This is a genomic window from Providencia sp. wls1922, assembly GCF_009706505.1.
GTDB classification, from domain to species: Bacteria; Pseudomonadota; Gammaproteobacteria; order Enterobacterales; family Enterobacteriaceae; genus Providencia; species Providencia lanzhouensis.
In genome coordinates this window covers 1-40,525 of the sequence record NZ_WLUG01000068.1, presented here as the reverse complement: position 1 = coordinate 40,525, position 40,525 = coordinate 1, and the positions used below count along the sequence as shown (strand labels likewise).

The 40,525-nt window shown below is 43.3% G+C and carries 36 protein-coding genes and 1 pseudogene; 30 read left to right on the top strand and 7 right to left on the bottom strand.

Translation table 11 applies throughout. From position 1 onward, the window contains the following. Window positions 1-159 precede the first annotated feature (159 nt). The gene (locus GKR71_RS06725) at window positions 160-873 is read left to right on the top strand and encodes an NUDIX hydrolase (protein ID WP_154634076.1); all 714 of its coding nucleotides are present in this window, start codon (window positions 160-162) and stop codon (window positions 871-873) included. Window positions 874-939: 66 nt separating this feature from the next. On the opposite strand, the gene GKR71_RS06720 is transcribed toward GKR71_RS06725, so the two are convergent. The 4 genes from GKR71_RS06720 to GKR71_RS20500 are packed head-to-tail and all read right to left on the bottom strand — an operon-like array spanning window position 940 to window position 4,712. Continuing rightward, complete coding sequence (locus tag GKR71_RS06720; RefSeq protein WP_036947657.1) at window positions 940-1,440, bottom strand: protein disulfide oxidoreductase; 501 nt, start codon at window positions 1,438-1,440, stop codon at window positions 940-942. Between the two features lie 7 nt (window positions 1,441-1,447). Then, on the bottom strand, window positions 1,448-2,176 hold the full coding sequence (locus GKR71_RS06715) for a DsbA family protein (RefSeq protein WP_036947659.1): 729 nt from the start codon (window positions 2,174-2,176) through the stop codon (window positions 1,448-1,450). Beyond that, complete coding sequence (locus tag GKR71_RS06710; protein ID WP_036947660.1) at window positions 2,173-4,251, bottom strand: protein-disulfide reductase DsbD family protein; 2,079 nt, start codon at window positions 4,249-4,251, stop codon at window positions 2,173-2,175. Before GKR71_RS06710 ends, GKR71_RS06715 begins: the two co-directional genes overlap by 4 nt. A 47-nt stretch (window positions 4,252-4,298) precedes the next feature. Further along, entirely contained in the window at window positions 4,299-4,712 is a 414-nt protein-coding gene (locus GKR71_RS20500; RefSeq protein ID WP_442959373.1) for a metal resistance protein, read from the bottom strand. Window positions 4,713-5,233: 521 nt separating this feature from the next. Here GKR71_RS20500 and GKR71_RS06705 point away from each other — a divergent pair. The 17 genes from GKR71_RS06705 (at window position 5,234) to lipA (ending at window position 22,756) form a co-directional block, all read left to right on the top strand. After that, entirely contained in the window at window positions 5,234-6,127 is an 894-nt protein-coding gene (locus tag GKR71_RS06705) for an amino acid ABC transporter substrate-binding protein (RefSeq protein WP_036947666.1), read from the top strand. A gap of 114 nt (window positions 6,128-6,241) precedes the next feature. Next, window positions 6,242-6,982 (top strand): amino acid ABC transporter permease, encoded by a 741-nt coding sequence (locus tag GKR71_RS06700; protein WP_006662330.1) that lies wholly within the window; start codon window positions 6,242-6,244, stop codon window positions 6,980-6,982. A gap of 1 nt (window position 6,983) precedes the next feature. Continuing rightward, window positions 6,984-7,664, top strand: a complete 681-nt coding sequence (gltK, locus tag GKR71_RS06695) for a glutamate/aspartate ABC transporter permease GltK (RefSeq protein ID WP_006660949.1) — start codon at window positions 6,984-6,986, stop codon at window positions 7,662-7,664. Then, window positions 7,661-8,386 carry an amino acid ABC transporter ATP-binding protein gene (locus GKR71_RS06690; RefSeq protein WP_036947670.1) on the top strand — a complete coding sequence of 242 codons (726 nt, stop codon included), beginning with the start codon at window positions 7,661-7,663 and terminating at the stop codon, window positions 8,384-8,386. The genes gltK and GKR71_RS06690 overlap by 4 nt, the downstream gene beginning before the upstream one ends. 513 nt (window positions 8,387-8,899) lie before the next feature. Continuing rightward, complete coding sequence (leuS, locus tag GKR71_RS06685; protein WP_154634075.1) at window positions 8,900-11,482, top strand: leucine--tRNA ligase; 2,583 nt, start codon at window positions 8,900-8,902, stop codon at window positions 11,480-11,482. A gap of 12 nt (window positions 11,483-11,494) precedes the next feature. Next, window positions 11,495-12,034, top strand: a complete 540-nt coding sequence (lptE, locus tag GKR71_RS06680) for an LPS assembly lipoprotein LptE (protein WP_036947677.1) — start codon at window positions 11,495-11,497, stop codon at window positions 12,032-12,034. Continuing rightward, window positions 12,034-13,068, top strand: a complete 1,035-nt coding sequence (gene holA / locus GKR71_RS06675) for a DNA polymerase III subunit delta (protein ID WP_036947680.1) — start codon at window positions 12,034-12,036, stop codon at window positions 13,066-13,068. The genes lptE and holA overlap by 1 nt, the downstream gene beginning before the upstream one ends. Before the next feature lie 40 nt (window positions 13,069-13,108). Beyond that, window positions 13,109-13,765 (top strand): nicotinate-nucleotide adenylyltransferase, encoded by a 657-nt coding sequence (nadD, locus tag GKR71_RS06670; protein WP_154600194.1) that lies wholly within the window; start codon window positions 13,109-13,111, stop codon window positions 13,763-13,765. Between the two features lie 351 nt (window positions 13,766-14,116). After that, entirely contained in the window at window positions 14,117-14,443 is a 327-nt protein-coding gene (gene rsfS / locus GKR71_RS06665) for a ribosome silencing factor (protein ID WP_080675589.1), read from the top strand. A gap of 2 nt (window positions 14,444-14,445) precedes the next feature. Further along, entirely contained in the window at window positions 14,446-14,916 is a 471-nt protein-coding gene (rlmH, locus tag GKR71_RS06660) for a 23S rRNA (pseudouridine(1915)-N(3))-methyltransferase RlmH (protein ID WP_006660942.1), read from the top strand. A 32-nt stretch (window positions 14,917-14,948) separates the two neighbouring features. Further along, entirely contained in the window at window positions 14,949-16,838 is a 1,890-nt protein-coding gene (mrdA, locus tag GKR71_RS06655; RefSeq protein WP_154634074.1) for a peptidoglycan DD-transpeptidase MrdA, read from the top strand. Window positions 16,839-16,840: 2 nt separating this feature from the next. Beyond that, on the top strand, window positions 16,841-17,953 hold the full coding sequence (mrdB, locus tag GKR71_RS06650; RefSeq protein ID WP_036947691.1) for a peptidoglycan glycosyltransferase MrdB: 1,113 nt from the start codon (window positions 16,841-16,843) through the stop codon (window positions 17,951-17,953). A 13-nt stretch (window positions 17,954-17,966) separates the two neighbouring features. Then, the gene (gene rlpA / locus GKR71_RS06645) at window positions 17,967-18,944 is read left to right on the top strand and encodes an endolytic peptidoglycan transglycosylase RlpA (RefSeq protein ID WP_036947694.1); all 978 of its coding nucleotides are present in this window, start codon (window positions 17,967-17,969) and stop codon (window positions 18,942-18,944) included. A gap of 191 nt (window positions 18,945-19,135) precedes the next feature. After that, on the top strand, window positions 19,136-20,365 hold the full coding sequence (dacA, locus tag GKR71_RS06640; RefSeq protein ID WP_036947697.1) for a D-alanyl-D-alanine carboxypeptidase DacA: 1,230 nt from the start codon (window positions 19,136-19,138) through the stop codon (window positions 20,363-20,365). Window positions 20,366-20,518: 153 nt separating this feature from the next. Beyond that, window positions 20,519-20,782, top strand: coding sequence for a DUF493 family protein YbeD (gene ybeD, locus GKR71_RS06635; RefSeq protein ID WP_006662335.1), 264 nt, complete (start codon window positions 20,519-20,521; stop codon window positions 20,780-20,782). Between the two features lie 374 nt (window positions 20,783-21,156). Continuing rightward, the gene (gene lipB / locus GKR71_RS06630) at window positions 21,157-21,720 is read left to right on the top strand and encodes a lipoyl(octanoyl) transferase LipB (protein WP_230082517.1); all 564 of its coding nucleotides are present in this window, start codon (window positions 21,157-21,159) and stop codon (window positions 21,718-21,720) included. Between the two features lie 70 nt (window positions 21,721-21,790). After that, window positions 21,791-22,756, top strand: a complete 966-nt coding sequence (gene lipA, locus GKR71_RS06625) for a lipoyl synthase (protein WP_036947707.1) — start codon at window positions 21,791-21,793, stop codon at window positions 22,754-22,756. 187 nt (window positions 22,757-22,943) lie between these two features. Here the strand turns inward: lipA and cspE are convergent, their stop codons facing one another. Further along, window positions 22,944-23,153 (bottom strand): transcription antiterminator/RNA stability regulator CspE, encoded by a 210-nt coding sequence (gene cspE / locus GKR71_RS06620; RefSeq protein ID WP_006662336.1) that lies wholly within the window; start codon window positions 23,151-23,153, stop codon window positions 22,944-22,946. Window positions 23,154-23,369: 216 nt separating this feature from the next. After that, window positions 23,370-23,828, bottom strand: a complete 459-nt coding sequence (locus GKR71_RS06615; protein ID WP_006660933.1) for a methylated-DNA--[protein]-cysteine S-methyltransferase — start codon at window positions 23,826-23,828, stop codon at window positions 23,370-23,372. A gap of 297 nt (window positions 23,829-24,125) precedes the next feature. Between GKR71_RS06615 and nrdH the strand changes: the two genes are divergently transcribed. The 8 genes and pseudogenes from nrdH (at window position 24,126) to emrB (ending at window position 33,384) form a co-directional block, all read left to right on the top strand. Continuing rightward, window positions 24,126-24,353: a glutaredoxin-like protein NrdH gene (gene nrdH, locus GKR71_RS06610; protein WP_154600173.1), complete on the top strand. Its 228-nt coding sequence runs from the start codon at window positions 24,126-24,128 to the stop codon at window positions 24,351-24,353. Window positions 24,354-24,364: 11 nt separating this feature from the next. Continuing rightward, window positions 24,365-24,793 carry a class Ib ribonucleoside-diphosphate reductase assembly flavoprotein NrdI gene (gene nrdI, locus GKR71_RS06605; RefSeq protein ID WP_154634073.1) on the top strand — a complete coding sequence of 143 codons (429 nt, stop codon included), beginning with the start codon at window positions 24,365-24,367 and terminating at the stop codon, window positions 24,791-24,793. Continuing rightward, a pseudogene (gene nrdE / locus GKR71_RS06600) lies at window positions 24,786-26,933 on the top strand (class 1b ribonucleoside-diphosphate reductase subunit alpha). The gene nrdI and the pseudogene nrdE overlap by 8 nt, the downstream one beginning before the upstream one ends. Window positions 26,934-26,946: 13 nt before the next feature. Further along, window positions 26,947-27,918, top strand: coding sequence for a class 1b ribonucleoside-diphosphate reductase subunit beta (nrdF, locus tag GKR71_RS06595; RefSeq protein ID WP_036947713.1), 972 nt, complete (start codon window positions 26,947-26,949; stop codon window positions 27,916-27,918). Window positions 27,919-28,061: 143 nt separating this feature from the next. After that, the gene (locus GKR71_RS06590) at window positions 28,062-29,261 is read left to right on the top strand and encodes an MFS transporter (RefSeq protein WP_036947717.1); all 1,200 of its coding nucleotides are present in this window, start codon (window positions 28,062-28,064) and stop codon (window positions 29,259-29,261) included. Window positions 29,262-29,909: 648 nt separating this feature from the next. Next, window positions 29,910-30,425 carry a transcriptional repressor MprA gene (mprA, locus tag GKR71_RS06585; RefSeq protein WP_036947719.1) on the top strand — a complete coding sequence of 172 codons (516 nt, stop codon included), beginning with the start codon at window positions 29,910-29,912 and terminating at the stop codon, window positions 30,423-30,425. A gap of 223 nt (window positions 30,426-30,648) precedes the next feature. Then, window positions 30,649-31,827: a multidrug efflux MFS transporter periplasmic adaptor subunit EmrA gene (emrA, locus tag GKR71_RS06580; RefSeq protein WP_154634072.1), complete on the top strand. Its 1,179-nt coding sequence runs from the start codon at window positions 30,649-30,651 to the stop codon at window positions 31,825-31,827. An 18-nt stretch (window positions 31,828-31,845) separates the two neighbouring features. Beyond that, window positions 31,846-33,384, top strand: coding sequence for a multidrug efflux MFS transporter permease subunit EmrB (emrB, locus tag GKR71_RS06575; protein WP_036947723.1), 1,539 nt, complete (start codon window positions 31,846-31,848; stop codon window positions 33,382-33,384). Window positions 33,385-33,464: 80 nt separating this feature from the next. Here emrB and GKR71_RS06570 read toward each other — a convergent pair whose 3' ends face one another. Next, on the bottom strand, window positions 33,465-34,589 hold the full coding sequence (locus tag GKR71_RS06570; RefSeq protein WP_036947726.1) for a tRNA/rRNA methyltransferase: 1,125 nt from the start codon (window positions 34,587-34,589) through the stop codon (window positions 33,465-33,467). Window positions 34,590-34,762: 173 nt separating this feature from the next. Between GKR71_RS06570 and GKR71_RS06565 the strand changes: the two genes are divergently transcribed. From GKR71_RS06565 to GKR71_RS06550, 4 genes are all read left to right on the top strand, one after another. Beyond that, window positions 34,763-35,464, top strand: coding sequence for a tRNA-uridine aminocarboxypropyltransferase (locus tag GKR71_RS06565; protein WP_154634071.1), 702 nt, complete (start codon window positions 34,763-34,765; stop codon window positions 35,462-35,464). Between the two features lie 249 nt (window positions 35,465-35,713). After that, entirely contained in the window at window positions 35,714-38,359 is a 2,646-nt protein-coding gene (locus tag GKR71_RS06560; RefSeq protein ID WP_036947727.1) for a bifunctional acetate--CoA ligase family protein/GNAT family N-acetyltransferase, read from the top strand. A gap of 159 nt (window positions 38,360-38,518) precedes the next feature. Next, window positions 38,519-39,874 carry a CDP-diacylglycerol--serine O-phosphatidyltransferase gene (gene pssA, locus GKR71_RS06555; protein ID WP_108479356.1) on the top strand — a complete coding sequence of 452 codons (1,356 nt, stop codon included), beginning with the start codon at window positions 38,519-38,521 and terminating at the stop codon, window positions 39,872-39,874. An 88-nt stretch (window positions 39,875-39,962) separates the two neighbouring features. Continuing rightward, window positions 39,963-40,307 (top strand): YfiM family lipoprotein, encoded by a 345-nt coding sequence (locus GKR71_RS06550; protein ID WP_154634070.1) that lies wholly within the window; start codon window positions 39,963-39,965, stop codon window positions 40,305-40,307. Window positions 40,308-40,525: the final 218 nt, after the last annotated feature.

The window sequence follows — 40,525 nt, the reverse complement described above, 5'->3', positions numbered from 1 at the left end:
TTAGTGTCTTTGTGAAATCAATTAGTGTCTTTATGACCTTAATTAATTATTGTCCTACAGACACAAATAAGTCAACGCTTAAATGTCTTAATGACACTAAATAAATTTTCGCGTATGATTTAGCGCAAGACTAAATATGGGGGAAAGGATCTTAATCACATGACAGAAAAAGAGTTTTTATCTAATTATGATCGACGAGATTATTTAACTCCTTTGCTCACAGTGGATACCGTATTATTCACTTATCATGAAAACACCTTAAAAGTGCTGCTCGTGGAACGTGCTAATTACCCTCAGAAAGGGCAATGGGGATTACCGGGTGGGTTCGTTGATGAAAATTGTGATGCCACGTTAGACGATACGGTATATCGCAAGTTAAAAGAGAAAACGGGGGTTGTTCCTCCTTATATCGAGCAGTTATGTACCATAGGAAATTCAGAGCGAGATCCTCGAGGCTGGTCAGTGACAGTCTGCTATACCGCACTCATTGCTCACCAAGCCTGCGAAGCGCACATTGAAAGTGTACATTCTGTTAAATGGGTCTCCATCGAAGAGATTGAAGACATGGCACTGGCTTTCGATCACTATCAGCTTTATTTACAAGCCCGTGAACGTTTACGCCAGAAATCCCTTTATTCCATTGTGCCGGGATTTGCGCTACCGGAAGTATTCACCTTAGCCGAGCTGCAACATGTTCATGAGGTTTTAATCGGAAAATCCATACAGAATAAATCTTTCCGTCGCCGTTTAGACCAAGCTGATTTATTGATTGATACAGGGGAGAAACGCCAAGAGCGCGGACGCCCAGCCAATCTTTATCGCTTAAAGTCCCAATCGGCTGACTATCGGTTTATTCGCAATCTCGAATTTTGATGAAAGAGTTTGAGATTAGAGTTTGATAAGAAAAATGCCCTTGATGCTGATACCAAGGGCATTTAATTAAAACGAAGCGAGCCATAAACGGCTTTTCAGCCCCAGATAACTCGTCCAGCCAGAAGTAAAACTCACCATTTCGCCTTTATCGATAATCATAAAGGTCGGTGTTGCTGTCACGCCAACCTGCGCAGCCAGTTGACCGTTGATATCATTCACTACAGGAAAATCTAATTCCTTTTTTTCCATTCCGGCTAACAGTCGAGAAGATTCCCCCGAACGCAGTGCTACCGTCACCACCGGAACTCCTGATTTTGCTAAATCAGAAACGGTTGGCGATGTGAAGCGGCAAACACCACACCATGTTGCCCAGAAATAGACTAATACAGGCTGTTTTTCGCTGAGTTCAGCAATAGAAACCACCTCACCCGTTGCAATGGTGAGTGGCTCTAATAACACGGGGGCAAGGCTTTGCGGTTTACGCCAAAAGTCCATCACCGTAAAAGCGATCACCAAAATAATCGCCAATACGAGAAGCTCTTTTGACCACTTTTTCAGTCTCCCCATCACGACATTATTTCGCTTTGCTGAGCTGTTCTTTCACGATGCGTTCAAATTCTTGTGCATCAACAGCGCCTGGGATCATTTCATCACCCACTAGCGTTGCAGGCGTACCATTCACGCCCAGCATATTAGCCAACTCAAGGTTTTTACGAATAGCTGCACGGCTCTTATCATTCGCTTTTAACTTATCATTGCCGGTTGCTTGCAGCGCTTCTTTGATGTTTGAATCAGATAACATCCCCTGTTTCGCCATCAGTTTTTGGTGCAGAGCTAAGAACGCTTTTGGATTTTCTTGCCATAAAGTCATCGCTAATTGCGAAGACTCCAGCGAGGTTTCCCCTTTAAATGGCAGGTACTTGATAACAACTGCAACATCTGGGTTTTTCTTCACAATATCTTCTAACAGTGGGTCAAAGCGTTTGCAGTATGGGCAGTTAAAGTCAGTAAAGTTCACCAAGACTAATTTCGCGTCTTTCGAGCCAATACGTGGGCTAGTCGGGTCATTAAACAGGGCATCATGCTGATCTTTTAATACCTGTTTCATTTGCGCTTGTTGTTTTTCACCTTGTTTCGCTTGTAAAGCCACAATCGCTTCTTCAAGGATCTCTGGATTCTCAACTAATGTATCGCGTACCAGCTTACGAACTTGTGCTTCTTGGTCGGCAGTCAGTGGCGCTGCATGTGCTGTGGCCCCTAATACTAGTGAGGAAAATAAAACAGCTAATATCGTCTTTTTCATTTTTCGGCTCCTTTGGCCTCAGTCATAATTGATAATACAGATTCACGATCAAGTATTGTTGACAGTATTTTCCCCTCTGTCAGATTAGGGCCATAAATCTGGTTAAACGGCACAGCCACTTGCCCTCGACGTTGCAAAAACGCCGAGATTTCAGGTGAAGGTTTTGTCCAATCACCCCGTAGCGCGACGACATCCGGTTCACTCAGTAAGTGCTGAATTTCGTCATTAAGTAGGACGTTATATTTATTCGCCTTACACGTCACACACCAGTCTGCAGTCACATCAATAAACACACGTTTATTATCTGCCAGCGCTCGTGTGATTGCGTCTTCAGACAGTGTTTGCCATTGAACCTTATCGGAAGCTAGCGTTTGGTGGCCTTGTTGTTGGTCTATCGCCATCCAAGCAAACCCAGCACCCAGTGCCGAGAATAATAGGAATGGGAAAATTGCCGCACGAACTCCTCGGTTCTTAAGAATAAATAACACTAAGATTAATAAAAATAGTACGGCGATAACGGTAGCGGTCATTGCACCAAAATGGGGAATTAATAAGCTGATTAACCATAAGCAGGAAACCAACATCATTAAGCCCAGTACTGCGCGCAATTTCAGCATCCATGTTCCTGGCTTTGGTAACGCTTTCGCAATCACAGGGAATGCCGCAATCAATAACCACGGAAGGCTCATCCCGATACCTAGTGCAGTGAAAATCAGCCACAGTTGCGACATCGGTGCCGCTAATGCGAAAGCGACCGCCGTGCCCAAAAAGGGTGCAGAACAAGGTGTCGCTAAGAGTGTCGCGAAAACCCCTTGCCAGAAATGCCCGCTATTACCCTGCCCACCTGCGGTGGCTAAACGCGTATTTGCTTTACTGCCTAGGTTAATTTCAAACAACCCAAATAAATTCGCAGTAAACAGCGCCGTAATCAGCACCATAAAGCCGATAAACCACGGGCTTTGGAACTGAATACCCCAACCAACAACTTCCTGTCCCCATCGCAAGAATGTCATCAATAAGGCTAATAACCAGAATGAGACCAGAATCCCCGATGAAGAGAGCAAGAATTGCCGACGAATGGTATTTTGTTCACCTTGAGGAACCAATAAGACAGAGCCGAGTTTCATTGCCAGTACAGGCAAAACACACGGCATTAAGTTCAGGATCAGACCGCCAAGTAGCGCAAATAGAACTATCTGCCATAAACCCAGCGCGTGTCCACTGTCATCCCCAGATACGGAACCAGTATAAGGCACGACATTGCCATGTATTTGTTGAGATAACTCACCGTCCGCCACAACAAATGAAACTGTTTTACCCACAAGATTAGGCGCTTCACCGCCCCAGTCATCGCTAACATCAATGGTAGCGGTTAACTTATTGCCAGAATATTTTAGGGATGGAACACCAAGGCTCGCGCCATCTACAACATCAGTAAACAGATGCGGGTCAATCCAGGTATTATCGGCGGCTTTTTGTAACTCTACCGTCAATTTATTGCCAGCAAAGCCAAATTGCGCCTGTTCAACAAGCCCACTAGCCGCAGGCACACTGCCTTTTGCTTGATTAAATGCCCAGCTAAAATCCGCAGGAGCCGGTTCAGTGAGATCCAATTCAAAAGGGTAGTCAGTTAAAATACAAACATTGCTACACGTTGATAATGTCAGTGTGCCTGACAATTTATCGAGATGCTCACTACTAGTGACTGTAATAGGGAAAACCACGTCTCCCATATAACCTTGTGTCGACACGCCAGCGACATCAAAGCGCCCCGGCGTTGGCCATAGCCACTCCACCGTTTTGACGGGTGAAGACCAACTTATTTCCGGTGCAACGCCCCCTTCTCCCGGTGAGCGCCAATAGGTCTTCCAGCCATCATCGAGTTTTACATCCAGTAAAATATCGACCTTGCCCTCATTTTGTGCAGAGCTCAGCAAGCGAACCTGTACATGGCTCGGTGTGTTTGCGGCCATAAACCCCGTGTTTGCAGGTTGTAACCAGCCTGTATCCGCAGCCTGTAAGCTGCTAGAAAATACAGTAAATAAAACAATTAACGCATTAATAAAAAAACGCATGATCCCTCCAGAATAAATAACAGCGACGAACAATAAGCCGCGGCTTTCTAATCCCGAAGATTACAGAATTGTAGATGACGCCGAACGCCAGGTGGGGAATGGCTCTCTTCACGGTTTGCTCTATATATAAATAGCCTAGTGCAAAAGATAGCGAATGCCGCTAAAGAAAGAAATATAAAAAAGAGAGGTTCTATCACAGCAGGAACAAGAGTAAGGAGTGATTTGGAACTTAATTCACACGTTGAAAGCTTCACGGGCTTGCTATTTTGTTCATTTATATCAGAAAGATAATGCTCTGAAGAAAGCTGGATTTGATTCGCTACCGCAGAAGTCTGTAGTGAAGCTGATGTAAACATTGAGGCGAATAGGCGCTCCCCGACGGCTCTTTGATTCATACAAATCAATACCATCAGACAGGCAAACAGCACTAATCCTTTACCTAGCTTTATCGACCTCGTCATGTCTGTCTCAGATTATCTTCCTGAATTCACAATAATTAGCTAATTAAGTTAATAACAGGTTACATCTTACACAGGCAAATAAGCAACACAAGCACCATCATCTAACTTTACAAACAACTCTCATTTATAAAATTAACTATTTTTTGCACTTTATCCGAAAAGCGGCACGGAACTTGCTACTTACTTAATAAATGGCAAAACGAAACTATTTTGCACGATTTCGGTGCACGATAGTCGAGTTTCGGCAGTTTGTCTCTTTATTGGTGTCGCAGTTCACAACTGCCTAAATAATATGCGAGACAGCTCCCGAATTTAAAACAATTCGTTTTCAAAACTCATATTTTTTAATTACTTTTTAACAATAATAAAACATACAGCCGATGATCGTGCCATGATGAAAACCTCACGAAACATCTGCAAACACAACACCACAAAACCAAAATAAATCGAGTAATGTATCGTTAAAACACAAACCTCGAAATATGGCGGATTGACACCGATGTTCTAAAGGAGCTGTAATTATGCGTATTAGCAAGCTTGTTTTAACAATGATGCTTTTGGGTGCAACCTGCGCAGTTCAAGCAGAAGAATTAAACGGTACTCTGAAAAAAATCAAAGATAATGGTGTGATAGTCGTGGGTCACCGCGAATCATCAGTGCCATTCTCTTACTATGATAATAATCAGAAAGTTGTTGGCTACTCACAAGACTACTCCAACCTCATTGTTGATGCAGTGAAAAAGAAACTCAATATGCCTGATTTACAGGTGAAATTGATCCCTATCACCTCGCAAAACCGTATTCCATTACTGCAAAACGGCACATTTGATTTCGAATGTGGCTCCACAACGAATAACCTAGAGAGACAAAAACAAGCAGCCTTCTCTAATACCATTTTCGTGGTTGGTACTCGACTGCTGGCGAAAAAAGACGCCGGTATCAAAGACTTTGCTGATTTAGCTGGCAAAAATGTGGTTGTCACTTCAGGGACAACGTCAGAAGTGATCCTGAATAAGTTAAATGATGAGAAAAACATGAAGATGCGCATTATCAGTGCTAAAGACCACGGGGACTCATTCCGTACTTTAGAATCTGGTCGTGCTGTTGCCTTTATGATGGACGATGCCCTATTAGCTGGTGAGCGCGCAAAAGCGAAACAACCGGATATCTGGGAAATCGTAGCAAAACCACAAACTGAAGAAGCTTACGGCTGTATGCTGCGTAAAGATGATCCACAATTCAAAGCACTGGTCGATGAAACTATCTCAACTGCACAAAAATCTGGCGCAGCGGAAAAATCATTCGACCGCTGGTTTAATCAACCTATCCCACCGAAAAACCTGAATCTGAAGTTTACGTTATCTGATGAAATGAAGGCGCTGTTCAAATCACCAAACGATAAAGCATTAAACTAATAAAAAAGACAAACAGGGTGTTACTGAAGTAGGAGTCGCAAGGCGGTCGTTCCCGCCTTGCTTTCTCTTATTGCGGTATTCGGGACAATCAAATTGCCCACAGGAAGTCATATTATGTCAATTAATTGGAACTGGGGGATATTCCTTGAGAATGCCCCATTTGGGAATACCACCTATTTAGGGTGGTTAATATCTGGCTTAGAAGTCACTGTCACGCTATCCATCTGCGCTTGGATCATCGCTTTTCTGGTTGGCTCATTTTTCGGTATTTTACGCACAGTACCTAACCGCTTTTTAGCCTTTTTAGGGACTGCTTACGTTGAATTATTCCGTAACGTTCCGCTGATTGTTCAGTTCTTCACTTGGTATCTAGTGATCCCTGAACTGCTGCCACAATCTATCGGCGACTGGTTTAAAATGGAGTTAGATCCTAACTACCAGTTTTTCCTCTCTTCCATGTTATGCCTTGGCTTGTTCACTGCTGCGCGAATGACTGAGCAAGTTCGTGCTGCTATTCAATCCCTGCCTAGAGGGCAACGTAATGCAGCGCTCGCGATGGGGCTAACACTGCCACAAACCTATCGCTATGTACTGCTACCGAATGCTTATCGCGTCATTTTACCGCCAATGACCTCGGAAATGCTGAACTTAGTGAAAAACTCCGCTATCGCATCCACTATCGGGTTAGTGGATATGGCGGCACAAGCAGGAAAATTACTCGATTACTCCGCCCATGCTTGGGAATCTTTCACAGCAATCACGCTGGCATATGTCGGTATCAACTTGATTATTATGCTACTAATGAGCTTGCTTGAGCGCAAAGTGCGCTTACCCGGCACACTAGGAGGACGCTAAGATGGCTTATCAATTTGATTGGAGCTCCATTGAGCCAAGCATCCCATTCTTAGTGGATGGTTTTATTATCACCGCCAAAATTACAGCAGCAGCCATTGTGGTTGGGATTTTATGGGGAACCGTACTCGCCGTTATGCGTTTATCCAGCATTAAGCCACTGCGCTGGCTGGCGGCCTTTTACGTCAACACCTTCCGCTCAGTTCCGCTAGTTATGGTACTGTTTTGGTTCTATTTAGTTGTGCCTAACATATTACAAAATGTTCTAGGCTTATCACCAAAAAATGATATTCGTTTAATATCCGCAGTGGTAGCCTTCTGTCTTTTTGAAGCGGCTTACTACTCTGAAATTATCCGTGCAGGTATTCAAAGCATCTCGAAAGGTCAGGCAAGCGCCTCCCTCGCTTTAGGTATGACCCAAATGCAAACCATGCGTTTAGTCGTATTACCGCAAGCGTTTAGAGCGATGGTGCCATTATTGCTGACCCAAGGTATTGTATTATTCCAAGATACTTCATTAGTGTATGTTCTTGGGTTAACCGACTTCTTCAGAACCGCCACCAATATTGGTGAGCGTGACGGTACGCAAGTCGAAATGATACTCTTTGCGGGACTCATCTACTTTATTTTCAGTTTCGGCGCTTCAATGCTGGTGAATTATCTTAAGAAAAGGACTGTTTCATGATTACCCTGAAAAATGTATCGAAATGGTATGGCCAATTTCAGGTGCTCACAGATTGCACAACTGAAGTCAAAAAAGGCGAAGTTGTGGTTGTATGCGGGCCATCTGGTTCTGGTAAATCCACATTAATAAAAACAGTAAATGGGTTGGAGCCAATTCAACAGGGTGAAATTTTCGTTAACGATATCCAAGTTAATAGCAAAAAAACTGACCTTGCGAAGCTGCGCTCAAAAGTCGGTATGGTGTTCCAACACTTTGAACTGTTCCCTCACCTTTCCATTATTGAGAACCTAACATTAGCGCAAGTTAAAGTCTTAAACCGTGACAAGAAAGCCGCTGAAGCTAAAGGTTTAAAATTACTGGAGCGTGTGGGATTGGCGAGCCATGCTAATAAATTCCCTGCGCAGCTCTCTGGTGGTCAACAGCAACGTGTCGCCATCGCCCGCGCGCTATGTATGGACCCGATTGCCATGTTGTTTGATGAGCCAACTTCCGCCCTAGACCCAGAAATGATCAACGAAGTGCTGGATGTTATGGTGGAGTTAGCGAATGAAGGCATGACCATGATGGTGGTAACGCACGAAATGGGCTTTGCGAAAAAAGTGGCTAACCGCGTGATTTTCATGGATGAAGGTAAAATTATCGAAGACAGTAAAAAAGAGGATTTCTTCGCTAATCCGAAGTCAGACCGCGCGAAAGATTTTCTGGCAAAAATCTTACATTAATCTCGCTTTAGGTTGCAGAAAGTCCGACAGGGCTTTTTGCAACTTTTCCCTCAACTTTTCTTACCCGCACAAAATTCACCTCGTTTTCTTGATTGTCACTTTTCTGCGCTTGAAATCTCTTAAAAAATTCTCTAACGTGTTCTAAGTTCAAATAAAATTGCGAACAAAGCAAATTCCCCCTGAAATAGTTCAAGTTTTAGGTAGTAAATTGAATTATGATAGGCGATACGCTTATTATTTTGTGCGCGTTCTTAGTTTCATCAACGTATGGCAATATCAACGTATCGCCAACCACTATGTAGCACAAAATATAACAAACAGCTGAAACAGCAAGACCAAGTCCCTGTAAATTCATCTAATCGACGATTCATCGTTTTTTACAGACACAATGGCTTTCGGCATTGTTGTTTTCATGTGTGATCCGCTATGCTATGCGGATCCATTTTATAGAAAAGACATTCACCTGCTACAGACTAAACTGTAGCGATTATTCACCATAGGATTATCGGTGCCATGCAAGAACAATATCGTCCAGAAGATATAGAGCCTAAAGTACAGCGTCACTGGGATGAACAACAAACGTTCAAAGTGACAGAAGACAACAGCAAAGAGAAATACTACTGCCTGTCCATGCTACCTTACCCTTCTGGTCGACTACACATGGGCCACGTTCGTAACTACACCATTGGTGACGTGATCTCCCGCTACCAGCGTATGCTGGGCAAAAACGTTCTGCAACCAATCGGTTGGGATGCGTTTGGTCTGCCAGCTGAAGGCGCCGCGGTTAAGAATAACACCGCGCCTGCACCATGGACTTACGCCAATATCGATTACATGAAAGGTCAGCTGAAAATGCTGGGCTTCGGTTACGATTGGAACCGCGAAGTGACCACCTGTACGCCAGAATATTACCGTTGGGAACAGTGGTTCTTCACTAAGCTGTATGAAAAAGGCTTAGTCTACAAAAAAACCTCCGCCGTTAACTGGTGTCCACACGACTTAACCGTTCTAGCAAACGAACAAGTCATCGACGGCTGCTGCTGGCGCTGCGATAGCCAAGTTGAGCGTAAAGAGATCCCTCAGTGGTTTATCAAAATCACTGACTACGCTGAAGAGCTGCTCAATGACTTGGACAAACTGGAAGATTGGCCAGAACAAGTTAAAACCATGCAGCGCAACTGGATTGGTCGCTCTGAAGGTGTGGAAATCACTTTTGATGTTGCTGATCGCGCAGACAAATTAACTGTCTACACCACCCGCCCAGATACCTTTATGGGTGCGACATATGTGGCGGTTGCTGCAGGTCACCCATTAGCGCAAGAAGCTGCCAAAGCGAATAGCGAATTAGCCGACTTTATCGATGAGTGCCGTAATACCAAAACTGCGGAAGCGGATATGGCAACCATGGAGAAAAAAGGTCTGGCAACAGGTCTGTATGTCGTTCATCCATTAACCCAAGAAAAATTACCAATTTGGGTCGCGAACTTTGTTCTGATGGAATACGGTACAGGTGCAGTGATGGCAGTTCCAGCTCACGACCAACGTGACTGGGAATTTGCTCATAAATACAATCTGCCAATCAAAGCGGTGATTGCAGATGCTGAAGGCAACACGCCTGACTTATCTCAAGAAGCGATGACTGAGAAAAACACCCTGATCAACTCAGGTGAATTTACTGGTTTAAGCAACGAGGCTGGCTTCAACACTATCGCTGACAAACTGGTTTCCCTTGGCTCAGGTCAACGCAAAGTCAATTATCGCTTACGTGACTGGGGTGTTTCCCGTCAACGTTACTGGGGTGCGCCAATTCCAATGGCAACCTTAGAAGATGGCACCGTGGTTCCTGTTCCTGAAGACCAGTTACCGGTTATTTTACCGGAAGATGTCACCATGAATGGCATCACAAGCCCAATTAAAGCGGATCCTGAGTGGGCAAAAACCACCATTAATGGTCAACCAGCGCTGCGTGAAACCGATACCTTCGATACCTTTATGGAATCATCTTGGTACTACGCCCGTTACACTTGCCCACAATACGACGATGGCATGTTGAACCCTGAAGCAGCAAACTACTGGCTGCCAGTGGATCAATACATCGGTGGTATTGAGCACGCCATCATGCATTTAATGTATTTCCGTTTCTTCCACAAATTAATGCGTGATGCCGGTCTGGTGAACTCTGATGAGCCAGCAAAACGTTTACTGTGCCAAGGTATGGTTCTGGCCGATGCCTTCTACTACACCGGTAGCGATGGTCAGCGTGTATGGGTTTCTCCTGCGGATGCAATTGTTGAACGTGATGACAAAAACCGTATTACTAAAGCGGTAGACAGCGAAGGTCATGAACTGGTTTATACTGGTATGAGCAAGATGTCTAAATCTAAGAACAACGGTATTGACCCACAATTAATGGTCGAAAAATACGGTGCTGATACCGTCCGTCTGTTCATGATGTTCGCTGCGCCACCAGAATTAACTCTGGAGTGGCAAGAGTCTAGCGTTGAAGGGGCTAACCGTTTCGTTCGTCGTGTATGGCGTTTAGTTCACGAACACGCACAAAAAGGCGCAACTCAGCCATTAGATATCAGCGCATTAACCGCAGAACAAAAAGATTTACGTCGCGACTTACATAAAACCATCGCGAAAGTGACTGACGATGTGGGTCGTCGTTACGCATTCAACACCGCTATCGCAGCGGTCATGGAATTTATGAACAAGTTAGTTCGCGCTCCGCAAGAAACTGAGCAAGACCGCGCTTTAGTTCAAGAATCTTTAGATGCTATCACGCTGATGTTATCACCAATCATTCCACACGCTTGTTTCGAAATGTGGAAAGCATTAGGTCACAATGACGATATCGATTTTGCAAGCTGGCCGGTGGCTGATGAACAAGCCATGATCGATGATACTAAATTGGTTGTTGTTCAAGTTAACGGTAAAGTCCGCGGTCGTATTACGGTCCCTGCTGATGCTAACCAAGAATTCGTTCTGGAAATGGCATCACAAGAAGGCAGCGTCGCGAAATACCTCGAAGGCGTTAGCATCCGTAAAGTCATTTACGTACCAGGTAAATTACTGAACTTAGTTGTTGGCTGATAAGGAGCCCAAGTGCGCTATCTGATAACTCTATTTCTCAGCCTGTCGGTGCTCGTCACCGCAGGTTGCGGTTTTCGCCTTCAAGGAACCACGCAACTTCCTGAAGAATTGAAAACATTACAATTAAGTTCTGGCGACCCGTACAGTTACCAAACTCGTGCGGTCAGGGAACAGCTGCGACTCAATAACGTGACTCTGCTAGATTCTGGTCGCGCTGATGTGCCTATTTTGAAAATTGTAGGTTCAACAGAAAGCACCGATACCGTTTCGATTTATCAAGATGGTAAAGCTGCAGAGAAACAACTGACACTGGTCATGAAGGCGCAAGTGTTAATGCCGGATGGCGCTATTTATCCGCTGGAAACAAAAGTTGTGCGGACTTTCTTTGATAACCCGTTAGAAGCGCTCGCAAAAGATGCTGAGAACGAGATTGTGAAGCAAGAGATGCAACAACAAGCGGCACGTAACATCGTGCGCAAACTGCTTCTGGTTCACAGTGCTGAGTTAGAAAAGGCGAAAGCTCAAGCGGCTGAGAAACCTGTTGCCGAATAATGATACGCATTTATCCTGAACAGCTGGCCTCTTCGTTACAAGAGTCTCTAAGAGGCCGCTATCTCATTTGGGGCTCCGAGCCCCTTCTTATTCAAGAAAGCCAAGATGCTATTCGCCAAGTTGCACGTCAGCAAGGTTTTGAAGAGCATTTTACTTTCGCTTTAGAGCAAAATACGGATTGGGATGAAATTTTTAGTCTCTGCCAAGCGCTGAGTCTATTTGCCAGTCGCCAAATGCTCACCTTATTTTTGCCTGAAAATGGCCCTAATGCCGCGATGGCAGACAAGCTCACACAGCTAGCCGGTTTACTTCACCCCGACCTGCTATTAGTTCTACGCGGGCATAAACTCACTAAAGCGCAAGAAAACAGTGCTTGGTTCAAAGCCATCAGCCAAGATGGTATCTATGTCAGTTGCCTAACGCCTGAATATCAACGTTTGCCCCAGTGGGTCTCTAAGCGTGCTAGCCAAATGCGGCTTTCATTAGAAACTGAAGCAAACCAATTACTTTGCTATTGCTATGAAGGTAATTTATTGGGATTAGCGCAAGCGCTGGAAAGGCTTTCCTTGCTCTATCCGGATGGAAAGCTCACTTACCCTCGTGTCGAAAGTGCGGTGAATGATTCAGCCCATTTTACGCCCTACCATTGGGTTGATGCGATCCTAGCGGGTAAGCCTCGCCGTTCATGGCATATCCTTGAGCAGCTCAAGCAAGAAGATGTTGAACCTGTGATTTTACTACGGGCTATCCAACGAGAATTAATGTTGCTGATCACGTTAAAGCGTCAATCTGCGACCACCTCATTAAAAACGCTATTTGACCAACATAAAGTTTGGCAAAACCGTCGAGGATTGCTAGGCGAGGCGCTACAACGTTTGAGCTTACATCAATTACAATCGGCGTTGATGCTACTCACCCAAGCTGAAATTCACACTAAGCAGGATTTTTCCCACTCTTCATGGCCGGATTTGCAGTCTCTGTCCATGGTGTTATGTGGTAAAACCGATGCAGAACATTTTATTCTGCCACGATAATAACTGATAGCTAATCACCTAATATCAATGGTAATGAATGATGAACGCTAAACCACAAGGTCTACAAGCGCTATTTGGGGGGACTTTTGACCCTATTCATTATGGGCATCTACGCCCTGTTGAAGCATTAGCTAATCAGGTGGGGCTGCAAAAAGTGATTTTGCTGCCGAACCACGTTCCACCTCATCGACCTCAGCCGGAAGCTAGCCCTACCCAGCGATTAGAAATGGTAAAATTGGCCATTCAAAATAACCCACTGTTTACTGTTGATACCCGAGAACTCCAGCGAAATACGCCCTCTTTTACAATTGAAACGCTCAGTGAATTGCGCCAAGAACTTGGTCATGAACAACCTCTTGCGTTCATTATTGGTCAAGATTCCCTGTTATCCATTAATACATGGCATGGCTGGACTCAGCTATTAGATAAATGCCATCTGCTAGTCTGCGCGAGACCCGGTTACGCCACACATTTTACCGATCCTGATATGCAACAGTGGCTGCAACGGCATCAAGTACAAGATCCGCAAGTATTGAGCCAAACGCCCTGTGGTTCGATTTTTATTGGCAATACACCACTGGTTAATATTTCAGCGACTGAAATACGTGAACAACTCAGCGAAGGTCAGGCTTGTGAAGATTTACTCCCTCGCGCAGTTTATCATTATATTCAACAACAACATTTGTATCAAAAATAAGCAATTTTATTTCTATTAACCAAATAGGAATGTCAGCAAATAATTTATTCTCTTTTATTCACTTAATTTCGATTTAATTAATTGCACAACTCAGCGCTTATTCTAGAATATTGATACGTAAGAGATAGGGATATTTTATTTGTAAAGTTACGATAATTATCTTGCCCAATGGATAAGATATCCCTATAAATTGCCCACTTACGCCAATAAAAAATAATTTAGCCGATTTTTATGAAAATCTGGGGTAAAATGGCGGCACTTTGCTAGGGGGATCCCCCTAGAAAGCACAATGATGAATAGTCTTTAACAAGAATAGTGTTTAACAAGAGATTCTCTCAATTTGAATGAAAGGTGAACCTTTTGCAAGGAACTGAACTCCAACAATTTATTATCGATCAACTTGAAGATGCGAAAGCGGAAGATATCATTTCGATCGATGTCCATGGGAAATCAAGTGTTACTGACCAAATGATCATCTGCACAGGGACGTCAACTCGTCACCTGATGTCTGTGGCTGATCGTTTAATTGATGCGTGCCGTAAAAACGGTTTAATGCCTCTCGGTGTTGAAGGTCAAGGCATTTCAGACTGGATTGTTGTCGACCTTGGTGATGCCATCGTCCATATCATGCAAGATGAAAGCCGCCGCATGTACGAACTAGAAAAGCTCTGGAGCTGAGTTTGAAATTACAACTCATCGCTGTCGGAACTAAAATGCCGGACTGGGTACAGACCGGCTTTATGGATTACCTTCACCGTTTTCCCAAAGATATGCCTTTCGAATTAACCGAAATCCCCGCAGGAAAACGTGGAAAAAATGCAGACATCAAACGCATTCTCGAAAAAGAAGGTGAATTGATGCTTGCCGCTGTCGGCAAAGGCAACCGTATCGTCACGCTGGATATTCCAGGAGATCGTTGGGATACACCCAAATTAGCCGTGCAGTTAGACAAGTGGAAACAAGATGGTCGTAATGTCAGTCTGTTAATTGGTGGACCAGAAGGACTTGCTCCGGCGTGTAAAGATGCCGCAGAACAAAGTTGGTCTCTATCGCCACTAACACTACCCCATCCGCTAGTTCGAGTCCTTGTTGCCGAAAGTCTTTATCGGGCATGGAGTATTACGACTAATCACCCATATCATCGGGAATAGTTAGGAATTAATTTGTACACAATGGCAATGGGATGAAACAACAACGCACCCCTTTTCGCGACCATACCGCAGAATCAGTTTTGTTTATTCGCCGAGCATTAATTGCTTTCGGCGTCATTGTCATACTTACTTCAATCCTCGTGACCAATTTGTATCATCTACAAGTTGTTCGTCATGACGATTACCAAACACGCTCAAATGATAACCGCATTAAATTGGTGCCTATTGCGCCTAGCCGCGGCATTATTTATGACCGAAAAGGCACCCAGTTAGCTCTCAATAGCACGTTTTATCAGCTAGAAATTGTTCCTGAAAAAGTAAATAACTTACAGGAAACACTCGATAAGCTACGGGATGTTGTTGACCTTACTGACGAAGATATCACCAACTTTGAAAAAGAGCGTAAACGCTCTCGCCGCTTTACGTCTATCGCGCTGAAAACCCAGCTAAATGAAGTTCAAGTTGCCCGCTTTGCCGTTAATCAATATCGCTTTCCTGGCTTAGAAGTGAAAAGTTATCAGCGTCGCTCATACCCTTATGGCTCCGCATTAACCCATGTCATCGGCTACGTCGCAAAAATTAATGATAAAGACGTCGAACGCCTTGATAAAGAAGGTTTATTACCTAACTACGCCGCCAGCCATGATATCGGTAAATTAGGTATTGAACGTTACTATGAAGATGTCTTACATGGTAAAACGGGCTACGAAGAAGTTGAAGTGAATAGCCGTGGTCGAGTGATCCGCCAATTACACGAGCAGCCACCGCAAGCAGGTCGCGATGTCTATTTAACTATCGACCTTGAATTACAAACTTATATTGAGAAAATCCTCACGACAAGTCGTGCTGCTGTCGTCGTTACAGACCCGCGTAATGGTGAGATCCTCGCCTTGGTTTCCACACCAAGTTACGATTCAAACTTGTTTGTGAACGGAATTTCCAACAAAGATTACCAAGAGCTGTTAAATAACCCTAACAGGCCGTTGATCAACCGCGCTACTCAGGGCTTATATCCACCCGCATCGACGGTGAAACCTTTTATCTCTGTCGCAGCATTAAGCGAAAAAGTCATTACGCCAAACACCACAATCTACGATCCAGGCTGGTGGCAACTCCCTGGCTCAGAAAAACGCTATCGTGACTGGAAACGCTGGGGACACGGTAAGCTGAATGTGGTCAAGTCTATCATTGAATCTGCGGATACCTTCTTCTACCAAGTCGCTTATGACATGGGGATTGACCGTCTTTCCGAATGGATGACCCGATTTGGTTACGGTGAATATACAGGTATTGACCTTTCCGAAGAGCGCCAAGGGATCATGCCAACCCGCGAATGGAAACAAAAACGCTATAAAAAACCTTGGTACCAAGGGGATACCATCCCTGTCGGGATTGGTCAAGGTTATTGGACATCAACACCAATTCAAATGTCTAAGGCTTTGATGACGTTGATTAATGACGGAAAAGTCAAAACGCCTCATTTACTGTATGGAACCAAACTTGGCGATGCCATGGTACCTTATGAAGATAAAGAAACCCGACAAATTGGCGATATCCATTCTGGATATTGGGAACTGGCCAAAACCGGTATGTACGGCGTAGCCAATGCGCCAAATGGTACCGGTAAGCGTAGTTTCGTAGGAACACCTTATAAAGTGGCTGCAAAATCAGGAACGGCGCAGGTATTTAGTTATGAAACCTATAACGCCAGCAAATTAGCCGAGCATTTACGTGACCATAAACTAATGATTGCTTATGCACCTTATGATAACCCCACTATTTCCGTTGCTATTATTTTAGAAAACGGGGGAGCAGGCCCTGCAGTTGGTGATATTGTTCGCCAAATCTTTGACCATGTCCTGTTAGGTGATAACAAAACCCAAGTCGAAAGTACGGGTGCCAGTGCAGAGGAAGATCGTTAATCATGACTGACGATAAGAGAAAATTATCACTATCAACACGTCTGCACATTGATGTGCCTATGTTATTAATCATCATCGCCTTACTCGCTTATAGCGCCTTTATTATGTGGAGCGCTAGCGGGTTAGATCCCGAGATGATGGAACGAAAACTAGGACAAATTTTTTCTGGTTTTATCGTGATGATCGTGATGGCGCAAATTCCACCTCGCATGTATGAAAGCCTCGCGCCACACCTGTTTATTTTCTGCGTTATTCTCTTAGTCTTCGTTGATGTTTTTGGGCAAATCAGTAAAGGGGCTCAGCGCTGGCTAGATTTGGGCTTTGTACGGTTCCAGCCATCCGAAATTGCGAAAATCGCGGTACCGCTCATGGTCGCTCGTTTCATGAACCGTGACTCATGCCCGCCGTCATTTAAAAATACCTGTATTGCCCTCGTATTTATTTTTGTCCCAACATTGCTGGTCGCAGCTCAGCCAGACTTGGGGACCTCGATCCTCGTCGCCGCATCAGGGCTATTTGTCCTATTTTTAGCAGGAATGAGCTGGCGTTTAATTGCCGTTGCCGCCGTCGCGCTTGCCGCCTTTATTCCGATGCTCTGGTTCTTCTTAATGCATGACTACCAGAGAGCCCGAGTCATGATGCTACTTGACCCAGAAAGTGATCCTCTAGGTAAAGGCTATCACATCATCCAATCTAAAATTGCGATTGGTTCTGGCGGTTTAATGGGTAAAGGCTGGTTGGAAGGCACTCAGTCTCAACTAGAATTCTTACCTGAACGTCACACCGACTTTATTTTCGCTGTATTAGCTGAAGAACTTGGATTGATTGGTGTCTTGATCTTATTGGGTCTTTATATCCTATTGATTATTCGTGGGCTATACATTGCTGCAAATGCGCAAAACACCTTCGGGCGAGTGATGGTCGGCGGATTAATCCTAATCCTATTTGTGTATGTGTTTGTTAATATTGGTATGGTGAGTGGTATTCTACCTGTTGTGGGGGTTCCCCTCCCCTTAGTGAGTTATGGGGGCTCCGCCTTAATTGTTTTAATGGCTGGATTCGGTATTATCATGTCTATCCATACCCACAGAAAATTTTTATCTAAGAGTTTATAAAATGAGGCTTAGTATGCGTTTACAATGGATTATGCTCGCCATGGCAACCACATTACTCAGTGGGTGTATTAACGAAGACGTTAAGCAGCAGCCAACAGTTCCAACTAATGTCCCTACACAAGATGTGTTGGGTGCTGAGCCACATTATGAGCCTTATCATCCAACGGCAAATAATGATTACCAGCGTAATGGCAAGCAATACCAAATTGTCCGTGAACCCGCACAGTTCTCCCAAGTTGGCTATGCGTCAATTTATGGTCAAGAAGCTTCCGGTCAATTGACTGCCATTGGTGAACGCGCTAACCCAGTAGAGTTAACTGCAGCTCACCCTACATTACCTATTCCAAGTTATGCTCGTATTACCAACATGATGAACGGGCGCATGATGGTGGTTCGTATCAATGACCGTGGCCCTTATACTCCTGGCAAAAGTATTGCCGTATCCCGAGCAGTCGCTGATCGCTTAAATCTGATGACGACCACAAAAATTAAAATTGATGCAATCCAAGTTGCACCAGATGGAAGCTTATCAGGGCCAGGAACTGTTGGTTCAAACTTTGTTAAACAAAGTTATGCCCTGCCGGATCGTCCACAATTAGGTTCAGGTCCATTAGGTACACCGGTGATGCAAGAATCCCCAGCGCCAAGCAACGTATTACCAGTAAAACAGCCTGCGGAACCTATGCAACCAACGATGCCAGATATGAACATCAAGCAGCCAGAACCACAAGTTGCACCGAAAGCCACTGAAACAGAATCCGTTCCTGAACGTGGTTTCTTAGTTCAAGCTGGCGCTATCAGTAGCAAAGCAAACGCACAAAGTATGTTGGATAACTTAAAAAGTCAGTTTAACGTACCGGGTCGCCTACAGCCTTACAATGGCATCTACCGTGTTCAATTAGGACCTTTTGCAACGAGACAGCAAGCAGTAGAGATACAATCTCGTTTACAGTCTGAGCGCAATCAACAATCCATGGTTGTTGCCCCTTAATCACTCAATAACCGAATAATTTACGTTGCTGGGGGAAATTATTGATAGCTCCCCCTGCAACTTAAAGTACAACGGGTATAAACTAACGTAAATTTACCTGCACAGCGCAAGAGCTTCTTTTATCTGCCTTCGAACTTTTGCTAAACTGCGCTTTCTTGTGTTAACCGAATGTTGGATGTAATGATACAACCATGAAAAATGTCTCCTCATCACGCAATGTCTTTCTGCCACAAATCGTGCGTCAGACTGCGCTGGCTTCTGCACTGATCGTTTCTACTGTCACTTTTGCAAATGCGAATGAAGCTTTTCCAAATACTTCAGTTCCTGCTGCTCCAGCTATCGATGCTGAAGCGTATATCTTGATTGATTACAATTCAGGTAAAGTGCTTGCCGAAAGTAATGCAGATCAGCGCCGCGACCCTGCTAGCTTGACCAAAATGATGACGAGCTATGTCATCGGTCAAGCCATTAAATCAGGCAAAATTGGCGCGAATGACATGGTCACCGTGGGTGAAGATGCATGGGCGACAGGTAACCCAATTTTCAAAGGCTCTTCATTAATGTTCTTAAAACCCGGAGATCGCGTGAGTGTTTCTCAGCTAACCCGTGGTATTAACTTACAATCAGGTAATGATGCCTGTGTTGCTATGGCAGACTATGTCGCAGGTGATCAAGCTAACTTTGTTAACTTGATGAATACCTACGTGAATAAACTGGGTCTGCAAAATACGCACTTCCAAACAGTACATGGTCTCGATGCTGCGGGTCAATACAGCTCTGCTCGTGATATGGCATTGATTGGTCAAGCGCTGATCCGTGATGTACCGGAAGAATACGAAATTTATAAAGAAAAAGAATTCACGTTTAACAATATCCGCCAAACTAACCGTAATGGTCTGTTATGGGATAAAAGCCTTGCAGTTGATGGGATCAAAACTGGTCACACTGATGCAGCAGGTTATAACTTAGTTGCCTCCGCAAAAGATGGCGATATGCGTCTTATTTCCGTCGTTATGGGTGGAAAAAGCAGTAAGGGGCGTGATGCAGAAAGCAAAAAATTGCTGACATACGGCTTCCGTTTCTATGAAACAGTGAAACCTCTGCAAGCTGGCGTCGAGTTTGCCACTGCCCCAGTTTGGTTTGGCGATGACAGCGAAATTAAGTTAGGCGTGGTTGAAGACCTGTACCTCACAATCCCTCGTGGTCGTTTAAAAGACTTAAAAGCAAGCTACGAATTAACCACCACTGAAATCGAAGCGCCGCTGAAAAAAGGCCAACAAGTGGGTACGATTAGCTTCCAATTAGACGGTAAAACCATCGAACAGCGTCCTTTAGCGGTATTAAAAGATGTTGAAGAAGGCGGATTCTTCAGCCGTTTAATCGACTACATCAAATTATTATTCCATCGTTGGTTTGGTTAATACTTGAAATTGAAATCAGTTAGCCCCATATAGTTTGTATCTGAAAGCCTGTAGTGAAATACAAACCCTGATGGGATAGTGAGTTGGCTGGCGAAATCTATTTTCTTCCAGCCAATTTTTATGCAGGCGCTAATCAATATTTTAGGAGTGCCCATGAAAACGAAATTAGGTGAACTGCTTGAGTTCCCATGTCCATTAACCTACAAAGTGATGGGCCTAGCGCAGCCAGAATTAGTTGACCAAGTCATTGAAGTGGTTCAACGCCATGCTCCAGGTGATTATGCACCAGATGTTAAACCGAGCAGCAAAGGCAACTACCATTCTGTATCTATTACTATTAACGCCACTCACATTGAGCAAGTTGAAACGCTCTACACTGAGTTAGGTGCATTAGAATTAGTCAAAGTTGTGCTGTAATTAGCAACAAGAAAACCGAGCCTCCGGCTCGGTAAGTTGATGACAAAGAGGGATAAAAACATGGTTTTTCCCTCTTTGTGTTATCAGGCGAAAATCAATAAATTGATTTTCCTTGTTCGTTTTACAACCCAAAAGAGCCATTTCCAAACCTGATGGTTTTGTCAATGGTCTGGCCGAGCCTCCGGCTCGTTTTTTTATTATCCGCAATATCAGCTGAAAAATAACAAGTTAATAACAAGACAAACTGGTGGTAACGCGTTCACAGCGTTATACTGCCATTCATCTTTACAGCCTGTGGACACCGAATTTTGTCGAAGAATAGCATCATCATCCGCGACTTAGGTCTGGCTCCCTACGAGAGCACATCTGAGGCAATGCACCAATTTACTGAATCCCGTACTCCTGATACCTGCGATGAAATTTGGCTGGTGCAACACCCTTCTGTGTTTACCCAAGGGCAAGCTGGCAAAGCCGAACACCTTCTCGCGCCGGGAAATATCCCCGTGATCCAAAGTGATCGTGGCGGACAAGTGACTTACCATGGTCCCGGCCAGCAAGTCATGTATGTGATGATAGATCTAAAACGCAGTCACATTGGTGTCCGTGAGCTTGTTAGCGCCCTAGAAACTTGCGTGGTCAATACCCTCGCCCATTTTAATATCAGTGCGTATCCGCGCCCTGATGCGCCCGGCGTTTATGTCAACGGAGACAAAATTTGCTCCCTTGGCTTACGTATTCGAAAAGGCTGTTCATTCCATGGATTGGCTCTGAATGTGGATATGGATCTCGAGCCTTTTAATCGCATTAACCCTTGTGGTTATAGTGAATTGAAAATGACACAAGTGAGAGCGCTGTCTCCAAACATTACATTAAACGATGTTCAGCCAGTGCTTATTAGTCAGTTCTGTGACACACTTGGATTTCATATTGTTCAATAATAATGCTATAATTTTTTAACATTTTTCAAAAAAATTTTAATGGCAAACAGATAACTGGAACCGGCACATTATGAGTAAACCAATTCAGATCGAGCGTGGAATTAAATACCGTGACGCCGATAAAATGGCACTGATCCCTGTTAAAAACGTGGTGACGGAACGTGAAGAAATTCTACGTAAACCTGACTGGATGAAAATCAGATTGCCAGCTGATTCTACGCGAATTCAAGGCATTAAAGCCGCAATGCGTAAAAATGGCCTGCACTCAGTCTGCGAAGAAGCTTCCTGCCCTAACCTCTCTGAATGTTTTAACCACGGAACTGCCACCTTTATGATCTTAGGTGCTATCTGTACTCGCCGTTGTCCATTCTGTGATGTTGCCCATGGTCGACCAAATGCTCCTGATGCGAATGAACCAGAAAAATTAGCGCAAACTATCAAAGATATGGCTCTGCGTTATGTGGTTATTACTTCCGTTGACCGTGATGATTTGCGTGATGGTGGTGCCCAGCACTTTGCTGATTGTATCAGTGCCATCCGTGAAAAAAGCCCGACCATTAAAATTGAAACTCTCGTGCCTGACTTCCGTGGACGTATGGATCGCGCATTAGAAATTCTCACCGCTACGCCACCGGATGTGTTTAACCACAACCTTGAAAACGTACCGCGTATTTACCGCCAAGTTCGCCCTGGTGCTAACTACGAATGGTCACTGAAATTACTGGAAAAATTCAAAGAAGCTCACCCTGAAATTCCAACAAAATCAGGCTTAATGGTAGGCTTAGGGGAAACCAACGAAGAGATCATTGAAGTGATGCGTGATCTGCGTCGTCATGGCGTTACCATGTTAACGTTGGGGCAATACTTGCAGCCAAGCCGCCACCACTTACCCGTTAAACGCTATGTGAGCCCTGCTGAGTTCGATGAAATGAAAGAGGCAGCGATGGATATGGGCTTCACTCACGCAGCCTGTGGACCGTTTGTGCGCTCTTCCTATCATGCCGACCTACAAGCAAAAGGCGAAGAAGTTAAATAATATTAATCTTTTCGTCTAAATAGTAATTAAAAGAAACCCCAATTGTGAATTACTACACATTGGGGTTTTTTATTAGTGACTTAATTTATCACCAATAAGAATGATCATTAGGTCAATTTTAGCGATAAAAAAACTCGCGCTAGCAAAGCTAGTGCGAGTTCAGTGCTGTTCGTTTCTAAGTATTTAATTACAAAGAGACAACGTTAGCAGCTGATGGACCTTTCGCGCCTTCAGTGATTTCAAATTCAACTTTTTGGCCTTCTGCTAAGGTTTTGAAACCGTCGCCAGAAATCGCAGAGAAGTGAACAAAAACATCTTTGCTACCATCTTCTGGAGTGATAAAACCAAAACCTTTGGACTCATTGAACCACTTAACGTTACCTTTAACTTTAGACATCAAATATTACCTTTAAAATAAAATAGACACACCATCTGTATCAAGCTCAGTACATCAAATATATAACTGACTTGTCTACAACCTAGATCACGAAAATTGATTTAAATGATAAAAAAATATTATTTATCCACCTATTTCGTCCAGAATACGGGGATAATTCTTAATAATAGTAATTAATACAAAGGTAAGTATTACTCATGGTTAATTTTTTAGCGTTTACTTCTCATGAATAAGTAACCAATCTTTAATATCCAATCCTCCTGTATAACCCACCAGCTTTCCGTCATGCCCTAAGACACGATGGCAAGGCACAATCAAAGATATCGGGTTACGAGAATTGGCCATACCGACGGCTCGACAGTAGTTAACCGAGCCCAGTTTTAAGGCGAGATCTTTATAACTCCAGCGCTCACCATAAGGAATTTCGCACAAATGCTTCCAGACTTTTTTCTGAAATTCAGTACCTTGCGGATTCAATGCAACCGAAAACACTTTCCGCTTATGATTAAAATACTCTTTTAGTTCTTTCGCACACTGCTTTGAGAATTCGTTTTTCGACTCTTTCTCCGTTTTTTCATCAACAAAATAGATACTCGTCACACCTTCATCATCAGCCGTAATATGGATCCACGGTTTCGGAAAGTTTTCTGGGGCTACTAAATATTGATGGTACATAACATCTCCTCAAAAGGATTCATTTACCTGATTGTATATACAGTTATAAGGTAAATTATTTCTACTTTGCAATGATATTTTTTCTCAGTGTAGCTAACTGAATCATCTCCCCCTGAATTTTTTTATTTCCAATGTTAATAACAGCATAGACAATAATTCGAATGATTATCATTCAAATAAAGAAATCACTATATATTGTATGGTTGAAATATTTTACGTCTATATATAGGATCAACTCATCTTCAACACACCACCATTACGTAACTACCACGTTCTGAAAATGTTAAGGTGAAAAAAATGACTGAGATTACCATTTATAGTAAACCCAACTGCGTCCAGTGTAATGCAACCTACCAAGCGTTCGAGCGCAAGCAATTACCGTACACCATTATCGACCTTTCTGAAGATAACCAAGCCATTGATTTCATAAGAAAACTAGGCTATCAGCAGCTTCCTGTCGTCATTGTAGGAGAGCAGCATTGGTCAGGCTTCCGCCCCGATAAAATCAATGCACTGATTGAGTAAGAGAGGTTGAAATGACCACTCAACCGCTAATTTATTTCTCGAGTCACTCAGGTAATTGCCATCGATTCGTCGAAAAATTACAGCTGCCAGCCACTCGTATTCCCATTGGCCATCTACCTGAAAATGTACTTTTCGCCTCACAACCCTATGTGCTGTTGCTGCCGACCTATGGCGGTGGAACCGCTCATGGCGCTGTGCCTAAAGAAGTGGTGCACTTTCTCAATATCGAGGCAAACCGTGCGTTAATTCGCGGTGTCATCGCTGCGGGTAATACCAACTTTGGTGAGGCTTATGCCATTGCCGGCAACATTGTCGCTCAAAAATGCGCAATTCCCTTCCTCTACCGATTTGAATTATTAGGCACAGAGCGCGATGTGCAATCTGTAAAACAAGGATTAAAAACATTCTGGGCTCACACAAAGGAGCAGATCAATGGATAACCCACAGCACAGTCACCTAAATAATAATCGCAATGCGGACTACCACGCGCTCAATGCGATGCTTAACCTTTATGATAGTGAAGGTCGCTTACAGCTGGATAAAGACAAACAAGCTGCTCACCTCTATTTCCACCAGCATGTGAATCAAAACACGGTCTTTTTTCACGATTTAAAAGAAAAACTCGATTTCTTAGTTAATGAAAATTACTACGAAGAAGAGGTGCTCGCTCAATACGATTTCCCATTTATTAAACAGCTTTTTAAACAAGCCTACGCCCACAAATTTCGCTTCCAAACCTTTTTGGGCGCCTTTAAGTATTACACCAGTTACACCCTAAAAACCTTCGATGGTGAGCGCTATCTTGAGCGTTATGAAGACCGGGTTTGTATGGTTGCACTGGCTTTGGCGCAGGGCTCAAAATCCCTTGCGACTCTCTTAGTGGACGAAATCATTAGCGGACGTTTTCAACCTGCCACTCCCACATTCCTGAACGGTGGTAAAAAACAACGAGGCGAGCTTATTTCCTGTTTTTTACTGCGCATAGAAGACAATATGGAGTCCATCGGGCGCTCCGTGAACTCAGCCCTGCAACTGTCCAAACGCGGAGGTGGTGTCGCTTTCTTGATGAGTAATTTGCGCGAACAAGGCGCACCGATTAAACAGATAGAAAACCAATCGTCAGGCGTGGTTCCTGTGATGAAAATGCTGGAGGATGCCTTTTCCTATGCCAATCAGCTAGGAGCAAGGTAAGGTGCAGGCGCGGTGTATCTTCATGCTCATCACCCTGACATCCTGCGATTTTTAGATACCAAACGAGAAAATGCGGATGAAAAAATTCGGATTAAAACGCTTTCACTTGGGGTTGTGATCCCCGATATCACCTTCCAACTCGCTAAAAATAATGAAGACATGTACCTGTTTTCTCCCTATGACATCCAAAAAGTCTATGGGGTACCGATGTCTGAAATCAGCGTGACAGAAAAGTATCATGAAATGGTGAATAACAAAGCCATCAAGAAATTCAAAATTAATGCGCGAGAGTTTTTCCAGACTATCGCCGAAATTCAATTTGAATCTGGCTATCCCTACATTTTGTTTGAGGATACCGCTAACCGCGCCAATCCGATTGCAGGTCGAATCAATATGAGTAACTTGTGCTCTGAGATTTTACAGGTAAACCAACCTAGCCTTTATGAAGAAGATTTAAGCTACCAACATATTGGTAAAGATATTAGCTGTAATTTAGGCTCCATGAACATCGCCAAAACCATGGATTCTCCTGATTTTGCACGCTCGATTGATACTGCCGTTCGCGCCTTAACTGCCGTTTCTGACATGAGCAATATTCGCTCAGTTCCATCCATAGCCAAAGGCAACCAAGAATCCCACGCTATTGGTTTAGGGCAAATGAATTTGCATGGTTTCTTAGCTCGTGAGCATATTCATTATGGTTCTGAAGAAGGGTTAGATTTTACCAATATCTACTTTTACACCGTGGCATACCATGCCTTAAAAACTTCGAACCAATTAGCAATCGAACGCCAACAAACGTTTGATGGCTTTGAAATATCCACCTACGCTAATGGCGAGTATTTTGATAAATATATCAACAAAACATGGTCACCAAAGACCCAAACCGTGCAGGAATTATTCCGACGTTCGGGCATCGAAATACCAACACAAACGGACTGGCAGATATTAAAACAGTCCGTAATAGCACATGGAATTTATAATCAAAACTTGCAAGCTATTCCGCCTACGGGATCTATCTCTTATATCAATAATGCCACCTCCAGCATTCACCCCGTGGTCGCGCCTATCGAAATTCGTAAAGAAGGTAAGATTGGGCGTGTTTACTACCCAGCCCCTTTTATGACCAATGAGAATCTCAAATACTACCAAGATGCTTATCAGATTGGTCCTGAGAAAATTATTGATACCTATGCCGAAGCCACCCAACACGTCGACCAAGGTTTATCACTAACCCTATTTTTCGATGGCAATGCCACCACCCGTGATATCAATAAAGCCCAAATATACGCATGGCGAAAAGGGATCAAAACCTTGTATTACATTCGATTACGTCAGACAGCACTTGAAGGCACCGAAGTCGAAGGCTGCGTCTCCTGCTCACTGTAAAAGGAAAAAGATAATGACCACCAGCACGCTCAATCGCCCTGTTCAAGCAATAAACTGGAACCGCATTCAAGATGATAAGGATCTTGAAGTATGGAACCGATTAACCAGTAATTTTTGGTTGCCCGAAAAAATTCCCTTGTCCAACGACACGGTTTCTTGGAATACACTGACATCTGCCGAACAGCAACTCACTATCCGCGTTTTTACGGGATTAACCTTGCTAGATACCATCCAAAATACCGTTGGCGCACCGTGTTTGATGGGAGATGCTCAAACGCCTCACGAAGAAGCGGTTCTCTCCAATATCAGCTTTATGGAAGCGGTGCATGCACGCTCTTACAGCTCGATTTTTTCAACACTGTGTTCCACAGTCGATGTTGATGAAGCCTATCGTTGGAGTGAAGAAAACAGTGCATTGCAAAATAAAGCCAAAATTATTTTGTCTTACTACTGTGATGAACATCCACTGAAGAAAAAAGTCGCCAGCGTCTTTTTAGAATCATTTTTGTTTTACTCAGGTTTTTACTTACCAATGTACTGGTCAAGCCGAGGAAAACTCACCAATACCGCCGATTTAATTCGTCTGATCATCCGCGATGAAGCTATTCATGGTTACTATATTGGCTATAAATTTCAGAAAGCCCTTGTCCATTATTCTGAACAAGAACGCAATGAAATTAAGGATTTCACTTTTTCGCTCTTGTTTGATTTATATGAAAATGAAATCAAGTACACCCAAGAGCTGTATGATAGCGTTGGCTGGAGTGAAGATGTGAAAAGCTTCCTTCACTATAATGCGAATAAAGCCTTGATGAATTTGGGCTATGAAGCACTTTTCCCTGACTCAATAACCCAAGTTAGCCCAGAGATTTTATCGGCGCTCTCGCCTGATGCCAACGAAAATCATGACTTTTTCTCAGGTTCAGGTTCATCCTATGTGATTGGTAAAGCAGTCAGTACTGAAGATGATGATTGGCTTTTTTGAATAACATCAACAAAAATATCTCGCATCAATCTTTTGAAAAAAATAATAAAATCACTTAAATCATTAATACTATAAACGGTCATAGTGGGATAGGCTTGATGCCTACCCACAGATCATAAAATAACATTCATATCCGAAGCATAATGAGCATGAAAACACCACAAGCGGAACTGACTACGGGCTTAACGCTCTTAATGGCCATCGCCACTGGGCTGGTCGTTGCCAGTAATTATTACGCACAGCCCCTGCTAGACACTATCGCACTCCAATTCAACCTAACAACCAACATGGCGGGCTTTATTGTGACCGCCGCACAATTAGGTTACGCCGTTGGATTACTCTTCCTTGTTCCTCTTGGTGATCTTTTTGAACGTAAAAAATTGATCATCGTGATGACCACATTGTCAGCCAGTGGTTTATTAATCACCGCGCTTTCTGATAATATTTGGCAAATTCTTCTCGGTACCGCTCTCACAGGGCTATTCTCCGTTGTCGCCCAAGTTCTTGTTCCTATGGCAGCTTCTATTGCAAAGCCTCATCAACGGGGCAAAGCAGTGGGTACTATTATGAGTGGGTTACTTCTTGGGATCTTACTCGCTCGAACTATCTCCGGTGGCGTGGCAATGATAGGCGGTTGGCGAGCTATTTACTGGGTTGCCTTTGGATTAATGATGTTCCTGATCCTAATTTTGGCGCTTAAATTACCGCGTTATCACCAAAAAACGGATCTTAACTATTTTCAACTCATTGGCTCTATCGGACGTCTGTTTTTTACTACGCCAGTCTTAGCAACTCGCGCACTGCTTGGCGCCCTCACTTTCGCGAACTTTGCGCTATTATGGACTGCGATGGCATTCTTATTAGCCAGCCCGCCTTTTAATTATTCTGAGGGTACTATCGGGTTATTTGGTTTGGTTGGTGCAGCAGGTGCATTAATGGCAACCCAAGCAGGGCGCTTAGTGGATAAAGGTAAAGGCAAATTAGTCACTACCCTTGGGTTAATTCTATTATTGCTCTCATGGATCCCAATTGGTCTGGCAAAATATTCACTAATCGCTTTTATTATTGGCATCTTAGTGCTTGATCTTGCCATCCAAGGTGTTCATGTGACTAACCAAAGCACACTTTATCGTATTATGCCTGAAGCACGAAATCGCTTAACTGCCGGCTATATGACCAGTTATTTTATTGGCGGAGCACTAGGTTCATTACTTTCAGGTTATGCCTATGAACATGCAGGTTGGATGGGCGTAGCAATTTCAGGCGTTGTTATCACAGGTATCAGTTTAATCATTTGGGCAATTGGTGCTCGATTCGATCCAATTATTACCTCTGAACAGTAATCCCTTCATTCATTTATATCTATAGCAGTCATTTATTTGGCTGCTATAGATTTAATATCTGATCTATTATTCATATGCCCATTATTTAGCCTATTATTATATCTCTGTGATAATAATCATCATGTTAAATAGCTAACAATGATAAATAATTGGTTCAAGGTATAATTTACCTAGAAAAAGTTAATAAGTGACACAGTTAAGCAAAAAGTATATCTTTATCAGATGGTATACTTCTTATCCACAAAATATTAATTCGGTATTACTCAATACCCTAGGTGCCTTTTTAGGGTATTTACCTCAAAAAATAGAAAGATCCTTCTATCTTGTAATTATTGAGTAATAAAAAAAATGGTATTGAGTTAATGCGATGTGATTATATATTGTTTTATATGATTTTATTTGTCGTATAAAACGCAATTATATTTTCATCTATTTACCTACATGATAGTAAGAAAGCAGTGATTGTTAATTGAACTATACTAAATGCGTTAAAACACATTCATAAAATTTATGAATAATGTATCATTGTCAAAATAAAATGGATGAAATTAATTAAGTATAATTGCTAATTCTATCTTTTAATATACCATTCACATGGTTGATTACAGTTGAAATCTTACCAACTGAAACTAATAAGGTATCCAAATAATGGAAAGTTCATTTACACCGACAGAAGAATTACTTAACGCTCGCGTCGCGCAACAAACTTCACAAGAAAATACTATCCCTTACCAAGAAATTTTATTGACGCGCTTGTGCATGCACGTTCATGGAAAACTGTTGGAATCACGTAATAACATGCTAAGAGCTCAAGGTGTCAATGAAACGCTATTTATGGCGCTCATGATCCTTGATACTAAAGATTCTCATAGCATTCAGCCATCTGAACTCAGTGCAGCATTAGGTTCTTCACGGACTAACGCAACACGTATCGCCGATGAATTAGAAAAAAATGGTTGGATTGAGCGTAAAGAAAGCCATAACGACCGTCGCTGCCTGCATTTGCACTTAACGGAAAAAGGCTCTGAGTTTCTCAGTGGATTATTACCGCCGCAGCATAAGGCATTGATCGATATTTGGTCTTCATTGGATACTGATGAAAAACAACTGCTCGACAAGCTGATGCGCAAATTATTAGCAAAACTCGATAGCATAAAAGAGTGATAATATTGACCACAGATATTTCATGGTTAATGTTTTTGAGGCATTCTGTGGCTTAAACTGAAAAAAAAACTTTTCACTCACATATATTTCATTATCCTTTCAGTTATATATTGCGATATCCCATCGAGCAACGAAATCATTTGTCGTCTTAGTTTCCAGTAGTTAACACTAACTGCTGGAAACAGTCGTTATTTTTATCCATTGAATATGGGGAACCACCAGTATGAGCGCACGCGAGGATCTGCTTGAAACGCAAACGCCGCCATTAAACAAAAAAAGACAGCGCAGAAATGCACTAATGTTCCTAACCGTTATTTTTATAGCGATAGGCATCGGTTGGACTGCATACTGGTATCTCGTCTTACGCCATTACGAATCAACAGACAACGCTTACGTTGCTGGAAATCAAGTTCAAATCCAAGCGCAAATATCCGGTAGCGTCATGACAGTCAATGTCGATAACACCGATTTTGTGAAAAGTGGAACGGTACTGGTGGAGTTAGATCCTAGAGATGCCGAACTCGCTCTTGAAAAAGCCAAAACTGAACTTGCTAACAGCGTTCGACAATCCCAACAGCACATTATCAATAGCCGCCAATTTCAAGCAAATATTGATGTTAAACGCTCTGAATTATCCCGTTTACAAAATGATTTAAAACGCCGCGAAGTCTTGGGTAGCAGCAATTTAATCGGTAAAGAAGAGCTTCAACATGCGAGAGAAGCTGTCATCAGTGCGAAAGGTGCGCTTGATGTGGCGATTGAACAGTACAACGCCAACCAAGCCATCGTGCTCAATACCGCTTTAGAAAAGCAGCCGCTTGTTGAACAAGCTGCAACGCAAGTGCGAAATGCATGGCTTGCCCTGCAACGCACCAAAATTGTCAGCCCAGTGGACGGTTATGTTTCCCGCCGTAGTGTGCAAGTCGGTTCACAAATCACGCCAAATACCCCATTAATGGCAATTGTGCCATCTAGCGGAATGTGGATTGATGCCAACTTTAAAGAGACACAATTAGCGAGTATGCGCATTGGCCAACCTGCCAAAGTAACTACCGATTTCTATGGCAAAAATGTGGTATTCAACGGCACCGTGGTCGGGCTTGATATGGGGACGGGAAGCGCTTTCTCATTATTACCCGCTCAAAACGCGAGCGGCAACTGGATCAAAGTGGTTCAACGCCTTCCAGTACGTATCGCCCTCGATGAATCCCAACTTGATGAATACCCTCTACGTATTGGGCTCTCAACCGAAGTCGAAGTGGATACTGCCAATAAAGACGGCAAAGTGTTATCCAAAGGTCTGCGCGATACGCCCGCTTATCACACAACGGCTTTAGCGGTTGATATGTCTCCTGCTGACAAAATTGTTGCTGAGATTATTCAAAATAACTCTGGCAAATAAGTAAACGGAGACACTAACGTGACAAATGCACCGTTAACAGGCTCAAAACTGGCTTGGATGACCATTGCGTTATCTTTGGCGACTTTCATGCAAGTTTTGGATTCGACCATTGCTAACGTCGCTATCCCCACAATTGCGGGTAACTTGGGTGCATCTAACTCACAAGGCACATGGGTGATCACATCGTTTGGGGTAGCGAATGCTATCTCTATTCCGATCACTGGCTGGTTAGCTCGTCGTATTGGTGAAGTTCGCCTCTTTTTATGGTCTACCGGGCTTTTCGCCCTTACCTCATGGTTGTGTGGGATCTCCAACAGCTTAGAAATGCTGATTTTATTCCGCGTCCTACAAGGTTTGGTTGCAGGTCCACTCATTCCTTTGTCTCAGAGTCTCTTACTCAATAACTATCCACCAGCCAAACGTAGTATGGCTCTTGCACTGTGGTCAATGACCATTGTGGTTGCGCCGATTTGTGGGCCTATTCTTGGTGGCTATATTAGTGACAACTACCACTGGGGCTGGATTTTCTTTATCAACGTTCCTTTTAGTATCGCGATTATTTTTGCCATTATGCGAACGCTTAAAGGACGTGAAACTCAAATCGCGATCAAGCCAATTGATACCGTCGGGCTTGTCTTACTGGTTGTCGGGATTGGTGCATTGCAGATTATGCTCGACCAAGGGAAAGAGCTCGATTGGTTTAACTCTACGGAGATCATCGTTCTGACCGTTATCGCCGTTGTCGCAATAGCCTTCTTAATTGTTTGGGAACTGACTGATGAGCATCCCGTCATCGACCTTTCCCTCTTTAAAGAGCGTAATTTTACTATCGGTTGTTTGGCGCTCAGTTTGGCGTATATGCTCTATTTCGGTACCATTGTCCTATTGCCTCAGTTGCTGCAAGAAGTGTACGGCTATACCGCAACTTGGGCGGGGTTAGCCTCCGCACCCGTCGGTCTCTTGCCGCTGCTGATCACGCCGATTATTGGTCGCTTTGGTAACCGTATTGATATGCGTTATTTAGTGACATTCAGTTTTATTATGTATGCCGTCTGCTATTACTGGCGAGCTTACACCTTTGAGCCTGGTATGGGATTTGCCGCAGCAGCATGGCCTCAGTTCGTTCAAGGTTTAGCGATAGCCTGCTTCTTTATGCCACTCACGACCATTACATTATCAGGTTTACCACCAGAAAGAATGGCATCAGCGTCCAGCTTATCTAACTTCACGCGAACCTTAGCGGGTGCAATTGGTACCTCCATCACCACCACGTTGTGGACACAGCGTGAAGCAATGCACCATGAAAATTTGACAGAGTTTGTTAACCCGTATAATCCAAATGCTCAACATATGTACAGTGAGTTGGCGCAAATAGGAATGAATGAGCAGCAAAGTGCTGCATATATTGCGCGTTCAATTACTGAGCAAGGGCTAATTATTTCTGCTAATGAAATTTTCTGGATGTCCGCTGGCGTGTTTATTCTGTTAATGGTGATTGTATGGTTTGCCAAACCACCATTCGGTGCTGGTTCAAAAGATGGTGGCGGAGCTCACTAGCCGGTATGTAATCCAAATGAAAAAAAACCATACACATTTTTGTGTATGGTTTTTTTAGGATAGCTCAAGTCAGTAAGTCATTACTTAACTTTATTTTGTGACCACCACTGAGAAAGCATAATCCCTGTTGCTACAGAGACGTTCAGGCTTTCAACTTTACCTGTTCCGCCAATGTACAGGCTCATATCACCCTGATCCCATGTGCTGTCACTTAAACCATCACTCTCTTGACCTAACACCAACACCATTTTCTTCGGTAATTGAACCTTAGCAATGTCCTGACTACCTTTATGGCTTGATGTCGTGACGATGGTATAGCCCGCTTCACGGAATTTATTCAGTGTTGGGGTGAAACCATCCGCATCAATGGCTTTAATATGCTCCGCGCCGCCTTCAGCGGTACGAATTGCCGCACCTGATTCCAGCATTCCTGCATCTTGTAAAATCACACCTTTCACACCAAAGTGAGCGCAGCTACGCATGATCCCACCAAGGTTATGCGGGTTACCAACATCTTCCAGCGCTAAAACACAATCGGTATCGACCGCATTTTCTAAGTAGGTTTCTGCTGCCATACCACCGCGTTTTTTGATGATAAAGCACACACCGCCGTGGTGCTCAGTACCAGACGCTTTTGTTAACTCTTCTTCATCAACAACATGGTACGCTTTGCGGTTTGCTGCCATCCATTTTAATGCATCACGAAAACGTGGGGTGACTGACTGCAAGAACCACGCACGGACAATGCCATCTGGACGGTTTTTAAACATCGCTTGGCAAGCATTTTCGCCGTAAATACGTGTCTCTTCTTGGCGCTGTTTACGTAACTGCTCAGGATCAATTTGGCTTTTTCCTGAAATACCACCGTGGTCGTTTTCTAATTCATCACTGCCTGGTTTTGAAACTGTACGCCATGGAGACTGCTCTCCACGTGGTGCGCTATCGCGATTACTTGAGCGTCTGTCATTGTCAGAACGGCGTTCTGAGCGACCACCTTCTGGACGACCAGAGCGACCAGAACGGTCGTTGCGATCATTGCGGTCGTTACGCCCACCTGAACGCTTATCACCGCGTCTATCATCTCGCTTATCATCACGACCGCCACGGCGTTTATCATTACCTTTATTGTTGTCCTGCTCTTCGCTACGGACATACATCACTTTTACTTTGCCGTTTTTACCACTAAAATCATTCGTGTCGTTCATCGCTATCCCCTACTAAGCTATGGCGCGAAGATTACATGAAGTTGCAAAGCTACGCTACCGATCCGCGCTATTATCTCACCGAAAAGTTATTGAATATACTTCTATCGTAGACAAATCGTTTTGCGTACAATATGCCCCTTATTTTTGTCACAACGAAAAGTGCCCCATCAACCATGAGTCAGAACGCTGTCTATCACCTGCGTCAACAACGCTTAGCCCTTTCTACAAAACCTTTTAAAGCAAGGGGTTGCCGGGTGAAACGCTGTCAATATTGCTTACTCCCCGTGCCACAGTGTCTCTATGAAGAAACGGTTTCTGCACAAGCAAAAAGCCAATTTTGTCTGATTATGTTTGATGGTGAAGTCTTTAAACCCAGCAACACCGGAAAACTCATTGCCGATGTGCTTCCTGATACTCAGGCATATCAATGGTCAAGAACAGATCCTAACAACCAGCTGTTAGCCGCTCTGCAAGATAAGAGTAGACAGCCTTATCTGATTTTCCCAGAAAGCTACGCGCAAACGGATCGCATTGTCGTCAATGAACCGACGCTTTCTGACAAACCTGCATTGTTTATTCTGTTAGATGGTACTTGGCCAGAAGCGCGTAAGATGTTCCGCAAAAGCCCTTATTTGGATCAAATTCCAATGTTGTCTATCAATACGAAAGCGAGAACCGACTACCTGCTGCGTACACCATCGCGGGAAGAGCAACACTGCACTGCTGAAGTCGCTGCTACCGTGCTAGAACAAGCTGGCGATATTGATGCATCCCAAGCGTTATTCACGCATTTCAATCTGTTTCGCCGTAAATACTTAGAGGGGAAACCGCATCATCCAACCGCTCAAATGCTTTTGTCTAAGCCCCAAGAATAACTCCTTATAGGCATTTTTTACGTTATTTATATGCCTCGCTTTCCAGCAATTTCTATTTTGAAAATCACCTTCACAGCAAAACGTGAAGGTGCTTGTAATATTCAATAAAATTCCCTCGATAAACTGGCGCTTCCCACAATATACGGCACAATATACGACATGGTATTCCAGCAACGTATCGTATAGCGTTGCTTACGAACTCAAAATCAATTGAGCGGGTTTTCGCTCACCACAAAAAGGTTTACCGCCATGGGGTTAGTGAGTCAGCTAGAGTCATTGTTTAGACCAAAATCTATCGTTGTCGTGGGCGCTTCAGAAGATCCTAGCCGAGCAGGATCTGTGATGATGAAAAACTTACTCAGCAGTGGTTTCAAAGGCCCTATTCTGCCCGTTAACCCGAACAGGAACTCCATTCTTGGCGTCCTTGCTTATCCCTCAATTGATAAACTCCCACTCAAGCCTGATCTTGCAGTGATCTGCACTCACTATTCTCGCAATGTTGAATGTCTCCGCCAGCTTGGTGAGGCAGGTTGTAATGTCGTCATTATCTTATCGTCCCCTTCTATTCAATTTAATGAACTGAAAAAGGTGGCTCAGCAATACCAAATTCGTTTATTAGGTCCGAATAGCTTAGGCTTCTTTGCACCATGGCAAGGGCTAAATGCCAGCTTTTCCCCAATCCCTATTTTGAAAGGTAAACTAGCATTTATTTCACAATCTGCCGCAGTCTCAAATACAGTCTTAGATTGGGCGCGCCATCGCGATATCGGTTTTTCCTATTTTATTGCCCTTGGCGATAGCATTGATATCGATATTGATGACCTACTGGACTATCTTGCTCGAGATAGCAAAACCAGCGCTATCTTGCTTTATTTAGAAAACATTAGTGATGCTAGACGCTTTTTATCATCTTCTCGTAGTGCATCCCGTAACAAACCGATCCTCGTTATCAAAAGCGGGCGAACACGCAAAGCGCAAGAGCTTCTCGGTGAAAAACCAAGTTTAGATGCCGCTTATGATGCTGCGATTCAACGGGCTGGTTTACTGCGAGTCCAAGATACCCACGAAATGTTTTCTGCGGTAGAAACACTAAGTTATATGACTCCGCTACGAGGAGAACGTTTATCGATTATGAGCAACGGCTCAGCACCTGCCGCAATGGCACTCGATGAACTACTTCTACGTAATGGAAAACTTGCAAAACTCAGTGTAGAAACTGAAAACGAATTAAGTTCTCTATTACCATTAGATTTATCTACCCAAAACCCGATTGACCTCGGCGACGATGCCACTGTGGATAGGTATCTCAACGTATTAAACAAAATGCTCGATAGCCACGATCATGATGCGTTGCTTTTGATCCATACACCAAGTGCCATTACACAAAGTAAATCTATGGCAGAAAAAGTGATCAAAACCATTAAACAACATCCTCGGGGTAAATGGTTAACTATCCTCACAAACTGGTGCGGGGAATATTCTTCTCAAGAGGCAAGAAGGCTCTTCAGCGAAGCTGGGATCCCAACTTACCGAACGCCAGAAGGTGCAATCACCGCCTATATGCATATGGTGGAATATCGCCGTAACCAAAAACAATTAAAAGAAACCCCTGCGCTGCCTGTCGGGATAACCGCAAATACTCAGCAAGCACATACCTGTATCATGCAAGCCATTGAAAATAACAAGCTGCATTTAGATACCCATGAAGTTCAACCAATCTTAAAAGCTTATGGCTTAAACAGCTTACCGACATGGATTGCTCATTCCAGCGAACAGGCCGTTGAAATCGCAGAAAAGATTGGCTATCCCGTTGCACTAAAATTACGTTCTCCTGACATTGTGCATAAATCAGAAGTTCAGGGCGTTATGCTCTATTTAAGGAATGCCAAAGAAGTCTCTGAAGCTGCCAATGCCATCATTGAACGAGTCTCGACCAACTACCCACAAGCTCGAATTGAGGGCTTATTAGTACAAAGCATGGCGAATCGCGCAGGAGCTCAAGAGCTACGAATCGCTGTTGAGCTTGATCCTGTTTTTGGTTTATTAATCATGCTTGGCGAAGGGGGCATAGAGTGGCAACAAGAGAGTCAGGCTGCCGTAGCTCTTCCGCCACTAAACTTAGCGCTAGCTCGTTACTTGGTCATTAATGCAATCAAAGGACATAAAATTAAAGCCCGTAGTGCTCTAGAACCATTAGATATTCCGGGGCTAGCCAGCTTATTAGTTCGTGTCTCTAACTTAATCATTGATTGCCCTAACATCAGCCGATTAGATATACATCCACTACTTGCGGCTGGTGATGAATTCACATTACTTGATGTTTCAATGACATTGAACTCAGCAAGTAACATTCCAGATACTCGGCTTGCCATCCGTCCTTATCCTAATGAGCTTGAAGAGACCATTAACCTAAAAGATGACCTAACTTGCTTGCTAAGACCGATTCTTCCTGAAGATGAACCACTCTTAAAATCCTTTATTGAGCAAGTCACTAAAGAAGACCTTTATTACCGTTATTTCAGTGAAATCAGTGAATTCACTCATGATGATCTCGCGAATATGACACAAATCGATTACGACCGAGAAATGGCGTTTGTCGCTGTTAAAAATAGTGATACACAACCTGAAATTATCGGCGTAACTCGCGCAATGGCAGATCCTGATAACCAAGAAGCTGAGTTTGCCGTTTTAGTTCGTTCAGATATGAAAGGGCAAACGCTCGGTTATCAATTAATGCAAAAACTGCTTAACTACACCCGCGGACATGGCATTAAGAAGCTGACAGCGATCACCATGCCAGAGAATCGTAATATGATCAGCTTAGCAAAAAAATTAGGATTCCAAATTGATGTTCAATTTGAGGATGGTGTCGTAAATCTCACCCTGCATCTATAATTAGCGTTAGGAATAAACCGTAATCTGTATAGTAAGTAAACCAATGGTCAATTTATTCCTAATGAATGGTGTAAATATGATATCATCGACAGATCATTCGCTTAAATATTTGTATAAAGCGATTTGCTATTAGACTAACAAGAGAAAATTCACACTGTGATGTTGTCAAAACTAAAACAAGCAAAACATCAACAACACTTGGCAAGCATGCCTAAATTGTCTCAGTCGGTTGATGATGTTAAAACGCTCTATAAGACGGAAGATTTTCGTGGTGCTCTGCTTGAACAAATCTCGCAAGCTAAAAATACAGTCTACATTACGGCGCTGTATTTAGAAAAAGATGATGCGGGTAAAGACATCCTTCATGCTCTGTATGCCGCTAAACAAGCAAATCCTAATCTAGATATTAAAATTCTAGTTGATTGGCACCGAGCTCAGCGCGGTCGAATTGGCGCTGCTGCTAATCTGACTAATGCCGATTGGTATTATGAAGTTTCTCAGCAATACCCTGATGTTGAGATCCCTGTTTTCGGGATCCCCGTAAACACGCGTGAAGCATTAGGAGTACTGCATTTAAAAGGTTTCTTATTTGATGATACGCTTCTATATAGCGGGGCTAGCATCAATGATGTCTACCTGCATCGTCATGAAAAATACCGCTACGATAGATATCATCTCATCAAAAATAGTCAGCTCACTGCAACGATGAAAAAATTCATTGATGATTCTCTTTTATCATCGGATGCTATTCATCTACTCAATACGCCTAGCAGACCAAAAACAGCGGAATTTAAAGGGTTAATCAAGCAATTTCGTTTGTCATTAAGAGGCGTTAATTACCAATTTGCAGGTAATGCATCTAATGATGAACTTGCCGTTACTCCATTTGTTGGCCTAGGTAAAAAAAACGAGTTAAATCGTACTATCACCCATTTAATGAGCTCAACCGCTGAAAAGTTAACTATCTGTACACCATATTTTAATTTACCTGCTGTCTTAGTAAGAATTATCAGCAAGTTACTGCGTGATGGAAAGAAAGTTGAAATCATTATTGGTGATAAAACCGCTAACGACTTCTATATTCCACCTGAAGAGCCTTTTAAAATCATCGGTGCTTTGCCTTATCTCTATGAAATAAACTTACGTAAGTTTGTTAGCCGTTTGCAGCGTTTTATTGATAGTGAACAACTGACAGTTCGTTTATGGAAAGATGGTGACAACACCTATCACCTGAAAGGAATGTGGGTTGATAATCAATGGCAGCTGATTACAGGTAATAACCTGAATCCACGGGCTTGGGGATTAGATTTGGAAAATGCGGTATTAATCCACGATCCAAAACAACAGCTCCAAGAACAACGCCAACACGAGCTTGATTGCATCCGAGTCCATACTAAAGTTGTTCATCATTATCGCGAGCTGGATAGCATTCAAACCTACCCTGTTAAAGTGAAAAAACTGATCCGTCGATTACGACGTATCCGAGTTGATCGACTCATTAGTCGAATACTTTAATAATTGACTCTCTAAAGCGCCGCTCATGTGGCGCTTTTTATTATCTAGCGAACTCTAACTTATCAGTTGCTGTAGAGGGCCAAGATATATGCCAAATCTCTCTTATAAAACATTAGCTTTAAGTTGCTCCTTAATAGTAATGACTGGCTGTTCAGGCTTCCATTGGTCAAATGATAATTGGCAGGGAAAAGATAAGGCGCAGCACTTTGCTTTTTCTGCTGCAATGGCTGCTGCTGGTAATGCGTATGCGGATAGGCAGAACATGCAACATCGGCAAGCAGCACAATTCGGTATGTTATTTTCGATTTCGCTAGGTGCAGCGAAAGAACTTTATGATAGCCGACCAGCAGGTACTGGCTGGAGTTGGCATGATTTTGCTTATGATGTAACGGGTTCAGTGGCAGGTTATACTCTATATCAAAACTTTAAGTAATATTTGCTCGCTCATAATAAACAAAAAAATCTAGAAGAGATCACTATAGCAGAGTGAGCTGTGTGACGACAGGGAGAAAATATAGTTAGAAATTGCTGTATTACATGTATCGTAGAAAAACAAAAACCCCGTGATTTTCATCACGGGGCTTGCTATAAGTGGCGGAACGGACGGGACTCGAACCCGCGACCCCCTGCGTGACAGGCAGGTATTCTAAC

Excerpts from the sequence above, each read along its gene's own strand:
- mrdB (WP_036947691.1), top strand. The coding sequence starts at position 16,841 with ATGACTGACGATAAGAGAAAATTATCACTATCAACACGTCTGCACATT.
- GKR71_RS06615 (WP_006660933.1), bottom strand. The coding sequence starts at position 23,828 with ATGTACCATCAATATTTAGTAGCCCCAGAAAACTTTCCGAAACCGTGG.
- GKR71_RS06705 (WP_036947666.1), top strand. The coding sequence starts at position 5,234 with ATGCGTATTAGCAAGCTTGTTTTAACAATGATGCTTTTGGGTGCAACC.
- gltK (WP_006660949.1), top strand. The coding sequence starts at position 6,984 with ATGGCTTATCAATTTGATTGGAGCTCCATTGAGCCAAGCATCCCATTC.
- ybeD (WP_006662335.1), top strand. The coding sequence starts at position 20,519 with ATGAAAACGAAATTAGGTGAACTGCTTGAGTTCCCATGTCCATTAACC.
- mprA (WP_036947719.1), top strand. The coding sequence starts at position 29,910 with ATGGAAAGTTCATTTACACCGACAGAAGAATTACTTAACGCTCGCGTC.
- pssA (WP_108479356.1), top strand. The coding sequence starts at position 38,519 with ATGTTGTCAAAACTAAAACAAGCAAAACATCAACAACACTTGGCAAGC.
- GKR71_RS06710 (WP_036947660.1), bottom strand. The coding sequence starts at position 4,251 with ATGCGTTTTTTTATTAATGCGTTAATTGTTTTATTTACTGTATTTTCT.
- GKR71_RS06560 (WP_036947727.1), top strand. The coding sequence starts at position 35,714 with ATGGGGTTAGTGAGTCAGCTAGAGTCATTGTTTAGACCAAAATCTATC.
- lipA (WP_036947707.1), top strand. The coding sequence starts at position 21,791 with ATGAGTAAACCAATTCAGATCGAGCGTGGAATTAAATACCGTGACGCC.
- holA (WP_036947680.1), top strand. The coding sequence starts at position 12,034 with ATGATACGCATTTATCCTGAACAGCTGGCCTCTTCGTTACAAGAGTCT.
- GKR71_RS06550 (WP_154634070.1), top strand. The coding sequence starts at position 39,963 with ATGCCAAATCTCTCTTATAAAACATTAGCTTTAAGTTGCTCCTTAATA.
- nrdF (WP_036947713.1), top strand. The coding sequence starts at position 26,947 with ATGACCACCAGCACGCTCAATCGCCCTGTTCAAGCAATAAACTGGAAC.
- GKR71_RS06700 (WP_006662330.1), top strand. The coding sequence starts at position 6,242 with ATGTCAATTAATTGGAACTGGGGGATATTCCTTGAGAATGCCCCATTT.
- mrdA (WP_154634074.1), top strand. The coding sequence starts at position 14,949 with ATGAAACAACAACGCACCCCTTTTCGCGACCATACCGCAGAATCAGTT.
- GKR71_RS06690 (WP_036947670.1), top strand. The coding sequence starts at position 7,661 with ATGATTACCCTGAAAAATGTATCGAAATGGTATGGCCAATTTCAGGTG.
- emrA (WP_154634072.1), top strand. The coding sequence starts at position 30,649 with ATGAGCGCACGCGAGGATCTGCTTGAAACGCAAACGCCGCCATTAAAC.
- lipB (WP_230082517.1), top strand. The coding sequence starts at position 21,157 with ATGCACCAATTTACTGAATCCCGTACTCCTGATACCTGCGATGAAATT.
- GKR71_RS20500 (WP_442959373.1), bottom strand. The coding sequence starts at position 4,712 with ATGACGAGGTCGATAAAGCTAGGTAAAGGATTAGTGCTGTTTGCCTGT.
- GKR71_RS06590 (WP_036947717.1), top strand. The coding sequence starts at position 28,062 with ATGAGCATGAAAACACCACAAGCGGAACTGACTACGGGCTTAACGCTC.
- GKR71_RS06725 (WP_154634076.1), top strand. The coding sequence starts at position 160 with ATGACAGAAAAAGAGTTTTTATCTAATTATGATCGACGAGATTATTTA.
- nrdI (WP_154634073.1), top strand. The coding sequence starts at position 24,365 with ATGACCACTCAACCGCTAATTTATTTCTCGAGTCACTCAGGTAATTGC.
- GKR71_RS06565 (WP_154634071.1), top strand. The coding sequence starts at position 34,763 with ATGAGTCAGAACGCTGTCTATCACCTGCGTCAACAACGCTTAGCCCTT.
- nadD (WP_154600194.1), top strand. The coding sequence starts at position 13,109 with ATGAACGCTAAACCACAAGGTCTACAAGCGCTATTTGGGGGGACTTTT.
- cspE (WP_006662336.1), bottom strand. The coding sequence starts at position 23,153 with ATGTCTAAAGTTAAAGGTAACGTTAAGTGGTTCAATGAGTCCAAAGGT.
- leuS (WP_154634075.1), top strand. The coding sequence starts at position 8,900 with ATGCAAGAACAATATCGTCCAGAAGATATAGAGCCTAAAGTACAGCGT.
- nrdH (WP_154600173.1), top strand. The coding sequence starts at position 24,126 with ATGACTGAGATTACCATTTATAGTAAACCCAACTGCGTCCAGTGTAAT.
- GKR71_RS06570 (WP_036947726.1), bottom strand. The coding sequence starts at position 34,589 with ATGAACGACACGAATGATTTTAGTGGTAAAAACGGCAAAGTAAAAGTG.
- GKR71_RS06715 (WP_036947659.1), bottom strand. The coding sequence starts at position 2,176 with ATGAAAAAGACGATATTAGCTGTTTTATTTTCCTCACTAGTATTAGGG.
- dacA (WP_036947697.1), top strand. The coding sequence starts at position 19,136 with ATGAAAAATGTCTCCTCATCACGCAATGTCTTTCTGCCACAAATCGTG.
- GKR71_RS06720 (WP_036947657.1), bottom strand. The coding sequence starts at position 1,440 with ATGGGGAGACTGAAAAAGTGGTCAAAAGAGCTTCTCGTATTGGCGATT.
- rlpA (WP_036947694.1), top strand. The coding sequence starts at position 17,967 with ATGCGTTTACAATGGATTATGCTCGCCATGGCAACCACATTACTCAGT.